The sequence below is a fragment of the Bartonella sp. B1099 genome (assembly GCF_944801835.1).
In the GTDB taxonomy this organism is placed as follows: Bacteria; Pseudomonadota; Alphaproteobacteria; order Rhizobiales; family Rhizobiaceae; genus Bartonella.
In genome coordinates this window covers 57,672-115,342 of the sequence record NZ_CALYLN010000001.1, presented here as the reverse complement: position 1 = coordinate 115,342, position 57,671 = coordinate 57,672, and the positions used below count along the sequence as shown (strand labels likewise).

General features: G+C 36.7%; 54 protein-coding genes, 1 tRNA gene and 2 pseudogenes (2 of these 57 cut by a window edge). 34 read left to right on the top strand and 23 right to left on the bottom strand.

Translation table 11 applies throughout. The features are described from left to right. The 7 genes from NNJ73_RS00530 to NNJ73_RS00500 form a co-directional block, all read right to left on the bottom strand. Positions 1–1,365: the start of an EAL domain-containing protein gene (locus tag NNJ73_RS00530; RefSeq protein ID WP_254492236.1), read on the bottom strand. 1,521 nt of this gene lie to the left of the window's left edge; 1,365 of the gene's 2,886 nt are visible here — the first part of the coding sequence; the start codon lies at positions 1,363–1,365; the stop codon falls past the left edge of the window. A 405-nt stretch (positions 1,366–1,770) separates the two neighbouring features. Next, positions 1,771–3,045: a pitrilysin family protein gene (locus NNJ73_RS00525; protein WP_254492235.1), complete on the bottom strand. Its 1,275-nt coding sequence runs from the start codon at positions 3,043–3,045 to the stop codon at positions 1,771–1,773. A gap of 84 nt (positions 3,046–3,129) precedes the next feature. Then, on the bottom strand, positions 3,130–4,527 hold the full coding sequence (gene thrC / locus NNJ73_RS00520) for a threonine synthase (RefSeq protein WP_254492234.1): 1,398 nt from the start codon (positions 4,525–4,527) through the stop codon (positions 3,130–3,132). A gap of 650 nt (positions 4,528–5,177) precedes the next feature. Then, on the bottom strand, positions 5,178–5,540 hold the full coding sequence (locus tag NNJ73_RS00515; RefSeq protein ID WP_254493178.1) for a hypothetical protein: 363 nt from the start codon (positions 5,538–5,540) through the stop codon (positions 5,178–5,180). Between the two features lie 211 nt (positions 5,541–5,751). Next, on the bottom strand, positions 5,752–6,114 hold the full coding sequence (locus NNJ73_RS00510) for a hypothetical protein (RefSeq protein ID WP_254492233.1): 363 nt from the start codon (positions 6,112–6,114) through the stop codon (positions 5,752–5,754). 177 nt (positions 6,115–6,291) lie between these two features. Further along, complete coding sequence (locus NNJ73_RS00505) at positions 6,292–6,648, bottom strand: hypothetical protein (RefSeq protein WP_254472957.1); 357 nt, start codon at positions 6,646–6,648, stop codon at positions 6,292–6,294. 1,939 nt (positions 6,649–8,587) lie between these two features. After that, positions 8,588–9,283, bottom strand: coding sequence for an HAD family phosphatase (locus NNJ73_RS00500; RefSeq protein WP_254472956.1), 696 nt, complete (start codon positions 9,281–9,283; stop codon positions 8,588–8,590). Positions 9,284–9,652: 369 nt separating this feature from the next. Between NNJ73_RS00500 and NNJ73_RS00495 the strand changes: the two genes are divergently transcribed. Further along, complete coding sequence (locus tag NNJ73_RS00495) at positions 9,653–10,741, top strand: site-specific DNA-methyltransferase (protein ID WP_371923241.1); 1,089 nt, start codon at positions 9,653–9,655, stop codon at positions 10,739–10,741. Between the two features lie 276 nt (positions 10,742–11,017). Beyond that, a complete protein-coding gene (locus NNJ73_RS00490) occupies positions 11,018–11,230 on the top strand; it encodes a DUF4102 domain-containing protein (protein WP_254492231.1) in 213 nt (70 codons plus the stop codon). Positions 11,231–11,769: 539 nt separating this feature from the next. Here the strand turns inward: NNJ73_RS00490 and mutY are convergent. Further along, a complete protein-coding gene (gene mutY, locus NNJ73_RS00485) occupies positions 11,770–12,876 on the bottom strand; it encodes an A/G-specific adenine glycosylase (protein ID WP_254492230.1) in 1,107 nt (368 codons plus the stop codon). A 162-nt stretch (positions 12,877–13,038) separates the two neighbouring features. Between mutY and NNJ73_RS00480 the strand changes: the two genes are divergently transcribed. The 3 genes from NNJ73_RS00480 (at position 13,039) to ppdK (ending at position 17,136) form a co-directional block, all read left to right on the top strand. Further along, complete coding sequence (locus NNJ73_RS00480) at positions 13,039–13,539, top strand: DUF721 domain-containing protein (protein ID WP_254492229.1); 501 nt, start codon at positions 13,039–13,041, stop codon at positions 13,537–13,539. Between the two features lie 83 nt (positions 13,540–13,622). Beyond that, positions 13,623–14,279, top strand: a complete 657-nt coding sequence (locus tag NNJ73_RS00475) for a DsbA family protein (RefSeq protein ID WP_254492228.1) — start codon at positions 13,623–13,625, stop codon at positions 14,277–14,279. Between the two features lie 190 nt (positions 14,280–14,469). Next, positions 14,470–17,136, top strand: a complete 2,667-nt coding sequence (ppdK, locus tag NNJ73_RS00470) for a pyruvate, phosphate dikinase (protein ID WP_254492227.1) — start codon at positions 14,470–14,472, stop codon at positions 17,134–17,136. A gap of 1,686 nt (positions 17,137–18,822) precedes the next feature. Here the strand turns inward: ppdK and NNJ73_RS00465 are convergent. After that, the gene (locus tag NNJ73_RS00465) at positions 18,823–19,665 is read right to left on the bottom strand and encodes a peptidoglycan-binding domain-containing protein (RefSeq protein WP_254492226.1); all 843 of its coding nucleotides are present in this window, start codon (positions 19,663–19,665) and stop codon (positions 18,823–18,825) included. A gap of 1,172 nt (positions 19,666–20,837) precedes the next feature. Here NNJ73_RS00465 and NNJ73_RS00460 point away from each other — a divergent pair. Then, positions 20,838–21,212: a DUF5330 domain-containing protein gene (locus tag NNJ73_RS00460; RefSeq protein ID WP_254492225.1), complete on the top strand. Its 375-nt coding sequence runs from the start codon at positions 20,838–20,840 to the stop codon at positions 21,210–21,212. A 101-nt stretch (positions 21,213–21,313) separates the two neighbouring features. Beyond that, positions 21,314–21,724: a SufE family protein gene (locus NNJ73_RS00455; RefSeq protein WP_139412938.1), complete on the top strand. Its 411-nt coding sequence runs from the start codon at positions 21,314–21,316 to the stop codon at positions 21,722–21,724. Positions 21,725–21,819: 95 nt separating this feature from the next. Here NNJ73_RS00455 and NNJ73_RS00450 read toward each other — a convergent pair whose 3' ends face one another. Beyond that, a complete protein-coding gene (locus tag NNJ73_RS00450) occupies positions 21,820–22,257 on the bottom strand; it encodes a MucR family transcriptional regulator (RefSeq protein ID WP_005773912.1) in 438 nt (145 codons plus the stop codon). 840 nt (positions 22,258–23,097) lie between these two features. On the opposite strand from NNJ73_RS00450, the gene NNJ73_RS00445 reads away from it, so the two are divergent. Continuing rightward, positions 23,098–25,191 carry a S9 family peptidase gene (locus tag NNJ73_RS00445; protein ID WP_254492224.1) on the top strand — a complete coding sequence of 698 codons (2,094 nt, stop codon included), beginning with the start codon at positions 23,098–23,100 and terminating at the stop codon, positions 25,189–25,191. Positions 25,192–25,272: 81 nt separating this feature from the next. On the opposite strand, the gene NNJ73_RS00440 is transcribed toward NNJ73_RS00445, so the two are convergent. Further along, positions 25,273–25,875, bottom strand: coding sequence for a superoxide dismutase (locus NNJ73_RS00440; RefSeq protein ID WP_254492223.1), 603 nt, complete (start codon positions 25,873–25,875; stop codon positions 25,273–25,275). Positions 25,876–26,685: 810 nt separating this feature from the next. Between NNJ73_RS00440 and NNJ73_RS00435 the strand changes: the two genes are divergently transcribed. Beyond that, a tRNA-Gln gene (locus tag NNJ73_RS00435) sits at positions 26,686–26,760 on the top strand. Positions 26,761–26,842: 82 nt separating this feature from the next. Here the strand turns inward: NNJ73_RS00435 and NNJ73_RS00430 are convergent. The 9 genes and pseudogenes from NNJ73_RS00430 to NNJ73_RS00390 all read right to left on the bottom strand — a co-directional run bounded on the left by NNJ73_RS00430 (position 26,843) and on the right by NNJ73_RS00390 (position 32,341). Then, positions 26,843–27,881, bottom strand: a pseudogene (locus tag NNJ73_RS00430) (tyrosine-type recombinase/integrase). A 2-nt stretch (positions 27,882–27,883) separates the two neighbouring features. Continuing rightward, a complete protein-coding gene (locus NNJ73_RS00425; protein ID WP_254492222.1) occupies positions 27,884–28,135 on the bottom strand; it encodes a hypothetical protein in 252 nt (83 codons plus the stop codon). A gap of 129 nt (positions 28,136–28,264) precedes the next feature. Continuing rightward, a complete protein-coding gene (locus NNJ73_RS00420) occupies positions 28,265–28,729 on the bottom strand; it encodes a DUF488 family protein (protein ID WP_254492221.1) in 465 nt (154 codons plus the stop codon). Positions 28,730–28,788: 59 nt separating this feature from the next. Beyond that, a complete protein-coding gene (locus tag NNJ73_RS00415; RefSeq protein WP_254492220.1) occupies positions 28,789–29,412 on the bottom strand; it encodes a lambda exonuclease family protein in 624 nt (207 codons plus the stop codon). A gap of 1 nt (position 29,413) precedes the next feature. Further along, on the bottom strand, positions 29,414–30,145 hold the full coding sequence (locus NNJ73_RS00410; RefSeq protein WP_254493177.1) for an ERF family protein: 732 nt from the start codon (positions 30,143–30,145) through the stop codon (positions 29,414–29,416). A gap of 99 nt (positions 30,146–30,244) precedes the next feature. Then, positions 30,245–30,616, bottom strand: coding sequence for a hypothetical protein (locus NNJ73_RS00405; RefSeq protein WP_254492219.1), 372 nt, complete (start codon positions 30,614–30,616; stop codon positions 30,245–30,247). 14 nt (positions 30,617–30,630) lie between these two features. Next, the gene (locus tag NNJ73_RS00400; RefSeq protein WP_254492218.1) at positions 30,631–31,200 is read right to left on the bottom strand and encodes a hypothetical protein; all 570 of its coding nucleotides are present in this window, start codon (positions 31,198–31,200) and stop codon (positions 30,631–30,633) included. A 181-nt stretch (positions 31,201–31,381) separates the two neighbouring features. After that, a complete protein-coding gene (locus NNJ73_RS00395; protein ID WP_254472619.1) occupies positions 31,382–31,786 on the bottom strand; it encodes a hypothetical protein in 405 nt (134 codons plus the stop codon). 225 nt (positions 31,787–32,011) lie between these two features. Next, a complete protein-coding gene (locus NNJ73_RS00390) occupies positions 32,012–32,341 on the bottom strand; it encodes a helix-turn-helix domain-containing protein (protein ID WP_254492217.1) in 330 nt (109 codons plus the stop codon). A gap of 112 nt (positions 32,342–32,453) precedes the next feature. Here NNJ73_RS00390 and NNJ73_RS00385 point away from each other — a divergent pair, with 112 nt between their 5' ends. From NNJ73_RS00385 to NNJ73_RS00330, 12 genes and pseudogenes are all read left to right on the top strand, one after another. Then, positions 32,454–32,735, top strand: coding sequence for a hypothetical protein (locus tag NNJ73_RS00385; protein WP_254492216.1), 282 nt, complete (start codon positions 32,454–32,456; stop codon positions 32,733–32,735). 10 nt (positions 32,736–32,745) lie between these two features. Beyond that, positions 32,746–33,144 (top strand): hypothetical protein, encoded by a 399-nt coding sequence (locus NNJ73_RS00380; protein WP_254492215.1) that lies wholly within the window; start codon positions 32,746–32,748, stop codon positions 33,142–33,144. An 8-nt stretch (positions 33,145–33,152) separates the two neighbouring features. Continuing rightward, the gene (locus NNJ73_RS00375) at positions 33,153–33,764 is read left to right on the top strand and encodes a hypothetical protein (protein ID WP_254492214.1); all 612 of its coding nucleotides are present in this window, start codon (positions 33,153–33,155) and stop codon (positions 33,762–33,764) included. Positions 33,765–33,785: 21 nt separating this feature from the next. Next, positions 33,786–34,256, top strand: a pseudogene (locus tag NNJ73_RS00370) (crossover junction endodeoxyribonuclease RuvC). Next, a complete protein-coding gene (locus tag NNJ73_RS00365; RefSeq protein ID WP_254492213.1) occupies positions 34,249–35,343 on the top strand; it encodes a YdaU family protein in 1,095 nt (364 codons plus the stop codon). Before NNJ73_RS00370 ends, NNJ73_RS00365 begins: the two are co-directional and overlap by 8 nt. Continuing rightward, positions 35,336–35,773, top strand: a complete 438-nt coding sequence (locus NNJ73_RS00360; protein ID WP_254492212.1) for a hypothetical protein — start codon at positions 35,336–35,338, stop codon at positions 35,771–35,773. The genes NNJ73_RS00365 and NNJ73_RS00360 overlap by 8 nt, the downstream gene beginning before the upstream one ends. 201 nt (positions 35,774–35,974) lie before the next feature. Then, positions 35,975–36,436, top strand: coding sequence for a hypothetical protein (locus NNJ73_RS00355; protein ID WP_254493176.1), 462 nt, complete (start codon positions 35,975–35,977; stop codon positions 36,434–36,436). Between the two features lie 273 nt (positions 36,437–36,709). Further along, positions 36,710–37,012: a hypothetical protein gene (locus tag NNJ73_RS00350; protein WP_254493175.1), complete on the top strand. Its 303-nt coding sequence runs from the start codon at positions 36,710–36,712 to the stop codon at positions 37,010–37,012. Between the two features lie 50 nt (positions 37,013–37,062). Then, a complete protein-coding gene (locus NNJ73_RS00345) occupies positions 37,063–37,845 on the top strand; it encodes a Rha family transcriptional regulator (RefSeq protein WP_254492211.1) in 783 nt (260 codons plus the stop codon). A gap of 294 nt (positions 37,846–38,139) precedes the next feature. Next, positions 38,140–38,577 (top strand): single-stranded DNA-binding protein, encoded by a 438-nt coding sequence (ssb, locus tag NNJ73_RS00340; protein ID WP_254473245.1) that lies wholly within the window; start codon positions 38,140–38,142, stop codon positions 38,575–38,577. Between the two features lie 240 nt (positions 38,578–38,817). Continuing rightward, positions 38,818–39,318, top strand: coding sequence for a Panacea domain-containing protein (locus NNJ73_RS00335; protein ID WP_254473244.1), 501 nt, complete (start codon positions 38,818–38,820; stop codon positions 39,316–39,318). Continuing rightward, positions 39,319–39,846 carry a hypothetical protein gene (locus tag NNJ73_RS00330; protein WP_254492210.1) on the top strand — a complete coding sequence of 176 codons (528 nt, stop codon included), beginning with the start codon at positions 39,319–39,321 and terminating at the stop codon, positions 39,844–39,846. 13 nt (positions 39,847–39,859) lie between these two features. Here NNJ73_RS00330 and NNJ73_RS00325 read toward each other — a convergent pair whose 3' ends face one another. Continuing rightward, positions 39,860–40,459 carry a hypothetical protein gene (locus NNJ73_RS00325; protein WP_254492209.1) on the bottom strand — a complete coding sequence of 200 codons (600 nt, stop codon included), beginning with the start codon at positions 40,457–40,459 and terminating at the stop codon, positions 39,860–39,862. A 208-nt stretch (positions 40,460–40,667) separates the two neighbouring features. Here NNJ73_RS00325 and NNJ73_RS00320 point away from each other — a divergent pair, with 208 nt between their 5' ends. From NNJ73_RS00320 to NNJ73_RS00290, 7 genes are all read left to right on the top strand, one after another. Continuing rightward, complete coding sequence (locus NNJ73_RS00320; RefSeq protein WP_254492208.1) at positions 40,668–41,003, top strand: hypothetical protein; 336 nt, start codon at positions 40,668–40,670, stop codon at positions 41,001–41,003. Next, entirely contained in the window at positions 40,984–42,312 is a 1,329-nt protein-coding gene (locus NNJ73_RS00315) for a PBSX family phage terminase large subunit (RefSeq protein ID WP_254492207.1), read from the top strand. Before NNJ73_RS00320 ends, NNJ73_RS00315 begins: the two co-directional genes overlap by 20 nt. After that, positions 42,297–44,315, top strand: coding sequence for a portal protein (locus tag NNJ73_RS00310; RefSeq protein WP_254492206.1), 2,019 nt, complete (start codon positions 42,297–42,299; stop codon positions 44,313–44,315). The genes NNJ73_RS00315 and NNJ73_RS00310 overlap by 16 nt, the downstream gene beginning before the upstream one ends. Positions 44,316–44,328: 13 nt before the next feature. Beyond that, positions 44,329–45,213 carry a hypothetical protein gene (locus tag NNJ73_RS00305; protein ID WP_254492205.1) on the top strand — a complete coding sequence of 295 codons (885 nt, stop codon included), beginning with the start codon at positions 44,329–44,331 and terminating at the stop codon, positions 45,211–45,213. An 89-nt stretch (positions 45,214–45,302) separates the two neighbouring features. Next, positions 45,303–46,427, top strand: a complete 1,125-nt coding sequence (locus tag NNJ73_RS00300; RefSeq protein WP_254492204.1) for a N4-gp56 family major capsid protein — start codon at positions 45,303–45,305, stop codon at positions 46,425–46,427. A 21-nt stretch (positions 46,428–46,448) separates the two neighbouring features. Beyond that, on the top strand, positions 46,449–46,829 hold the full coding sequence (locus NNJ73_RS00295) for a hypothetical protein (protein WP_254473233.1): 381 nt from the start codon (positions 46,449–46,451) through the stop codon (positions 46,827–46,829). Positions 46,830–46,840: 11 nt separating this feature from the next. Further along, on the top strand, positions 46,841–47,221 hold the full coding sequence (locus NNJ73_RS00290; RefSeq protein ID WP_254473231.1) for a hypothetical protein: 381 nt from the start codon (positions 46,841–46,843) through the stop codon (positions 47,219–47,221). A 35-nt stretch (positions 47,222–47,256) separates the two neighbouring features. Here NNJ73_RS00290 and NNJ73_RS00285 read toward each other — a convergent pair whose 3' ends face one another. Continuing rightward, positions 47,257–47,541 (bottom strand): addiction module antidote protein, encoded by a 285-nt coding sequence (locus NNJ73_RS00285; RefSeq protein WP_254492203.1) that lies wholly within the window; start codon positions 47,539–47,541, stop codon positions 47,257–47,259. Next, entirely contained in the window at positions 47,522–47,833 is a 312-nt protein-coding gene (locus NNJ73_RS00280) for a type II toxin-antitoxin system RelE/ParE family toxin (protein WP_139413117.1), read from the bottom strand. The genes NNJ73_RS00285 and NNJ73_RS00280 overlap by 20 nt, the downstream gene beginning before the upstream one ends. 64 nt (positions 47,834–47,897) lie before the next feature. On the opposite strand from NNJ73_RS00280, the gene NNJ73_RS00275 reads away from it, so the two are divergent. The 6 genes from NNJ73_RS00275 to NNJ73_RS00250 all read left to right on the top strand — a co-directional run. Further along, the gene (locus tag NNJ73_RS00275; RefSeq protein WP_254492202.1) at positions 47,898–48,605 is read left to right on the top strand and encodes a hypothetical protein; all 708 of its coding nucleotides are present in this window, start codon (positions 47,898–47,900) and stop codon (positions 48,603–48,605) included. Between the two features lie 163 nt (positions 48,606–48,768). Further along, the gene (locus NNJ73_RS00270; RefSeq protein WP_254492201.1) at positions 48,769–49,935 is read left to right on the top strand and encodes a site-specific integrase; all 1,167 of its coding nucleotides are present in this window, start codon (positions 48,769–48,771) and stop codon (positions 49,933–49,935) included. A gap of 210 nt (positions 49,936–50,145) precedes the next feature. After that, positions 50,146–50,346, top strand: a complete 201-nt coding sequence (locus NNJ73_RS00265) for an AlpA family transcriptional regulator (RefSeq protein ID WP_254474096.1) — start codon at positions 50,146–50,148, stop codon at positions 50,344–50,346. A 103-nt stretch (positions 50,347–50,449) separates the two neighbouring features. Further along, positions 50,450–50,848 carry a toprim domain-containing protein gene (locus NNJ73_RS00260; protein WP_254492200.1) on the top strand — a complete coding sequence of 133 codons (399 nt, stop codon included), beginning with the start codon at positions 50,450–50,452 and terminating at the stop codon, positions 50,846–50,848. Beyond that, the gene (locus NNJ73_RS00255) at positions 50,845–52,440 is read left to right on the top strand and encodes a YfjI family protein (protein WP_254492199.1); all 1,596 of its coding nucleotides are present in this window, start codon (positions 50,845–50,847) and stop codon (positions 52,438–52,440) included. Before NNJ73_RS00260 ends, NNJ73_RS00255 begins: the two co-directional genes overlap by 4 nt. A 615-nt stretch (positions 52,441–53,055) precedes the next feature. Then, positions 53,056–57,671 carry the 5' portion of a type ISP restriction/modification enzyme gene (locus NNJ73_RS00250; RefSeq protein ID WP_254492198.1) on the top strand. 301 nt of this gene lie beyond the right edge of the window, so 4,616 of the gene's 4,917 nt are visible here — the first part of the coding sequence; it begins with the start codon at positions 53,056–53,058; its stop codon lies beyond the right edge, outside the window.

Sequence of the window (57,671 nt, the reverse complement as noted above, 5' to 3'; positions counted from 1 at the left end):
ATCATAATGCAAGGCTGAAATCCAGTTGCGCATCGTCCCATTGAGGTTGTGGATTTCAGTACCAAAAAAGGTTTTTATGTTTGGATGAACAACAATACGATCACGCTCAATATTCCAATCCCAAATAATATTTCCAGCTCCTTTTGCTGCGAGGACTTGTTGTTCAAGATCGGAAAATATTCCTTCATGGAAAGCGTCATGAGAAAAAGTTTGTTGCAGAACAGTAAAGCTAATGAGAAGAACAATGAGGACTAATCCTCCCGCTAATGCTGGCTGGATAATGTCATTGTTTAAATGTCCTTCTATGCAGGCATAGGCTCCCACACACCAAAAGCTAATAAGCAACCATGTTGGAATAAGCATAATAGCGCGGTCATAGCTTCGGATTGAAAAATAGATGATGAACAGTATACCCAGCATAGCGGTAAGGCCAAATGATAGACGGGCAATTCCTGCTGCTCTGATTGGATCATAAATAGCAAAGGCTCCTAAACTGCAAAAGGCAATGATCCAGGCGATAGCACCATAACTAAAATGATAATGCCAGCGATTGAGATTGAGATAGGTAAAAAGAAAAATGAAGAGTGTTGCAGCAAGGGCTACTTCTGTACCTGCACGCCAGATTGGTTGTGTTGTGAGTGTAACTGCAAAGAATTTATTTAAAAAGTTGAAGTCAATACCAATATAAAAAAGCACAGCCCAAGCGACAGCAGCTGTTGCAGGAAACAGCCCTGTCCCACGGACAACGAAGAGAACGGTTAACAAAAGTGCTAAGAGACCTGATATCCCAAGAAGAATACCATGATAAAGCGTATAAGAATTAATGGCGTCTTTATAAGCTTCAGGTTGCCATAAATAGATTTGCGGTAGATTTGCAGAGTTAAGTTCGGCTACAAATGTAACAACAGCACCCGGATTGAGAGTAATATGAAAGATATCAGAGTTCGTACTCTGTTGACGATCAAGAGAAAAACCTTCACTTGGTGTTATAGATTGAATCCGTTCTGATCCAAGGTCTGGCCAAAAAAATCCAGAGTGCGCCATGCGATAATGGGGGGCAACGATGAGACGATCGACTTGTTCATCTGTTGGATTTGCAAGAGAAAAAACTGCCCAATTTCCAGAAAACTTTTCACTTTTTGCCTGCACTTCAATACGCCATACAATACCATCTGGTCCCGGCGCTGTACTTGTTTGAAAAATAGAGTTGTTTGTATGGTGAATTTCAATGGCTTTTGAGAGATCAAGAGCAGCATCTTGAGAAGAAATCTTAACGGGTTCAATAGCGTGTGCTGATGTAAGATGGACAAAAGAACTAACGACGATAATGAAAATGATGTCAATTATTTTACGCAAACTTTTCACAATGTCCCACTCTCAATATTTTAAGATGTCTAATTTTCATTTGGATTTTTGAGAAAAAACGTCCACCTTTTACCATTTATTTACAGAATAAATCGGATCACTTCCTCTTAAGTTATATGATTTTATAGACAAATAGACCATATACCCATTTGCTTCCATGAAACTTGAAGCGGATGGAACCTTTTATGTTTTAAAAGAGCAAAGTTAAATCATGAATTTATAAATTTCATGGATATAGCTTTACGCATTAGAATCTCTATCACATGAAGGAGAAATTGGATAGTTTTGTACGCCTCTTTGTCCAATATTTCCAAAACTTATTTAATGAGAAGAGTTTTTATGGTAAATTCTATGATAAAATATATTCAATGTTCTTTGTGATGCTTCTTTTAAAAAAGCAGTTTTTTACTTTAGCTTATATGAAAGAGTTGATGTTAAGTCATCAAAATTCATGAGAGGGCCGACAGGTCCGACAGCAGTGAGTGTTGGCGTGGAACTTGTAAAAAGACGATGCGCTAAATCAGTTAACCTTGTAGGTGTGATGAGATTGAGGCGTTCAATTGTTTCCGATATTGGAATAGGGCGACCGTAAAGAAGTATTTGGCGAGCAATGAGATGTGCTTGACTAGAAGGATTTTCCTGTGACATTATGAGATTAGCACGGTATTGTGTTTGTGCTCGCTGGAGTTCGTTGGCGTGAATATTTTTGCTGGCCTTGGAAAGTTCATCAAGAATCACAGGCAGAAGTTCTTTGAGTCCTTCTTGTCCAGTTGCTGCATGAACACCAAAAAGCCCAGTATCTGAAAACCCCCAATGAAAAGCATAAATAGAATAGCATAATCCACGTTTTTCTCTTATTTCTTGAAAGAGACGTGAGGACATCCCTCCACCAAGAATGATTGAAAGAATTTGGGTCGCATAAAAATCACGCGCGTGATAAGCACGCCCTTCAAACCCTAGAACAACTTGTGTATCCATTAAATCGCGATATTCACGAAAGTCGCCGCCGACATAATTTGCAAGATTAGGAAGAGAGGCGGTTGAATGGGGGCGAAAAGTGCCAAGACGACTTTCAACTTCTTTTATAAAGCTTTCGTGTTTTACAGCTCCAGCCGCGACGACAATCATACGATCTGCACTATATTGTTTATTGATAAAATCATGAAGATCAACAGATGTAAATGATTGAAGAGTTTTAGCTGTTCCTAAAATAGAACGACCAAGGGATTGATGACGAAAGGCAGTTTCTGTAAAGTGATCAAAAACAATATCATCAGGCGTGTCATGGGCGGCACCAATTTCCTGAAAAATGACCTGTTTTTCTCGTTCTAGTTCATCTTCGTCAAATTTTGAATGCATCAAAATATCGGCTAAAATATCGATAGCAAGTGGGATATCGCTTTTAAGGACACGTGCAAAGTAAGCTGTTGTTTCAATACTGGTTGTGGCATTGATTTCACCACCAACATCTTCAATATCGGTTGCAATTTGAAAAGCGCTACGGTTTTCAGTTCCTTTAAAAGCCATATGTTCAAGAAGATGGGCAATACCATGCTGTGTGAAGGTTTCATTGCGTGAGCCTACTTTAACCCATATTCCGAGTGCGACACTATCAATCTGTTGCATTGTATGTGTGGCGATCGTCAAACCATTACTAAGGCGACAGATATCTACATCCATGTATTTACGACTCCATTAAACAAGCTAAATACCTCATTGTTAAGGGTATTAGAATATTCTTGATTTAAATTAATGCAGCTAACTTTAATAAGATGCACGCGATTTTAAAGAAATATAATCTTTGACTATTTTTTCATCATTAGCAAGACTTATGAAGTGTTCTTCACTTTCCATGACATCATTGAGATGAGAGGGCCATGGGGCATGAAGTCCACAAGCATTTTTAATTGTATCAGGAAATTTAGCAGGATGAGCCGTGGCAAGGACGATCATTGGAATATGTGGTTTTTTATTTTCGCGCGCTACTTTAAGGGCGACGGCTGTATGTGGATCAACAAGATAGCCACTTTCTTTATAGACACGATCAATTGTTTGTGCTGTTTCAGCCATGTTACTTTTTCCAGCGGAAAAGAGGGAACGAATATTGTTGAGTTGCTTTTCATTAAGAATGAAAGATCCCGTTTTTTTCAAATCTTCCATTGCATTGCAAATCCACATTGGATCACGATTGCTACTTTCAAACAGTAAACGTTCAAAATTAGAAGAGACTTGAATATCCATAGAAGGTGATGTTGTATGGATGATGGGTTGTGTTTTGTAACTACCGGTGGTCAATGTCCGTGCAAGGATATCATTATCATTTGTTGCAATAACCAGTTGAGCGATGGGTAATCCCATACGAGCAGCGACATAACCTGCAAAAATATCACCGAAATTTCCAGTAGGAACAGTAAATGAAACAGCTCTATCAGGAGCACCTAAAGAAAGTGCAGATGAAAAATAGTAAACAATTTGCGCCATAATACGCGCCCAATTTATAGAATTAACACCTGAAAGGGCTCTTTTTTTACGAAAATGATGATCATTAAACATTGCTTTGACAAGAGCCTGGCAATCATCAAAATTTCCTTCAATGGCAATGGCATGAACATTTGTACTTTGATTGGTTGTCATTTGCCGTTGTTGAACAGATGATACACGTCCTTTAGGAAATAAAATAAAAATATCTGAGTGCTCTTTTCCAGCAAAAGCTTGTATCGCAGCTCCTCCTGTATCACCCGATGTTGCAGCAATAATCGTTGCACATCTATTTTTTTTAGTCAAAACATAATCCATCAGTCGAGAAAGAAACTGCATTGCCACATCTTTAAAAGCTAAAGTAGGCCCATGAAAAAGTTCAAGGATAAATTCATCTGTTCCAGTTTGTTGTAATGGACAGATTGCTGGATGATGGAAGGTTGCGTAAGATTCAGCAATCATATTTTCAAAAGCTGTATATTCGATCTCATTATTTACAAAGGGCCACAGAACTGTTTTAGCAATTGTTGTATAAGACTGACCACGAAGTGCGCGTAACGCATCAAATGATAGTTGCGGAATTTTATCTGGAAGATAAAGTCCACCATCATTTGCCAGCCCTGTCATGATCGTTTCCGTAAAGCTTAAAGCAGGAGATTGTCCTCTCGTGCTGATATATTTCATAAGTTTTATCCTTTTTTATTTCTGGCAAATTGATGAAGTTATTTATTTCATGTTTTTCATAATATTTAAATTAGTAAATGGATAGAAGCTTATTTTCTTTTTTTGACTCAATAAATAAAAGAAAAATGAAAGAAATAGTCTTAAACATTTTTATTTTTGAGATCCAAACGTCAAATGTTCACAGAAAATCTGTTACAGTTGGAAATTTTCTCTCTATTATTCATTCACTTAAAACTTACAACGTATCTTCTCTTATGTAGCTTCCTGAATCATGAAATCAAATAAATAGAATGATATTTATTGGAGAACTCTTTTGTAAAATTCAATTGTTTAGAACTATTTTATGCTCTTAATACTTTAGTAACAATTAAATTTACTAAAATGAATGTTGAAATGATGCATCTTGAGATTCACATTGGAAAATTTATAAGGTAATTTTATGGCATTTCGTGCGCAAATGTATATTTTGAATAATCTTTGTTTAGCTTAAGTTATCAGCTTATATATGAATTAAGTATTATATTTGTGCTATACAATATGCTAACCTCAAGCTTATCCATAGAAAGCATAAAAACAGCCTGCCAGATGATAGCAAGCAGGCTGTAAAATATTCCTATTTAAAATAGAAAAAATAATTGAGTATCTTTGAATTATTTACATTTAATTTTACCGATTCCCCATCCGATTATTCCGCTAATTATTGCCATAATAGATCCTGTCAAGAATCCAAAACCCAAAGCGCCTACTGTAGAAAAAACGCCCAGAGTAATGGGTTCAAACACTTTCTCAACTTTTCCTTCAATGGCAGATTCATTTTTTACATTATGAATGAAATTTGAGACATAGAAAGCAGCGATATTGATAGCTTGTTTCTTTTCTTGTTCTATGAGAGGAATAGTTTCCCATGGAGCATCATTTTTTAAATGATTAGCATGAACATTTATAACTTGTGAAAGTAAAAAAGCAATCACTATTAAAATATTTAATACATAAGTTTTTAATATTTGAATCATCATTTATCACCAATACTTTTATTTTAGTATGAATTGAATAGATGCATTGGTAGAATTAGTGCACATTGAGAAAAGAGAAAGCATTTAAAGCTGTTTTTCATTCTTTTAATGGGATAATTCATTGTTTTTTATCATCAACAATAAATAAAAACAGAATGCATCTATATTTATATTTCATACAAAAAGATTTTATTCTTCTGAAATTTCAATTTTAACGAGATTTAAAATGCGATATTATTTTTCCTATCATCCATCCGAAAAACATGCCTAGCGTACTTGATGCATATCCAATTGCCATCGCAAGACCAAAATTTCCAAGTACAAGACGTTCCATGACCTTTTCAACTTTTCCTTCAATGATCGTTTCATTGTCCACATTACGATTTAGGCTTGGTATATAGAGAGAAATGGTATGAACTGCATCCTTTCTTTTCTGTTCTATTGCAGAAACAAAAATATTTTCACGATGAGTCCTCTTTTGCAAATAGTTTGCATGGGCATTTGAAATCTGTGAAAGAGAAAAGGTAAACATCATAAAAATAATTAATATATGACTTTTAAATAATTTAATCATAATTTACCTCAAATGTTTTATACTATTCAATATATATGCGTATATTTATAATTTGGATATTTGGATATAATCTACAGCATTTATATTTTAGTAAGAGGATCTTCATTATGTAATTACTTACAACAAATGAATAATACATAATGAAGTCCTTATTCTAGTGTTATACAATACATTGAATTATTTTAAGAACGTTGAGATGTCCTTTATCCAACTTATGATTGATCCTATAACATTTATTACACATCCAGTAACCAATACTCCTATTCCTATAGTCATGGGGTCAAGGACCTTTTCAACTTTTCCTTGAAAGGTTGTCCCATTTTCTGTTTGATAACTGACAGATGGAGCATAGAAAGCAGTTGTAGAAACTGCATCAGATTTTGCATACTTTATTTGTTTCATTAGGGGAATAGACAATTCCTCTTTTGGGGTAGTATTTTCTAAATAATTTGCATTAACATTTACAGTTTGTGAAAGAAAAAAAGTGCTTGCTATAAAAACACTTAAGAAATAATTTTTAAATATTTTAACCATAACCTTACCTCAAATACTTTTAACTTATATATGTAAGTAAATATACATATAACTTACATTATAAATAAAACACATATTTCATTATGTATTTTAAGTCAACGCTTAAAACACATATACTAAATATATTTTTAAATTTTTATAAACATTATTGCAAAAAGTAACAGTAGTAATTACAAATTATATTTTTTAAAATATTGTATTAAATATTTTATTATGCATTATAATATAAAACGATATGTATTAACCGTATCATTTTATAAAATGATATTCATATTATTTTGAAATACCAATTTCATAATAAAAAATAGAAATTATGATCCATTTATGAAAACAGCTTCAATAATTTAAACATAATAGACATATTAAATTTTATTCTATATATAATATATATTGCTTATTCATATTATTATTTAACTTTTGTCATAATAACATAGTGCTATTTCTTACTTTGCTATTAATGATATATACTTTTATGCTATAGATAATAAAAAATGTATAATTCTCTCATAGTGTAAAGGAGAGCTCAAGTTGGATAGAAATCAATGATATTGTCTTGAACCTTTTTCTCGCCAATGTGAACAGAATATTACTATGATACAAAGCAGTATGAAAATATCAATTCGGACGCATTTATAAGGGTCGTAAAATCAGCATTGGATAATATTTTTCAAAATTTTCTTCTTGTTCAGACTGAAAAACTGCTTTTGTTTTTTTAGAAAAGGTATTTTTCTTAAAGTTGAATTACTTTTGAAAAGATCTCGTTTCATTGATTATTAAAAAAATCTATTAAGTGTTTTCAAAAAATTTTGAGAAGCTGCTGATATTTCTTTACGTTTTTCAACATCAGCGATTATATGTTTCATATTTATGTTCTTGTTAAAAAAATTCTCAAGGTACCAATCCTATTTCGCAATGATGCGTGTGAATGATATAATGATAAAGCCCCATATATAAAATTTTTAGGATATCAGCATCTTTAACGTTTATAAAGACGAAAGAGGGCACTGTTATACACTTTGCTCATTCTTAATGTTGCTACAATCCTTGGCATTTGAGGTGCTTCATGAAGAGGCGTTTTTATTCATTTCTTTAATTGATTCAACATATCCAATATTTGAAATGAGAGAATTTTACGATATTCATTTTTTTTATTTAATCTGAACTATGCTAGATTATTATATAAATCAATATATTGCGCATCAGTTTTTTGGTAAGAAATATTTTCTATAAAAGCATATATCTTTATCAAAGATATATTTTTTAATCTTTATATACCCTTGGAAAGATTATACCAATTGATGTTATCAAAAGCTTGTTTAAGCAGCACTATCAATAAGCCTTCAACAAATGTACGAGATTTAGCTTGAGGAAGTGTAAACTCTTGTAGCTCAACAAGAGTGTTTTGTCGTTTTCAACAAGCTCTTGTGTTCTATAGATTCCAAGAATTTTAAGATGTTATCCTACGGTCAATACGAACAAAGCATAAAAATTTTACCCTATTGCGTAATGTATTTAATAAGCTGAGGGGGCGTGGTTTTGGCATAGCAATTTACATACTTTATTGAGTAAGGCATCGTAATATTTTTTTTGACGAATCGAGCCATTTATCAGGATGGGTAACTGATGTTGGGACTAGGATATTGGATTTGAGAAAGATAGGCAGTTTACCAGTAGATTTGATTTCTCAGAAGAGTGGATTTCTATGAGTTCGTATCCTTATTTTTGCTTCTTTTAAAGCATGTGTAATGGTTAGACTTATGCTTTCTGGGCAAGGTCCCATATTTTTTCTTCTTCACATTATTAAGATGCAATCGCCCTATGTTGAAAATCACGTATTTATTAAAATTATTAGGAAAGAAGAGAAGCAAGAAGGGGAGGACATCTGGATAAAAATGTCCTCTTACAAGAATTTACAAACGGATATCTTCAAGAGTTTTTTTTATAAGAAATCGCGCCATACAGCCATTGCTTCTAAAACTTCTCCTAAATGAGCATGCTTTGCGATAACCGTTTCCGCACCAGCTTCTGCAAGTGCATTAGAGTGGCCAAGATAGCTATGGGAACCTCCCGTAAAGCCGATGACACGCATGCCTGCTGCTATGGCGGCATGGACACCATGAAGTGAATCTTCTATAACGATTGTATTTTGGGGTTCTGCTTTTAATTGTTGTGCTGCAAAAAGGAAAACATCAGGAGCTGGTTTTGTTTTTTTTGTTCCAACTTCAGGTGCTGAAAATATTTTACCTTCAAAAAGGTCATAGAGATCAACTGTGATGAGCATCTCTTTTATATCTACGCTCTTTGCATTAGAGCAGATACAGTAGGGATAGCGCGTTTGAATCATTTCTATGGCTTCTCTTACATCAGCAATCGCCCGTAATTCAGTTTTTATTTGTGTACGAAAAATATTGGTCATCTGATCTATGAGATGAGCAGAAACTGGTTTTTCTGTTTCCTGTTCAACGTGTTTAAGAATATCGCGAAAGATAAGCCCAGCAAAACGCTCACTCAATTCTTCGGGTGATATTTCATATCCTGTTTGTTTTAGCAATTGAGATCCAATTTTTGCTGCAAGATATTCAGAGTCGACGAGAACACCGTCACAATCAAAAATAATAAGATCTATCTGAGGCATAAGATATTCCTTTACATGTTATGAGATGGACAACTTTCATGAAAACAATCTTAAGAGGACCTTATTTCATAAAAATACGCTTTGAAAACGATTCTTAATTCTTTTACAAAATAAAAGCTATGGGAACAGTACATTAAAAAAGAAAAATAAAGATTCATTCTTATGAAAGTTTTTTACTTAAAAAAAATAAAAACAAATATCAATTTTGTAGAACTTTAACGATACGTTTACTCTATTTTGTAAATATGGATTGGTAATGCGGGCCTATAAACTATTTTGATTGATTATAGGGCAAATTCAGTTCATTTTGTTGGGTTTTTCATGACAGTTATTCAGCTTCAAAAAGATTTCATTCGTACTCCCTCACAGATGCCATGGCGCAATAAAATTTTTAAAGGAGATTGTGTTGCCGTTTTAGAAAAATTGCCAAAACATTCCGTTGATATGATTTTTGCGGATCCTCCCTATAATTTGCAATTGGATGGTGCGCTATACCGTCCAGATCATTCGCTTGTTGATGCGGTTGATGATGCATGGGATCACTTTGAGAGTTTTGCTGCTTATGATGCTTTTACCCGTGCATGGTTGCTTGCATGTCGTCGTGTGTTAAAACCTAACGGAACACTTTGGGTTATAGGATCTTACCATAATATTTTTCGAGTTGGGACGGCATTACAAGATTTAGGTTTTTGGATGCTTAATGATATTATTTGGCGCAAAAATAATCCGATGCCTAATTTCCGAGGGCGCCGCTTTCAAAATGCCCATGAGACGCTTATTTGGGCTGTACGAGATCAAAAAGATAAAAAGTACACATTTAATTATGAAGCCTTAAAAGCGGCGAATGAAGATTTACAAATGCGTTCAGATTGGCTTTTTCCTCTCTGCACTGGAGCTGAACGTTTAAAGGATGATTCAGGGCGTAAATTACATCCAACACAAAAACCACAAGCGTTATTAGCGCGTATTATTATGGCTTCTAGTAAGCCTGGTGATGTTATTCTTGATCCGTTTTTTGGTTCGGGAACAACAGGTGCTGTTGCCAAGCTTTTAGGGCGTGACTTTGTTGGGATTGAACGCGAGCAAGATTACATTGATGCAGCATGTGAGAGAATTGCGGCCGTTAAACCTTTAGCACAACCAGAACTGGCAATTTTGGATAGAAAAAAAGCAGAACCACGTGTAGCATTCAATAGTTTGCTTGAAGCAGGTTTACTCTATCCTGGAGAAGTTCTTTATGATCGTAAGAAGCAAGTATCTGCTATTGTAAGAGCTGATGGTACAATCATGCATGGTGGTGAAGCAGGTTCAATTCACGCAATGGGAAGAAAGGCTCAAGATTCGCAGAGTTGTAATGGTTGGACCTTTTGGTATTATGAGGAAAATGGACGGTTGAAGTCCATCGATCATTTAAGAATGATCATACGTTCACAAATGTTAAAAACAGGTGTTTTATGAATGAAGGTAATCGCTTCATTCTATTGACCACCAACGTATACTTGATCTTGATTGAGATGGATATGAGGCTGCTTTATACCTTTTTAAAGCGTGCAAAGCATTGATTTATAAAGATAATCTAGCGTTATTCATATTGAATGAGAGTCTCGAATAACGTAAGATTCTCTCATTTCAAATCTGTTTATGTTACATCAATCAAAACCACTCATTTGCACATAACAAGCGGGATGAGTGTGTGGATCAAATTTGTATAAGAAAGGAGTAAAAATGGTCCTTATGAATCGTCTTAATGCAAGATCTGTTACAGCATTGGGGGCTGGCAAATATAATGATGGTGCCGGCTTGTTACTTCATAAGCGTTATCGACATACCAACCTCGTTTGTAAGCGTCAAGCGAGTGTTTTTATGCTTCTTGTAGAAGACATCAAAATGAGAAATTTTCATTCTATATTCTTATTTAAGTGCCAAAATAATAAAATTTCAATATAATTTTATAAAAATGAAATATCAGAATTAAAAGCCTCATTCAGAAGTTTAAAATCAAGAGTTTTTTGAGGTAAGACTTAGACCTATAAAGTGCGTTTAATATGTGATTTATAAAAATAATTTGCATTGTTCAACTTAGATTAGCTTACCAAAAATATCGTAAATTTTCTTATTTCAAAGCTGTTCCATATTGAATCAATCAAAATCACTTGTTTGCACGTCATAATCGGGGCTAACAGAGGGATAAAATTGCTAAAAAAGGACTAAAAGTACTACTTATGGACCATCTCAAGAGTTAAGGGCTGTAGACAATATTGGAGATTGGTAAAGTGTGTGATGGGACTAGTTTGCTCTTTCATAAGTGAAAAAAGATAAATCCTGAAATTTAAATTCAAGCGTTCTAAGTTTTTTCTTCTTGTGTAATTCTTATCTGTAGGAAAAATTGGTTATTTCATGTTCTTAAATTTTCTTTTACAGATGAAGAAATGATCGCTAAGGATATCAAAGTCTCCGTTAACAAATATTTTTACCAATAGGGACGGTCATTTAAATCTGAAAGAATTGGGAAGAGCTATGGCGATGGCTTTTTTCATAACAGTAGGGAGCGCTTCGTCGGCAAGATGTTGAATGTTGCACCACCAACCATTTTCACAATTCGTTTCATGAAGATCGTCAGTATAGTAAACATCGAGTTTTAGAGAAAAGTGAGTAAAAACATGGGTAATTTGTCCTTTGAATTGCCAATTGGCAGTAAAGGGTGCATTTTGAAGTCCATTTTCGTTGTTTATGCCAATATTATTAGGAATTTGGGTCATTCCGCCAAGGAGTTTTTGTGTCTGTCTTTTTTCTAAATAAATTTGTCTCTTTTTATTAAGGACCACAAAAGCAACACCTGTTTTTAAAGTGCGTTCTTTTTTAGGAGCTTTGACTGGAAAAGCTTCTGTTTGTTGCATCTTTTCCGCTTTGCATAAACTTTGAAGAGGGCAGATAAAACAAGATGGTTTGCGTGGCGTACAAATTGTTGCTCCCAAATCCATCATTGCCTGAGCAAAGTCGCCAGGACGATTTAAAGCGGTAATCTTTTGTGTTTGTTCTTTAATTTCAGCTTTTGCTTTTGGTAATATTGAAGTGATAGCAAAAAGCCGGGCTACCACACGTTCGACATTACCATCAACCACTGCTACAGGGTGGTTAAAAGCAATTGCGGCAATGGCTGCAGCTGTATAATCTCCAATCCCCGCGAGAGTTCGTAAGGCTTTTACAGATTGTGGAAATTGTCCTGTGTAGTTTTCAACAAGCTGTCGTGCACATTTTTTAAGATTACGTGCGCGTGAATAATAACCAAGTCCAGCCCATGCTTTCATGATGTCATCTTGGGAGGCTTTTGCTAAAGAGAAAAGATCAGGCCAAAGTTTCAGAAATTTTTTAAAATAAGGCTTAACCGTTTCAACGGTCGTTTGTTGAAGCATGATTTCAGAAAGCCAAACGTGATAAGGATCAGGACGGATACCTTGTTTTTGCTCTTCGGGGGTAATCCGCCATGGGAGATGTCGGTGATTTTGATCGTACCAAGAAAGGAGGTGCGAAGAAATTTCATACATGATTGTTTTCAAGCATAGGGAGATGTAAAATGCAAAAGAAAAAAGCATTTATTGGGTCATCTATGTTTTTTTGCTTCTGTATTTTTATTGTTGAGATTTTGGTGAAGAGAGAATTTCTATTTTGTTGATATTATATAAATTGGAAAGGCAATAATTTTTAGATAAAACAAATGATTGTCATTGAGTAAACGGTTGAATAATGATCTAAAAATGAGAAAACAACTAAAAAAGCATGCTTTTTATTCCCTTTCTAGGACGGTCCTGAAAATACTTGATCCAGTTTTACGCAAACGGACAGGGCTTAATGTCGCGCTTATAGAGCATTGGCCACAAATTGCGGGCTATGATATCAGTAAACATACAATGCCCCTTAAAATTATTTGGAAACGTCGCGCCGATCAAGATGAAGTTTTTAAGCCCGCAACACTTGTTATCGCATGTGAAGGATTTGCTGCATTAAAATTGATGCATGAAACAGAGGAATTGCTTCATAGAATTAATGGATTTTTTGGCTATATTGCGATTGATCGCATCAAGATTGAGCAAAGGAGTGTGTCGATTTTTATGAAGCATGGGCCTCTAAAGCCGACTTTGAGTGAAAAAAACAAAAAGTGCCTAGAAAAAATGCTCGAAGGAATTGAAGATAAAAACTTACGCCAATCACTTTATAAACTTGGCTGTTGCATTTTCTCGGAAAAAAATAATAAATAGCAAGATATTTTATATGTTTTCCTTTAATATATGCAAAAGCATTGGATTCCTATTCGTTTAATAACAACAGAAAAGTATTATTTATGGTGAAATATCGTTCTTTTTTATCTTTCGGAATAATTTTTCTCTTCATAACAATTGTACAAAACAGTGTAACAGTTGCTTTAGCGCGTGGTCTCAAACCCGTTGCAACAGTCGATATGGCTGAGCTTCTTCAATCGGGTAAAGTAAAGGATCGCTTTGAGGGAGAGGCAGATGCTCCAGTCATCATTGTTGAGTATGCTTCGTTGACATGTACGCATTGTGCGCATTTTTATAATGACATACTTCCTCAAATTCGTAAAAAATATATCAAAACAGGAAAAGTAAAACTGATTTTCCGCGATTATGCTTTTGATCCTCGGGCAACAGCAGGTTTTATGTTAGCGCGCTGTGCACCAGAAGATCGCTATTTTCCTTTGATAGAGGTTTTATTTCAAAAACAAAATGAGTGGGTTTGGGGAAAAGATGCTGTGACACCGTTGAAAAAAATTAGCTTAATGGCGGGTTTTACAGATGAAAGTTTTACTGCGTGTTTGAAAAATCAGTCCATTTTAGATGAAGTAAATGCATCTTTTGAGCGTGGTAAAGAACTTGGTGTCACAGCAACGCCTACTTTCTTTATCAATGGTGATAAATATGAAGGTGCCATGAAAGTAGAAGAATTTTTTTCGGTGATTGATGGTTATCTTAAAAAGTGAATTTTAATCTTCCAGAAGGTGGATCAGTGAGATGTGTGGTCATTTCTCTTTTGGAAGGATTGCTATTGTGTATTTATGAAATGATTATGAAACGATATTTTTTATTTTGCCGATTTTTAAATCAAATCATTGCTTTTAAATGAGGCTGCGTTGAATGATGTTTTGATGCTGATATGGGAGGATTTGTATAATGAAAAAATGGGTTTATAGTTTTGGAGATGGCAGCGCAGAAGGAAGTGCAAGCGAGCGTAATCTTCTGGGAGGTAAAGGCGCTAATTTGGCAGAAATGAGTAATCTTGGTTTGCCGGTACCACCCGGCTTTACTCTGACAACAGAAGTTTGTAATTTTTATTATGCCCATGACAAATCATATCCAGAAGAACTACAGAAATCTGTTAAGCAAGCACTAAGACGCGTGGCTGAGCAAACAGGACGTGAATTTGGGAATGAACAAAGACCACTTTTACTTTCTGTTCGTTCAGGGGCGCGAGCTTCTATGCCAGGGATGATGGATACAGTGCTGAATCTTGGCATGAATGACGAAACTGTCAAAGCGATTGCTTTACAAGCCAATAATGAACGTTTTGCTTATGATAGTTATCGGCGTTTTATCCAAATGTATTCTAACGTTGTCTTAGGCGTAGACCATTCGTACTTTGAAGAGATTCTCGATGAAGCAAAAGCACACAATGGTTACACTGTTGATACAGAAATGACAGCAGATGATTGGAAGAATGTTATTATTTCTTATAAAGCCTATGTTGAAGAACAATCAGGAAACCCTTTTCCACAAGATCCTGAAGAACAGTTATGGGGGGCAATTGGAGCCGTTTTTTCAAGTTGGATGACAGCACGTGCAGTTACTTATCGCCGTTTACATGGCATTCCTGAAAGTTGGGGAACGGCAGTGAATGTGCAAGCTATGGTTTTTGGGAATATGGGAGAAGATTCGGCAACAGGTGTCGCTTTTACACGCAATCCATCGACAGGACAAAAAGAACTTTACGGTGAATTTTTAGTTAATGCGCAAGGAGAGGATGTTGTGGCGGGCATTCGAACGCCTCAAAATATTACAGAAAATGCGTGTATTGTTGCTGGTTCAAATAATCCGTCTTTAGAAAAAATCATGCCTGAAGCTTTTTTGAAGTTATGTCAGATCGCACAGAAACTTGAGCAGCATTATCGAGATATGCAAGATCTCGAATTTACCATTGAAAAAGGGAAATTATGGATGCTGCAGACTCGTTCAGGGAAACGCACAGCGCGTGCAGCTCTCAAGATGGCAATTGAAATGGTTGAGGAGGGCTTAATAAGTCGTGAAAAGGCTGTGATGCGTATTGATGCAAAGTCACTTGACCAACTTTTACACCCAACACTTGATCCCAAAGCAGAACGTTTTGTTATAGGGCGTGGTTTACCAGCTTCTCCTGGAGCTGCAACGGGTGAAATTGTTTTTACGTCAGAAGAGGCAGAAACAGCATCAGCAGAAGGGCGCAAAGTTATTTTGGTCCGTGTAGAAACAAGCCCAGAAGATATCCATGGGATGCATGCTGCTGAAGGAATTTTAACAACGCGTGGCGGCATGACAAGCCATGCTGCTGTTGTGGCGCGGGGGATGGGAAAGCCTTGTATTTCCGGTGCTGGCAGTGTGCGGATTGATTATAACACAAATACGCTGCTTGCTTCAGGAGAAAGCTTTAAAAAGGGTGATATTATCACAATTGATGGTGGAAGTGGGGAAATTTTCAAAGGGAAGGTTGCGATGTTGCAGCCTGAACTTTGCGGGGATTTTGCAAAGTTGATGGAATGGGCTGATGGGATGCGACGTATAAGAGTTCGCGCCAATGCTGAGACACCATCTGATGCCCGTATGGGGCGTTCTTTTGGGGCTGAAGGTATTGGTCTTTGCCGTACGGAGCATATGTTTTTTTCTGGTGAGCGTATCGTTGCTATGCGTGAAATGATTTTAAGTCATGATGAAAGTGGACGTCGCAAAGCGTTAGACAAGCTTTTGCCAATGCAGCGTTCAGATTTTAGTGAATTATTTGAAATTATGTCTGGTTTGCCTGTGACTATTCGCTTACTCGATCCGCCACTCCATGAATTCTTACCAAAAACCGATACAGAAATTCTTGAAGTTGCAAAAGCTATGGGGGTTTCTGCAGAAGCGCTTGCTGAACGTGCTCAGCAGTTGCACGAATTTAACCCTATGCTTGGATTGCGAGGATGTCGTTTAGCCATTACTTATCCTGAAATTGCCGAAATGCAAGCACGGGCGATTTTTGAAGCAGCAGCAGAAGCCGCCCAAAAATCTGGATCTCCTGTTATGCTTGAAATTATGGTGCCACTTATTGCGCTTAAATCTGAACTCGATTTTGTCAAAGCGCGTATTGATCAGGTTGCTGAGGAAGTGATGAAAGAAAAGGGAAGCTCTATTCAGTATATGGTTGGGACGATGATTGAGCTTCCAAGAGCAGCGCTTCGAGCCGATGAAATTGCTGAGACAGCAGAATTTTTTTCATTTGGAACAAACGATTTGACACAAACCACTTTTGGAATTTCCCGTGATGATGCGGCTCCTTTTTTGGCAACCTATTTTCAAAAAGGTCTTTTAGAACAAGATCCTTTCGTATCTATTGATCGTGATGGTGTAGGAGAACTGATTGCCATTGCTGCACAGCGTGGACGCTCAAAGCGAGTAAAAATAAAATTGGGAATTTGTGGTGAACATGGAGGTGATCCTGCTTCTATTGCTTTATGTGAAGAAAATAACCTAGATTATGTTTCATGTTCCCCTTTTCGAGTCCCCATTGCCCGTTTAGCAGCAGCACAGGCTGCAATAGCAAAAAGGATATAACAGGTTAATATTTTTTTATGTATCGTTACCACTGAAATAAATTTTTATGTACGTTCTTTTATTTTATTCCTTAAAGAAAATAAAAAGCATTTCTAAAATCCCCTATAATTTATAGCATGTGAGAAAGTGTATTTTTGAGGGGGGGGTATGAAAGAAAATAGGAGGCAAGATAAAACAAAGGGTTATTATTAATAGATTTTCAGTATGGATGGGACACTTGATAGAGAGTGGGATGCTATTGTGCAATTAATTCATGCGTTTGCTTTTTAACAGAAGGAATGGCTCACGCAAAACAGAATGCTTCAAACAAATGCATTTATTTTGTACATTGATGGGTTGTTTTGAAGAAACGTTTCTCAACTCATTTCACATTATCACTCGTGGAATGGGATTATGTAACATTCGCTGTAATTATAAAATCCACTGTGCGCTATTATCTTTATGCTTATAAAGAAATATAAAATTGTATAATAAATTGATTATAAAGATAATTTGTTCATTTCAACTTCTTTTATAATTGAATCAATCAAAACCACATTTTTTGTTTTTTATAGGCGGGGAGAACTATGTAGATAAAAAAGTTAAGCAAGGACATGCCTTTTCATGAATTGTTTCAAGCACCAAAAGCTGTTGCATCATTGAAAGTAAGGACAGTGTGTAATGATGCCTGCTTTGCTCCTTTACAAGCATACAGATGATAGTGCACAGTGGAACTGCTATTATATTATTCACGGATATTGTTGCAAAATAGGTTGGGATACTTTGAGCGATGTTTCTTTCAAAGAAAGCCCTGTGAATGGCAAAGTATATTCCATTTGGGACGTTTTATTTTACGTGAGGGGGAGGTGATCCCCAAAAGACACGTGATAAATAAAAGCGTGAGGCAATACTCTCCATTATTTAAAAGAAGGTACGGCTTTAGATGTCTTTGAAAGCCGTAAAGTTAAATGAAAAGAAAATGACCAAGATGGCAAATGATTTCTACTCTTAAAACTTTTATGTTCTGCCCAAATTAGGCTGACTTCCTGTTTTAAGAGATTACACAAACAGCAGATATACGCGCGTGCACCCCTTTGGCATACAAAAGCGACAACAGCAGAGAAAGCACCTTAGTCTTTATCTCAAACATGCGATTGAATGAGGATTGAATGTTGATTGACAAGCTACAACAAAAGCGCAAGCTTTTTTAGGAAACAACGCCATAAAATATAAAACTTTTCCAATAATGGATTGGAGAAATGTGCCAGCTTTTTATAAAACATTTTGCGAAACAACAGCCATAATATCACTAGCTCTTCGTTTCCTTATTCTTCAGGTGTTTGGACATATTCTTTGCGTTATATTCACAAAAGAAAATTGACAGTAATATGGATCATTTCTGGCTCGAAATGAAGGGAAGGTGTGATACGGCAGCAGAATTTCGTGTCCCTTGACCATCAGAAGCAATAAAAATTTTAAAGTAAGTGCCTTTGCTTTTTTACTATGATTTTTTCTGTAACCGGTCGTAATTCCCTTGCTAGCCAATTGTATGGCTCAATATGGAATGCGTAAGAAAATCATTCTGATTATTTAATATAAAAAGGTTTGCGGTAAAAAAATATTTTTGTATTCGGGGGCGTTAAACAAGAAAATGATAAATTATCATTATCAATCAAGAGATTGTTTTTATAATATAGATGATTAGCTTTAATTTAATAAACCAATTTCACGCATTTTCATTAAAATTGTGGGATTAATTTTTCCCGTGATAGGAAGATCAAACATTTTTTGAAACTGTTTTAAGGCTTCTATGGTTTTTTGATCTTCTATTCCTGTAACAAGCACTTCCTCATGACCAAAATTACGTAAAGCTTTTTGCACCTGTAAAATATCTTCAACAGAAGGATCTAAAATAGCTTCTTTCGAATTTGTTATATTTCTTGTTGTTGTATCATTTGCCATTTCTATTTCGCTCTGCTTAATTAATATTGCAATTTCATCTGTTGTGGCGTTGGGTAAAACGTCGTTTTGCTTTTTTTGAGTAGCTTGTTGTTTCCATAAAGCGATAGCACGACGCGTTTTAGGCCCATCCAGTCCATCTAAAGGTCCATCATAAAGTCCTAATTCTGCGAGTTTTTTTTGCTTTTCCAGCATGCTTGCTGATTGAGGGAGAAAAGGTGAATTTGTTTGGGGATGACTTGGAGAATGTACAGAAGCCACACGAGAGGGTTCTTGTGATTTTGTTTCTTTTTCAGATAGATTAGAGTTTTTTCCTGTATTTTGAGCAGAAGAAAACTTTATTTGAGTGAAAATATTTTGATGTGTTGTCATTTGAGAAAATAAAGCATTAAATGAAACAAATAAAAAACTAATGCTAAAAAGAAGAGAACCAACAAAAAATAGAGTATTTTTTCGTGTATAAAAATAAAGAGTTTTTGCTATCCAAAAAATAAAATGAAAAATTATTAGAAGAAGAGTGATAACAAGACTACGATGATATTTACGATGTTTTATAGCTTTTTTTCGGGATGTCTTTCGCTTTGTTGTCATTAGCTTTGATTTTCAGTTACGTTTATTTTTCAAAAAAGAAACGAATGTAAATTATTTCTTATTTCAAGCTAGAAAGAAGTGCAGTGATATTATTGCTTTTTCCTTTCAAATTCCTAAAATAAGCAGCTTCATTATATTCATTTATAAGTTGATAAATCAACAAGAGCTCTTATCAACTTTTATTAATTTCATATTTTACAAATCTTTAATATGTATAAAGAGAACATCAAATGATTAACACTCAAGATCTTGTAGTGTTTTCAAACGAGCATTATCACATCTAATCATGTAAACAATAATGCTACGTTATTCTTCATTTTTGGCACATATATTTGCTATTCTTTAAATTCAAGTTGAGAATATTTTCCTATAACGCCAGAATGATGATAGTCATTATTATCCTTTATAATTTACATAGAGAGAGTTACTTATCCGTAAACGGTTTGATAAGAGCAATTACCTCTTAAGAGTATTATATTTTTGGCATAAACTTCTTATCTTCATATTCAATGATTTTCATAAATATCAATTAAATTGATGTTTACAATGTTATAAAAACATCTTGGCTTGAGATGGAATCGTAAGAGATTCCTCTATTTTTTTATGTTTTTATTGACATGTTGATCATGTTTATGGTGTGCCAGTAAAAATTTTATAGACAATATCAATATGTTATCGACATGAGAGTCAGAATAATAGAATTTGGCCTCTTTCTTTAGCCCTTTCAACTAATCTTAAAATAATGAATTATTATTTTAAATAAGTATGTACACAATATGGAAAAGAAATTGGACTCTGTGTTTAATCCTTATCTTATCGCTACACTTTCTTGTGGAATAAAAGGTGACAAATGTGGGGTGTACACTTCCTATCCCTCATGCACGATTATGATTATGTCTCTTATTTTTTATCATAGTTCCTTATATATAATAATCCTCTAACTGTATGATATTTTTGTATGATTTTGGTGTTAATTTTTTTCCAAATAGACAATATATCCCATTTTATACAGCGGTATCGTATCATATTTATAAAAAAGCCAATGATATAGGTCCAATAAATGAATACTCAATTTTATAAAAAACTCATTTTATAAATTTTTTATAAAGAAGCAGTGTGTAAAATACTCTTTTTATTTTATTGCCTTTACCATTGCGGTACATTGATTGCTCATGATACGTTTTTTAATCAAATTATCATTTTTTTTGTTTTTTGTTTTTGTCATTATTTCATTTTTTGTAGCAAATCCAATCGGTAACCATTCTCCTAATTCAAAAAATAATGAGACAACAACAAGCGATGTGATTATTGCGTTTAAGGAAGCTTTAAATGACTTAGGAACATTTTGTGATCGTAATAGAGAAACTTGTAAAGTAGGAAAGTCTTTTTTCAGTTTACTTGGTGAACGGGCATATTACGGTGCAAAAGCTGTTTACGAATATTTAGGACACATATTAGGGCACAAAAATAATATAGAGATTTCTGCTAATATTTCTCACAAAACGGAAATAAAAGAATTCTTACAAAATCATACAATGTTATCTTAAAATAAGAATTTTTAACGTTCTTCATATTCGTTATGTTAGGAAAATAAATCTACCAATAAATATATTCAACATGATTAGTAAAAGGAAACAGGACTAAGATAATGGCGGAAGCAATCGATAATATTATAGAAAACTTTTCGCTTTTGGATAATTGGGAAGATCGTTATCGTTATGTCATTGAGCTTGGCCATGAATTACCGCCTTTTCCAGAAAGTGCTCGAAACGATGCCCACAAAGTTCCTGGTTGTGTTAGCCAAGTGTGGCTTTTATCGTCACGTAATAATTCAGAAGATCCAATATTAACGTTTCAAGGTGATTCCGATGCCCATATTGTGCGTGGACTCATTTATATTCTTCTCGCTTTTTATTCAGGTAAAAAAGCTTCTGAAATTCGCAATTCTGATGCTCAAGAGCTCTTTGAAAAACTTGGTTTAAATGAAAATCTTACACCACAACGATCCAACGGTTTAAAATCAATGATTAAACGAATCCGTAACGAAAGCTCTATATAATTCCCTTTCTACACATTGCTATATACACAAAAACTTCATAGAAAATGTGCATTATGTATAAATGTATCCAAGAACTATTTTTTTGCAAAATATGCTTATTTAGCTTTCTTCCGTTTGCTTTTGCGTCCAAGCCCCATTTCTTTGGCTAAAGCTGATCGTGTTTTTGCATAATTAGGCGCCACCATAGGATAAGAACTGTCTAACTGCCATTTTTCACGATATTCCTCTGGCAACATTCCATAATGTGTCATGAGATGACGTTTGAGAGATTTAAATTTTTTTCCATCTTCAAGACAAATGAGATAATCAGGAAATACCGAACGCTTCGGATTAACGGCAGGCCTTTGTTTTTCAGCTTCGACTTCCGTTAACTCTAGATTCCCTGCTTTACGAAAAGCAGCATGGACATCAGCAATCAAACTTGGCACTTCAGTCGGTCGAATAGAATTATTACTCACGTAGGCAGCAACAATATCAGCAACCAATGTAATAACTAAATTGCTTTCAGTCTCTAAGACTGCACGATGTTCCATTCTTGTTTCCTTTAATTCAAAATCGAGTAATCCAAAATCGAGATATAGTGCATATACTCATAATATAAAGATCCCATGCACATAAGTTTCATATTGTACAAAAATCTTTTTTGTCAATTCAATTATTCTATAAAATTGCCGAAACACAAAAAAATCAAATAAATACCTCTTTTTGTCATAATATACAATAAGAAAAACGAAATTCTTACATATTAAAATATAGCTTTATTCTATAACATATCATACATATATATGATATATCACAAATATAAAAAAATATAAGATAAAATTTATTTATTTTTTTTGATAAGGTAAAAATAAAATTAATAATTATAAAAATATAAGATATAAAATATTATTTTTATTTTAAATACTTATAAACTATCAAGTGTGTTTTTTATAAACTTTAAATTTATTTTTATATTTTATATTTATTAATTTTAATAACAAAACAAAATATATTATAAATATGATAATATATCACTATCTATAATATAAAACTATACCTTAAAATGTATAGAATACTTTTTTATATTTTGTAATAATACTTTATATGTAGTTATTCCTTTCTATAAAATTATACATTTATACTGTATCAAAAAAAATCAATTCTTTCTCTTTTAACTTAATTGTCTTACCGTCACTTTCATTATAAAAGTGGTATTCTCTCCCTTGAAAACAATAGCTATGACGGCTAATGAATAGAAGGATATTAATTGTAAAAATGATCGCGATGCTGTTTTTGCACGTGCGTAGGAATTATATTTTTATACTTGCATCAATAATTGTGATTCTAACATATAAACGAAGCTATTAACATATTTAAATATAGGATTGTGTATGACTCGCACTTTTACAATTCCTCCCAAAGCATCTAGAATCACTCATAAGGAAATATATCATGGTATTTTTCGTGATGATCCCTATCATTGGTTACGTGCATCTAACTGGCAAGATGTTTTTAAAAATCCTAACTGTCTTGATCTCAATATTCGACATCATCTTGAAAAAGAAAATGCTTATCAAGCGGCTCAAATGGCTGATACAAAGTCATTAAGAGATTTGCTTTTTACCGAAATGAAAAGCAGGATCCAAGAGAATGATAGTTCCGTTCCTGTAAAAAATGGACCTTTTGCTTACGGATTTTCTTATATTACCGGAGGGCAACAACCACATTATTTTCGGACACTAAGGAATGGTGGAGAAAGACATGTTTATCTTAATGGTGATCTTTTGGCTGAAGATAAAGAATATTTCAATTTTGGTTCAGTCCAAGAATCACCTGATCATAGGTATGTTGTATGGACCTATGACGATAAAGGGTCAGAATTTTATACAGCTAAAATTCGTAATTTAGAGACATTATCTGATTTTACGGACACCATAATTGACACATCCGGACAAATTGTGTGGGATGCTCAATCTGAAGGTTTTTTCTATACAAAGGTGGATGAAAATCACCGTCCTTCAGAGCTCTATTATCATCGCTTAAACACGGATCAATCACAAGATAAGCTTATTTTTCGTGAAGATAATCCAGGTTTTTTCTTAAATGTAAGCGGTTCTAAGCTTCATGATGTTATTTATATTAATATTCATGATCATGAAACCTCAGAGATCTGGTTAATTCCTGCCAAAACGCCTCTTAGCATTCCTCAATGTGTACGAAAACGGCAAAAAGGTGTTGAATATTCACTTACAGAAGGTGGTGATATCTTTTATATTCTTACGAATTTAGATAATGCAAAGGACTTTAAAATTATGGTTGCGCCGTATTCGGCTCCGCAATCAGAAAATTGGTCAGAGCTTGTGTCCCATCAGCTTGGATGTTTAATCCTATCCCATGATGCGTATCAAGACTTTCTTATTTGGCTCGAACGCTTTGAAGGGCTTCCTCGTATAAAAATTATGGAGCGTACAACGAAACAAATCCATTCCATTGCTTTTGATGAAGAGGCTTATTCTTTAGGTTTGCAAGGTGCAGCGGAATATAATAGTCAATCCATTCGCTTTTCTTATTCATCGATGACAACACCTGATCAAATATTTGATTATGAGGTGAAAAGTCGCAAACGAATATTGTTAAAGACACAAATAATTCCCTCTGGTCATAATAAAGATGAATATATAACACGGCGTATTATGGCTACCGCAGAGGATGGTGAAAAAATTCCCATCTCACTTTTTTATCATAAAAAAACACCCCTGAACGGTTGTGCACCTTGTTTGCTTTACGGTTATGGTGCTTATGGGATCTCTATACCTGCCAGTTTCAATAGGAATGTCCTCTCTCTCGTAAACAGAGGTTTTATTTATGCTATTGCCCATATTCGTGGAGGCAAAGAAAAAGGGGTTGAATGGTATGAGAAAGGAAAGCATCTTTTTAAATATAACACATTTACCGATTTTATTGCCTGTGGGCGCTATCTTGTAGACAATAAATTCACAGCCCATGATCGGTTGATTGCGCATGGTGGTTCGGCAGGAGGCATGTTGATGGGGGCGATTGCCAATATAGCGCCACAGGATTTTGCTGGAATTATAGCCAATGTACCTTTTGTTGATGTTTTAACAACGATGCTTGATGCTTCCTTACCTCTAACGCCCCCCGAATGGCCTGAGTGGGGAAATCCTCTTGAATCACAAGAAGATTATAATCTTATAGCTTCTTATTCTCCCTATGATAACGTCAAAGCGCAAAAATATCCTCCTATGCTTGTGATCGCAGGATTAACCGATCCTCGTGTAACTTACTGGGAACCTACAAAATGGGTAGCAAAACTGCGTGAGCTAAAAACAGATAATAATGCAATCTTATTGCGTATTAACATGGATTCAGGGCACGCTGGTGCGGCGGGGCGTTTTTCAAAGTTAGAAGAAGTTGCTTATATCTACGCATATATTCTAAAGATAGCAGGCAAAGACTGTTGTTAACCCATAATATCCCTGTTTGTCAGTCCCTATAATTTATAAGATTATAGGGACTGATAGACACTAAAAAATTATCGAGACAGCTTACAATCCGCAATCTTCATAAAGTTTGAGAACATAACCCCAATTGATCAAATGATCCACGAAAGCTTCGATATATTTCGGACGAGCATTACGGTAGTCAATGTAATAGGAATGTTCCCACACATCCACACCTAGAATAGGTTGAGCATTATGAACCAAAGGATTTTCACCATTTGGCGTTTTCATAATTTCAAGCTTACCATCTTTAACAGCAACCCATGCCCATCCAGAGCCGAATTGGGCACCAGCAGTAGCAATAAAATCAGTACGGAATTTGTCATAGCCACCTAGATCAGATTCAATAGCTTTTGCTAGTTTTTCAGGCAGCTTTTGACCACCACCATCTTTTTTCATCCAATGCCAAAAATGGTTATGATTGTAATATTGCGCTGCATTATTAAACAAACCAACATTTTTCCCAAAACTTTTTTTCACAATTTCTTCAAGGCTTTCATTTTCCAAGCCTGCGTCTTTTATAAGGTTGTTGGTATTGGTAAGATAAGCGAGGTGATGCTTATCATGATGATATTCAAGTGTTTCGCGTGACATATAGGGCGCAAGAGCATCGTAATCATAAGGCAATGCAGCCAATTCAAAAGCCATTTAAAAATCTCCTCGATTCTAATTGTTAAGCTCACTCCAAAAATCTAATTTGCCATTTGCAGCTCCTAAAAGCAAATGTTGAATGCTTATTTGTATTAATTTTTATATTAATTAATTTTAATATCTCTCTATTTTGCAAAAGGAGCTTTTAAGAAAAATGTATGCTAACCAATTAAAAGGGACACGGGTCTATATAAATAGTGCCTTCTGAAAAATTTTTACATCTACGAATGGATAAAAATAGCATGATTTTTTGAATAAAAAGTAAAGGGAAAAAGCTATCATTCTTTGTTTTTATACCTAAAAATATTTTTTGCAAATAGCACATAAAATACTTTTAATTTTTTGCAAAATTTTTCAGCTTATTGGTGTGCAAGGGTGTTTACAACAGGATATTAAAACATGTTTTAAAGAGACATTTTTCAATGCGCTTAATTTCATTTCATAGCGCTATCCCTGAACAATATGACATATAAAACCATTATAACATATAAAATCAGTGAACATTACCATCTTTACACTTAATAAAAGAGCATAGCAAGCTATCATACACTTTGCCAATTCTCAATGTGGTGACAGTTTTTGTTTTGAGGAAATTAATAAAAGAGCAAAATAATTGATGGATAAATGGTTGTGACTTGTGTTAAAAGAATAACTATCTATCCGTTTTTATTACCAATTTGTATCGATGTAGTATCGTAAAACGCGGAGAGACTTTGTAATAAAAAAGTAAGATCTTTTATTTTCAGATATTGCGTCTCATCATAGGAATCGCTATAAGGTGCAAAAGCAGCTGTAAAGCATGTTTTTTGGGGTATAGCCAAGCGGTAAGGCACCGGTTTTTGGTACCGGCATTCCCTGGTTCGAATCCAGGTACCCCAGCCATACTTTAATGAAATCAATGAGTTATCAGAAAGTACGGGAATTTTATTTCCGTTGATTCTTTTAACTTATTTTCTGTATATCCCTAACTTTTTTGAAGCTTTTTAATTGCTTCTATTGCGAGACGTTTACGATCTGCGCTCTTTGTGTAAAGAGATGCCATATTATCCTCAGTCCAGCCAAAAAGTGCTTTCATTTATGAAACTGTAGCACCAGCATTAGCAGCACGTGTTGCTGCTAATTTTCTCAATCCATGGGCTGATTTTTTTATCCCTGATGCATTGCAAGCTTTACGAAATAAGTTGCCAAAACTCTCCTTAGTCAGTTTTTTTACCTTCTTTTCCACAAATAAATGTTTCATCACCTACGGGACCAATTTTAAGGGTTTCTGCAAGTTCTGGTAAAATAGGTAGAAAAACATCTGTTTTAAATTGGCTCTTTTCTGTTTTGAGATGAATAATATTATCTTTAACATTTTTCCAGCCAATGCGAACGGCATCACCACGACGTAAGCCCGTATATAAAAGAACATCAATCCAGACGCGTTCATGGGTACCGACAGACCAATGTTGATAATATTTCTCAACATCTTCTTCTAACCATGGGGTGAAGCCTTCTGCGTTAAAGGATTTTGGCGGTTTTATGTTAAAAGCAGGGTTTCTGTTTAAAAGAGCATTATCAACCGCCCAATTAAAAAGACCATTTAAAGAAGTCAAAAAGTGTCTTGCTGCTGCGGGAGTATTGCGTCTTCTTTCTACGGCATCAAGAATATGTTGTTTTTCTATGCTTTTATAAGCGCGATCACCAATATGTTTAGAAATATTGTTTAGAATTCTATATTTAACTTTTTTCGTTGACTCTGATTGATTATGCCATTGCATGCTTTGTAAATACTGATGCAATAACCAATCGAAAGAGCCCTCTACAAGTCTGGTTTGTTTTGTTTTCTTGGAGGTGCCATTTTGCGCATGCTTAAGGGCAAGCATATAACTGTCAATAAACTCTTGCGTTCCGTAAACTCCTTCAATCCGAACCCGTGGTCCATGACCAATACGGACATACCATATGATTTTACCATGGCGTGTACGTTCACGAACAAGATAGGGTGGACGACGCTTTGGCATGGTTAGAATTCTATGCCGTCAACAGAGGGGCAAGAAGGGTGAGTACTACATTCTTCTTGTTCGTTTTCAAGAGGTGGAAAGTCTTCAATACTGTAAGCATTATTCCTTGTTGTTGGTGGTGTTATAGTTTTATTGATATGAATTAATAACTCTCCAGTAGGTTTGATTTCTACAACCTCTGCTCCTTGTTTTTTGGCTTCTCTTAACGCGCGTGCAATGGCTGGTTGTGTTATGGTAGGTGGGCGGTGTGCCATGTCTATTCCCCTTAATTTAGGTGCAATTCACCCGTGGTGTGAATCACGAATGGGTTGAAAAATGTTAGGAAAGGGTGGAGATAGAGGTGTTATAGAGCACCTTCGGTTTAAAAAATTGCAAGTTATGTGTTAGATGTGTTTAATTTCATATTTCCAATCTTTGAGTTGTGTAAGAGCCTTGGTAATTTCTCCCCGATGACACATGCACACATCAGTTTCAAAGCAAGTAATTGCAACACGCTTTTTATCCAAAAAAAGCTTGTATAATTTTTCTATTGCATGAAGATTATTCTTAAGAGTTGTATTTTTATAATCTTCAAAAAGATATTCATAATCTTCTCGTGTTTTCAGATTGCGTCTTTTTTCAGAGGCAATTCCAAGTTCAGGCATATGCATATATTCAATGCCAATGTTGCTTACAGCTTTCTCTAATTGTCTTTTTGAAAATCCATGTTTTCTGCTTATTGGATTTTTACGAACATCACACAAAATTTTAACATTGTTTTCTATGAGGCAATTCAGATAATGCTCTAGTGATTTTCCTTCATAACCAATGGTAAAAAAACAAGGCTTCTCATCTTTGGTATTACACACGTTTAATTTCCTTACATAAATGGGTGGGGGTGCTGGGAGGAGAGAGCACCCCCATAACATCAAGCGGCTTTCGCTAAAATCTTTTGCATCTCTTGTTCTATTTCTGCTAAAAAGATTTCGACCGCTTGATTAATCTGTTCGATTTGTTCTTCATCACGGTGAATGCGCTTGATTTTCATACGAAAATCAGATGATCTGCCTACAAAACGCGGATCATAACTGATAAAATCACACCATTTGCGCCCCGTACAAGCCATTTGAAATTGCATTTGTGCAAGATATTCAGGCTTAATATTACTATCTATAAAAAAGCGTAGATGGTTTGGTGGTTGCGGGCATTTAACCTCTACTAAACCATCTTCACCAATAAACCCATCAGGACTAGCACCAGCCATTTGGATTGTGGGATGTTGAATGAAACCACACCTTGTGACCTCTGTATCATAAATGAATTCATATTCTCTCAAGGCATCTTCTTCATGTTCAATGCCCCATTGCATAGCGGGTGTTATATAAGATTGGCTTATTTCCTCTGTTAATCGCTCCGTCATAAGTTTTATTTTGTAGTCTTCATATTTGCTTGTAGGCATTCCCTTGGCTGTTTTACTGAGTACGTTATAAACGTTTGAAGCGGTGACTTTACCTAAACGGGCTTGAAACCATTCTGCTGTTCTTTGTTCCATTTTACACCGCCTTTTGTTGCTCTTGTTGTGCTTTATTCATTTGAGAGCGTTTCTTTTTTTTCAAAGCAAACAAAACGGTTTGTGCTTGTTTATAAGACATCTGTGTTAGGGTTTTTACTCCTATGAAAGAAATAATATCGCTTTCCTTTGCTTGTGTCTGTTCCATTAATTCTTTGATTTCATTCATCTGTTCAGAAGAGATACCAGCAAGAATTGTGGCTCCATCTGTATCGTCTTCTTTTCTTGCTACATTAAGAAGCATGCCTAGCAGGTATCTTCGTGCATAGGTAATTGTAGAGCCAACCGCTTGTATGCTGTTTTTGCTCCCTGTAGTGTCAAAGGGAAATGTTCCTTCTGTTGATATTTTATTCCCTGATTTATGTGTTAAAGTCATTTCTACGGTTATACCGTTTGAGTTCTGTGCTTTGATCTGAGAAAACAAGGCAAAGTGGTGTTTTGCAAGAGTTTCCTTGATTGCATCAATATATTTATCAAGTGTTGTATAGATACTTTTAGTATGTGTATTAAGGGCATTTTGTTCGATGTTTTTATATTCCATTTGCATAGCAGAAAGATCACGGACAAAGTCCTGGCGCTCTTGTCGTTCTATCTCCTTTTCTCGCAATTCAAGAAGGCTCTTGAGACGCTCCAGATCGACATCACTTTGTAAAGCTCTTTCTAAAATAAGCTCCATAGCTGTAGAGTTGGTTTCACAAGCGTTTGTTTTTTCCACTGTGTGGTACTTAGTTCTCTCATCTTGATTTCCTCCATTAAAGCGCAATTCCCCCGTGGCGTGAATCACGCATGTGTTAAAAGTTGCTTGTTTGGGTTGTTAAAAATTGAATTTCAGAGGCGGTATGATGTCATCAATTTCTAATATTGACATAAATCTACGTCCATCATTAGACTTAAGTGCAATAAAGATTTTTTCTTTATCATTAGAAAATCGTCCTATTTCAAATCCAATACATCTAAATACTTTGCTTGCGTATGATGCATATGTACATCTAGATGTGTGATTTGATATCATTTTCTTAAAATTATCTTCACCTAAAAGGTCATTGATTACGTCTTTAGGAATTATGGTATCTACATAGGGGTCGTCTTCATATCCAGAGATAGTTGCACAAAGTTCTCCGGGGTTTTGATCACTTCTCACAACTGTCTGTACACACCAAGTAGGTTTAATTTCATATCTATACATGATTATCCCCTACCTTAAAAGGGTGTCGTTTTCGGATATTCTAAAACAGTGTCGTTTCCGGATATTTTTGTATTTCCGGATACTTGTGCATCACCATAAATACAGTTATTGCCAAAAACCCATGCACTACCAAAAACTTGTGCATTGCCGTAAACTTTCATATTACCAGAAATCTTTGCTTTATCGAAAACCTGCGCATTACCATAAACCTTAGTTTTGCCAAAAACTTCGGCATTGCTCCCCACGCTAGCAGAGCCATAAACTTCAGTATTGCCATTAACCACAGCATTATCGAAAACTTTGGCATATTCATAAACTTTGGCATGACCACAAACATGAGAATCGTCAAAAACCTTGGCATTGCTAGAAACATGTGCATCATCATAAACCCATGCTTTCCCGTAAACACGGGCATTGCCATAAATACGGGCATGACGACAAACATTGGCATCATCAGAAACCAAGGCATCACCAAAAATCTGTGCATGACCACAAACCTTTGCATTATCACCAATCCAGCAATTGCCTTCATGACTTAAGTTATCTTCTTTTTCTATAAAGCCCCCTAGATCACCTTTTTTCACATCTCCAAAGTCTCGTAATGCTTTAATTCTATAAAGTGTTTTAAAGCCAACTTCGGTTGTCTCATCAGTTAATTCGTATTTTTTTCCATGATTTATTTCCTTTAAGTTAGACTCTTCCTTTGCCGCTCTTCAAAAGAACGGTATTGGTTGGTGTGATAATTTTTTGAGGAAAGGGGTGCTTTTAGAAGCGTACCGTATAGCTTGGGTAGTTTGGAAGGACATCCCAAGGAGTTAAACGGTGCTGTTCTTCATAGGTACCGTACATTTCATCTTCATATTTTTCTTCTGCAATCTCTTCTAAAATTTCATTGTAGATATCACTTTCGCGTATAAAGTAATGAACTTCTCTCTCCTCATAGAGATGGTCGATATTTTTTTTTACATATGCTTCTGCAATCTGTTCAGAAATGTCTTCACAACTCTTTTCAGAAGGATTTATACGGAAGATTTGTATAACATCATCTACCCCATCAACAATGCTTAGAATTTGGCTTGCATCAAGCGGTCCAGACTCTGCAATGTTTTGATCATCATCGCAGGCAAGTAATAAAATTTCATTAGAATTTATAAGCACTGGTTTGTTCACAACTACCTCCATAGAGCCTATTGGCAACTGTTAATTTATAGGATATGGAGACGAATATATGTAAAAAGTGCAAGTGTCAATATAAAAATGTAAAAAGTGCATATTTATGTTAGGTATGTTTTTTTAAAAAGTGCACTATCCACAATTTATGGAGATACAAAATGCAAATAGCGGAACAAGATTCTGATCTTTTAAAAGGGTTTTCTGAGAAAGAAAAGGAAACTATTACTTATCTTTTGATTGCCTTAAAAACTCAATATATAAAATCACAGACTTTTTGTTTTCTTCAGAAAGATCACGATAAAAATTCATAAACTCTTGATCAACATCATTGAAGAAATTTGGGGGGGGTTCATTAAAAAACTCTGCTATTTTAACTAACTCCCCAATACTTATGCTTCTTGATTTTCCATTTTTGTAAGGATTAATCATTCTACTTATAGTGGATTGATGGATTCCCAAGTGAGCGGCTAATTCTATTTGAGCACCGTGTCCGCGCTCGTCTAATTTCTTTTCTAGCCATTGTTGGATACTTTTTTCAATATTGCTACTCATAATTTAAATATTATCCCTAAAAATACGTAAAATGCAAAAATGTAAAAGGTGCATTTTTTGTTGACATATGTAAAAAGTGCAATTATTTATTGCGCTGTTATGGAGATTACATATGGCTTCAAGATTAATTATAAAATATTTAGGCGGTTTCAAAACTGTAGCAGCCATAGTGCAAAGAGATGTGTCATCTGTTTCTAGATGGCGTACTCTTATACCAGCAAAGCACCAACAAAAATTATTAAATTACGCGCGTGAACATGGGATAGATTTACGTCCTGATGATTTTTTTTATCCCGAGCGCTTGCAGACATTAATGCAAGAGCAGCGCCCCCCAATTACGAAAATTTGCAAGAGCTGCTGTATTGAGAACACCGGCGATACTTTGCAGCCTTAAGGAGATCAGAATGAATTTAAATGAAATTTTATCAGAGATTTTATCAATAACAATTATTGCAATGTTACTTATCGACGTCGTGATGTTGGGTTTTGTTTTGTATTATCGCAACCAAGTTAAGGCGCTTAAAGAGCATATTGAAGATGAAGAATTTGCAGCTAGGGCTTTAAAAGAAGAACGCGAAGGAATTAGGGAGATCATTAGTGGATATGATGAGAATATAGAAAAGTATGAAGAGGAAATTAAAGAACTGAATCAAAAGATAGATGAGTATGAAAAAGCGTTCAAACGGAAAAATGATATTATATGCAGGCTAAATGCAGAAATTGAGAGGCTTAAAGACGAGCTTAAACAGCGTGATGAATCTGTAAAAGAAAAGTCTCAGAAGAATAAGAAGAAAAGTAAGTGAGGTGGGAGATGGTTTCAGTTGCACTGATTATATCTTGTATTGCTAATTTGTGTTCATGTTATGTGTTTTATTCTGATTCTAAAATCATAAAAATGCTTAGACAAGCGGTAGATAAACGAGATGAGTTAATTGCGTCACAGCGGGCGTTGATTGATGGACAATTAGCAGAGAATGAGAAAAAAATTAAACATTTACAAGAATTGCAAGAAGAAAAGAAAAAACGTTTACCGAAGAATCCACAAGGGCGAGAATGTGTAACATCATATGAAAATATTTATGACAATGTTCAAGTCTCTGAAGATGTTTGTGCGCTTGTAAGAGAGTTTTTAGAACTAAATCCCTCTACAGATGAACAAGAAGGTAGATCGCAGGAATTATTGCAACAATTCATGAGGGATGAACAGACAAAGAATGAAGCAATTAAAGTTATTAGAGCCTTTGCAGAATGGTTTATACCGCGAAATACCGTTACATTTTCACAATTAGACTATTGGTCAAGATCTCAAGAATTACTGGGGCATTTATTGGAGTTAAAGCCAATTACATTTGAAGAACTGGCTAAAAAAAGTCCTGAGGAACAACAGCGTTATTTAATACCTGGGAAAACTATTGTGGATTGAAGGCATTGATGGAATTGCGCGATGTCTTATACAATTCTTTGTTTTGATCTAGGGACGAAGACGGGGTGGGCGATGTGTGGAGGGAGTGGTGACGTATTTAGTGGCACCGTTGATTTTAAATCACGTCGTTTTGAAGGCGGTGGGATGCGTTATTTACGCTTTAAGAGATGGCTTACAGAAATAAAGCAGACAGCAGGTCAAATTGACGCGGTTTATTTTGAAGAGGTGAGGCGTCATGTTGGAACCGATGCAGCGCATGTTTAGGGTGGTTTATTAGCAACGTTAACGGCGTGGTGTGAACATCATCAGATACCGTATGAGGGGATACCGGTTTGTACGATTAAGAAAGCGACAACAGGCAAGGGGAATGCGTCGAAAGAAGAGATGATAAAGGCAATGCGTGCAAAAGGACACGCGCCTTGTGATGATAACGAAGCGGATGCTTTAGCGATTTTACATTTAATTAAAGAAAGGGAGAGCGGGCATGTCTAATGGGATGCCGTGGATACGATTTAATTTGTATGACTGGATTAGTGGTACAGATGGAATGACATTGGAACAACGGGGTGTTTATATAACGCTTCTTGTTCGCATGTATGATAAGAAAGCACCAATTAAAACAGATTTTGAAACGCTTGCACGCGCTTGCAATTGTTCGCAGAAAAAGTTTGCAACTATTGTCGAATATTTAATAAGTGATGATAAACTTATTGAGACAGATGATGGATTGTGGAATAGGCGTGTTGAAGAAGAGCTAAAAGATTTTGCTGATAAAAAAGACTACATATCGCGAGTTCGTAGTGAAGCTGGTAAAAAAGGCGCACAAGCGAAAAGTAATATAAAACAACACGTTGATAATTTTGCTGAAGCAAACGTTAAGCAAAATAATGATTTTGCTGAAGCAAAAATTAAGCAAAACGTTTTTTTTGCTGAAGCAAACGACAAGCAAAATCAAGCTATAAAGAATAAGAATAATATATATAAAAAAAATAAAACTATCGTTTTATCAAAAAAAGAAACTGAGTTTGAAGATTTAGAAACAAGCGATTTGGTTGACGAGCCAATCGAGTGTGATGATGATCAATCAGATCAAAACGCAACATCATCAGAAAACCAACCAATCATTCACGAGCAAAAAAGCGTTCCGAAAAAAGCAAAACGTGCGAAAGCTAATCGAGGTTGTCGATTGCCTGCGGATTTTGAACCCGATTACGATTTTGCAATCGAAGAGGGCTTGCCTCCAGAGCGTGTGAAAGTCGAAATCGCAAAATTTCGAGATTATTGGAATGCCAAGACGGGTAAGGACGCTAGCAAACGCGATTGGCAAGCAACATGGCGTAACTGGGTGAGAAATTCAAAAAATTACAAACAAGGAGAAAATTATGGAAAACAAACCAATTCTCAAACAGAACAACAGCGTGGCTGGAGTTATCGAGTTGCACAGCACATGTCCAATATCAAAAATTCAGATAGTGTGTACAAATTTTTATTCGAGGATGATGACAGAACCACCATTCCTTTGGAAAACGGGGCAAAAGCCATCGATTGCAGAAGCCGAGAGAGTTACAGCATTGGCTAATGATGCTTTGCAAAAGCTTGAAAGAAAAGCAACTGAAGAAGAAATCCAAACAACGTTTCTTGTCCTTTCAAATGGTCTCAAAAGCCCCATGGGATCAGATGAGAAATCAACAGCGCTTGCGTATCTTTACACTCTTGAAGGTATAAGCAGCTGGATATTGCAAACAGCAACAAAGAACGTTTTGAAAGGCAAAGCAGAGGGCTTAAACACAACTTTTATGCCATCAACAGCAGATTTTTATCGTTACTGCGAAAAGCTTGAAAGCGATATTCGTTACCAAGCAAATCGCATTCTTAAGAATCTTCAAAAGCCAGAAATCAAGAGCAAAAATCAAGAGGCGACGATATCATCAGACCGCTCAGAAAGCACCGAAAAGAGCCTTGAAGAGCTCTTAAATGGCATGGAAGAGGTTTTAAAGGGTATTGAATGATAAACAGCAAAATAGTGAAAAGTGCTGATCATTTTGTGATTAGATATGCGTTTAAACAGCTAAAAAAGTACCGTACAGAGCGATTTAAAGATTTTATGATGAAAACCATATTGAAACTTAAAACGCCACTGTACGGTCCAATTTGAGGCAAATAAACCCATAGGTAAAATTATGGATTTAGATAGGGGAATTTTAAAACAGATGTTCTTAAGAAATCGTAAATCAAGACAGCAAAAGAAATTTATTGCAACAGCGGTTGGATATGCTCCATGGGGATTAGGGGTTGCTGAGTATTTTTATAATCTTTACGAATATGAAAATGGAATGAGGGAATATGAGGAATTTGAAGGTGGTCAGTATCATGATCATGAGATGCCTAACAAAATTGATTACAGTACCAAGGCTCAAGTGAAAGCGTGGATTTATGGTGGTTTGTTACCAAAAAACATTTTGAATTTTGAAGCATTGATAGACGAGGTAAATATGAAAATTAAAGAACGTACAAAGAATGATTGTTTGATTTGTGAGATCACGAATGATGGTGAGAGAGGTTATCCATTATCGAGTGAAGAGATGGACAGAGAGCTAGAAAAAGCGCTTGATATTCAATTAGGTAAGTATCAAAATGAAAAAAAAGTGAAAAAAATAAAAAATACGTATTGACTTTAAAAGAAAGCTGGTTTAGAAAGGTCGACAAGTGCTTAAAAACCACTTGTGATAAGCGGATAAACCACGAAAAGGTTTTTCCCATTTCTTAAAATACTGGCTTTCTTTTATGCTGTCATTGGCATATAACGATTTATGTCGGGTGTAGCTATACCATACAATACCCTTTCGAGGGAAAAGTATAGCGGCGGACTTATCACCGTGTTTTTAGCGCCCGACGCCCTTATGGGCTGTCAATTAAAAACAATTATTGATAAGAAAGAATTTCAAATGGAAAAAAATGAAATCCAAATAACCACCGATTTCTTATGTGATTTGTGGATGGCAGTGTTTAAAGAAGCTAACACTGACTATACTGAAGATGAATATAGCAATGCTTTAGTTGAATTAATGGCAGATCTTGAAAAGATTTTGGTTTTAAAATTACAAAACGAAATGCCTAATATTGCAAAAATCTTAGCAATCATTACAGAGTTTGGTCAATCTGAACCAATTAAATCAATAGCTCCATTATTGAAAGCTTATACTCCTATTTTGAATGAAAAATCTCATCAGTCATTAAAAGCAGCATAAATAACGGCGTGGGGGGCGCCTGCTTTTTAATTTTTGTAGGGAAAAGAAAAATGTCGCAATATTTAACCAATGTAAATCAAAAAAACTCAATAGATGTAAATCAAATCAATATAAATGATAGCATTCAAACCATGTCTAGTGTTGAAATTGCAGAGTTATGTGGTAAGCAACATAAACATGTTATGCGTGATATTAAGAAAATGCTTGGAGAAATTAGCGCCCCCAAATTTGGGGGGGCTGAATTTACTGAGCCCAAATTTGGGCTGAGTGATTTTGCAGGGGTCTATAAGGATTCAACTGGTCGTACCCTCCCTTGTTACAACCTTCCCAAGCGTGAGTGCTTAATCCTCGTTTCTGGTTACAGTACCGCTTTACGTGCAAAAATTATAGACCGTTGGCAAGAATTAGAAAAGCAAGTTACACCACAACAAATCGATTACTCAAGTCCACAAGCTATGATTGGTTTTTTGAATTACTTGCAAGGTCAAATAGAGCAAAAAGATCATGTCATTGCAGAGCTTAAACCAAAAGCAATAGCTCTTGATGGTCTAACGCGATCCGATGGCTTGTTTGGTATTATAGATGCTGCGAAAATATTAGAAGTAAGACCTAAGGATTTATCAGATTACTTACGAAGATATGGTTGGGTTTACAAAAGAGTACCAAGCGGTCCATTATTACCATATCAAGATAAAATACAAAAAGGTCTTATGGATTGCACAACTATCACTATTCAAAAAAATGATGGTACAGAAAAGACAGTACCGTCAACAAAGATAACAACAAAAGGATTGGCTTTATTAAGAGAGCAACTTTATGGAAATATGCAATAATTAAAAAAACGCGGCGGGGGGGCTTGTTTATAGCAAAAAAGCCGTGTCTTAAATGACGCGGCTTTTGAGAATAGGATTCCACTAATGCATCTTCTAAAGAATAGAGTGCATATTACACAAAACGTATAAAAACGCAAGCAAATCAGTAAAATAAAAATGGGATTCATTCTTTAGATTCAGTTTATTAAAACTATTTTTGCTTGTAATAATATAGTATAATGTGCTATATTATTGTTATGTATCAGTTATTTTCGTTTCTAAGTACTATTTCCCATAAAAAGGATAGCAAAGCAAATGCTTAATAAAGTGATGTTAATTGGTCATTTAGGTGCAAATCCTGAAAGCAAAACAATGTCATCTGGTATCGAGGTGGTCAATTTTCGCATGGCAACGTCTGAAAGCTATACAGACAAGGCAACCAATAAGAGAATAGACAAAACAGAGTGGCATTCCATTGTGGTGTTTAATCCACATCTTGCAAAAGTGGCTCTTCAGTATCTTAAGAAGGGTAGCAAAGTCTATATCGAGGGACGCTTACAAACCCGTAAATGGCAAGATAAAAACGGTAGTGAACGGTATGTAACAGAGGTCATATTGCCTCCTTACAAAGGTGAATTACAGCTTTTAGATGGTAAAAATAACGATGATCAAGAGCCGTCATCAGTTTATGCAAGCATTCACAGACCTCTTGATATGTCTACAAACGCTTTAAATGATGATGTTCCTTTTTAAGGTGCGTGAAAATGAGATCAAGCACATGGCTCATACATCATAATATGATGATGCAAAATAATATGATGTTATTAAATCATAACGATGCTTCTATGACTATTTTTGAACTGGCAATAGCAATTGTAATATCGCTGGCAATAGCGGGATGCGCTTTCTTTTTTCTTGAGGGAAAAATAAAGGAAAGCATACTGAGTATAATTATAGGTCTCTCTTCATCTGTATGGTTATTTAGTTTGAGTAATGTATCAAGTTCAACAGATTGCTAACTTCTTTCTTGAAAAAGGACGCGAGGAAGATATTCGAATTTCCCCTATGAAGCTTATTAAGCTGGTGTATTTTGCATATGGTTGGATGTTAGCAGCTACAGGTAAGCGTCTCTTTTTAGATCGTATAGAGGCATGGCAGCATGGTCCCGTTATACCGGCTCTCTATCATGAGTTTAAAGATTGGGGAAGGCGTTGTATCGATTTTTATTCGCGTATGGTGGACTTAGAGACCGGAGAGATTTTTATCCCTAAAATGCATAAAAACTCAACAGATGAATATACTTTCAAATTATTAGAGATCGTTTGGAATGCTTATAAAAATTTTTCATCTGCTCATTTATGTAATGAAGCTCATAAGGAGGGAACGCCATGGAAGAAAGTATATAATGGGCGGTTTGGTGTGAAGTTAAAAGACCATGATATCGAAGAATATTTCACGCAAAAAATTAATGAATATTCACAATCGAGGGTATAAGTGAAAGCAAAGAAAAAGAGGGGACGCCCTAAGATTACAGGGCAGACAAGAGAAGCCAATGGTCGTATATCACGTGCAAAAGAACCGCGTGAAGCCATTGATAAATTGGCTATAGAAATGCGTGCAAAACGCTTCGGTTTAAGCTTACATGAGGCAAAAAATCCACTTGCTGGGTCCTACATAGGGCGGCTTTGTTTGCAAGGTGTACTTACACAAGAGCAATATGATACTGCGCAACAGTACCTACAGATAAGAAATAATTACCTTTGTGCAAAAGGCTTTCCAAGCGCGATTTATGATGAAATGCCGTTATCTTCTGATGATAGAGCAAGAGACAAATGGGTAAAATTTGCGACAGAGCAGTTTTTAAATATGCAAGAGGCAATAAAAGAAGCGCAACATCTCTATAGACAATACAATATCTATGCTGCGCTACAGTACATTGTTACAGAAGATCAAATGTTGCCACACCTTGTGAATTCATTATGCGTTGCTCTTAATGTGCTTCAGAAGCATTTTGATCGTTAAATGACAATCTCTATCACGGTTCCATTATATCATATATCGTTTTTAATTCTTTGCAAAATCTAGCTGTTTTTTTTATATCTTTTCCATTATCGACTCTCATACTAGACACTAAATCAATAATTTGTGTTTTAGGGCTAATGCTATTTTCACTCGAAGAACTAAGAAATTTTTTTGCATAATAAATCATTGGATTTGTACTATTTATGGACATGTTGTATGCCCAGATAAAATTTTCTTCATTCCAATTATATTCATAGCGTAACCTATTTATCATATTGGGTAGCATTGCCCATGCCATATCCTTATTATAATCACCCCGTAATAAATTTATAAAGCGTCCACATAAAATAACGAGTATGTGACGATGCCATACAGTGTCAAATTTTGGAACTATATTCTGATAGCCACGGCTATATACAAATTGTTTTGCTTCGTGTTGCTTGTCAAAATGCGTAAAGTCTTCATATTCTTTACTTGCGTATTTGTCATAAAGTTGATTATACTGCTCTATAGTGTCTACGCGTGTAAATCCAAATGACGTTGATATAGATAGCATTGATATGGAAAAAAAGGCTATAAATGTTAGGATGCGTGTTATGGAAGGTGATTTCATTATTTGATCCTTAAAATTATTATAATTAACATTTTAATAACAGATTCCCTTTAAAAATATCAATCTGTGTTATTTTTATGTTGACAAAGTGTATCAAATCGTATTTAATGACATTACTGTACTTAGGTGTATTGTGTCTAATGAGGGTGATGTACAGTCAAAAATCCCCGCAAATGTGGGGTTTTTTATTATCTGGAGGGTGTATTTTATGACATCTGAAAATACAGAACAGGTTTTTCAAACAGCAAAAAAGTTGAGACCAGCGAGGGCAGGTATGGGGCGTGTCAAAGGCGTTCCGAATAAGAATACACGTCTTCTTAAAGAGGCAATTATTAAAGCAGCTGAATTGGCAGGCAATAAGTATGGCAAGGAAGGGCTAATTTCTTATTTAGAACAGCAAGCACTCAAATGCCCCGCGGCTTATTTAGCCTTGCTGGGTAAGATCTTGCCTTTGCAAGTGACGGGTGAGAATGGGGGCGCGATTAAGATCATAGGGCGTGTAGAAATTGCTCCTTTAACAATGAATGACGACAAGACAGATTAAGATTGTACCAAAGCTTATTCCACTTTTTGCAGGAGATGCTTTGGTGCGGGCAGCTTGGGGTGGACGAGGGTCTGGAAAGACAAGATCATTTGCCTTAATGGCGGCTTTAAAAGGCTATCAATTTGGTATGCAGGGGATATCAGGCACTATTCTTTGTGCGCGTCAGTTTCAAAATTCGTTGGCAGAAAGTTCCTTGGAGGAAATTAAGCGCGCTATTGAAGCCCATGATTTTTTAAAAGATTATTACAAAGTTGGGGAAGCTTCGATTAAGTCAAATGATGGTCGTATAGCTTTTCAGTTTTCTGGACTAGACCGCAATATTGCGAGTATCAAATCCATGGGGCGTATTTTGCTCTGTTGGGTTGATGAGGCAGAACCAGTCACAGAGACAGCTTGGCAGACGCTTATACCGACGTTGCGTGAAGAGGGAGAGGGGTGGCGTGCAGAGTTATGGGTGACATGGAACCCGTTGCGAGACAATGCACCGGTTGAAAGGCGTTTTCGCTTTTCAGACAATGAAGCGATTAAGCGTGTAGAGATCAACTGGTCAGATAATCCGAAGTTTCCCAAGATCTTGAATGAAGCGCGACTTGATGACCTTAGAAACCGTCCAGAGACCTATAAGCATATATGGGAAGGGGCTTATCTTACAGCGGTTCAAGGGGCTTACTACCAAAAGGAGATGTTGGCAGCCGAGCAAGAGGGGCGGATAGGGCGTGTTGCCCGTGACCCTTTAATGCAGATACGCGCCTTTTGGGATATTGGGGGGACGGGCGCTAAGGCAGATGCCACAGCGATATGGATAGCACAATTTGTTGGCAGAGAGATCAGAGTGCTGGATTATTACGAGGCACAAGGACAGCCGCTCTCAGAGCATATCGGTTGGTTACGTGACAATGGTTATGAGAAGGCACTGATGGTATTACCCCATGACGGTGCAACCAGAGACCGTGTGCATAATGTGAGTTTTGAAAGTGCTCTCAATGATGCGGGTTTTGAAACGCAAGTCATTCCCAATCAAGGGGCTGGTGCAGTCAAAATGCGGATAGAGGCAGTGCGGCGTATTTTACCTTCTGTTTGGTTTAATGAAGAGACAACAGTAGCAGGTCGTAAGGCACTGAACTGGTATCATGAGAAATGGGATGAGAAGCGGAATATAGGGTTAGGGGCAGAGCATGATTGGTCGAGTCATGGGGCGGATGCTTTTGGATTAATGTGTGTGGGTTATGAGCAACCGGTGCAGAAACATAAGAGACAAGCTTATAGCGGTAGAGAAGCTTATGAGAGTACGTCATGGATGGCAGAATGATGCATGATGAAGAGCATTTAGAGCAAGATAGCAACGCTTCAGATCTGTCGATAGAAGGCTTGTTTCGCAAGCTTGTGAGTTGGTACAAAGAAGATGTTGAGCATGTGAACAAATGGCGTGAGCATGCGCGTGAAGATTTTCGTTTTTACAATGGAGACCAGTGGAATGAAGCGGATTTAGCGGCATTAAAAGAGCAACGCCGCCCCGTTATGACTTTTAATCGTATTGCACCATTGGTCAATGCGGTTGTGGGGTCAGAGCGTAATAACAAACGTGAAGTACAGTTTATTCCCCGTCAAATAGGAAAAGCGTTGCCAAGTGAATTGCTTACGGGGGCAGCCGAATGGTTTCGCGATATGGCACAAGCCGAATATGCGGACTCGGATGCTTTCCAAGATGCTGTCATTTGTGGCATGGGGTGGACTGATACACGTCTTGATTATGAGAATAGCCTTGATGGCGAGCCGGTTATCACGCGTTTAGATCCATTAAAGATGGTTTGGGACAGCGCGGCAGTGCAACCGAATTTAACGGATGCACAACGTATGTGGTATGTGGACCGCAAGCCTTTGGAAGTTGCAAGGCAAATGTTTCCAAAATCCCATTGGAGTGAACTGAGTGCAGATTGGGCGAAGGATGGGAATATTTATGAAGGGGTTCATCATAACGACTCAGAGGCTTATGATGATGAGAGAGGCATTGATGTTGAAAACGGTCGACGGATGGTCACGCTCGTTGAATGTCGTTGGTTTGAAAACGAGCCATATTACAAAGCACCCGATTTAAGCACTGGAGAACTTCGTGATTATAGCGAGGAAGAATTTAAGCAACTTCAATGTATAATGCCCGATATTCAAGGAGCGGCTTTTAATAAAAAGGTGGTCAAGCGCGCTTTTTTAGGCAGAAAAGTTTTACTATGCCCCGATCAACCGATGGTTCCTGCTGGTCAATTGGGCTGGGAATGTATCACGGGTTATTTTGATAAAGTAGAGCGGCAATTTTATGGGGTTGTGCGTCCTACAAAAGATCCGCAACGGTGGGCGAATAAATATTTCAGTCAAGTGATGCATATTCTCAATAGCCAATCCAAAGGCGGGATTATGGCAGAAAGGGGGGCTTTTGAAGATGAAAGAGAAGCAGTAAAAAGTTGGAGTAGGGCAGATAGTATTACGGTTTTAAAAAATGGTGCTTTAGCAGGTGGCAAGATCCAACCCAAGCCCGTAGCACAATTTCCAACGGGTTTTTTCCAATTGTTTAATGAGGCGAAAGAAGCGATTAACCAAGTCACAGGATTATCACCAGAGTTTATAGGAACGCGAGAAGTTTCACAAGCAGGGGTTTTGGAGGCACAACGACGTCAGTCCAGTTTAAATCTGCTTGCTTGTCTGTTTGATGGCTTGCGTTTGTATCGCAAAAGGCAAGGCAAGCTTATTTTGCACTTGATCCAGAATTATCTGTCTGATGGTCGTTTGGTGCGAATTTCTGGAGAGGAGAATGCGCAATACATTCCCTTAACTCGTGAAGCAGTGATGAGTGTTGATTACGATATTGTGGTAGATGATGCGCCAACCAGTCCGAATGAGAAAGAACGGACCTTTGGCATTATTACGCAATTGTTACCATTGCTTCAAAATGCGGTTACACCGGATATCATGCTTGATTTGTTGCGTTATTCACCCTTGCCTGCGTCACTGCTTAATCGTGTGAGTGAGAAGGTTCAACAACAGCAGCAAATGGCTTACCAAGCCCAACAACAGATGACTCCAGAACAAGAAATGAAGTTGCAAGAAAAGCAGCAGGACATAGCAGCGAAAAGCCAAATGCAACAGATGGATTTACAAGGAAAGCAGATTGAATTGTTCATGCGTCAAAAGAGAGCAGAATTGGATTCAGAGTTGATGCAACAGAAACATGAACTTGAACGGCAACGCATAATCAATGAACAGATGCAAAATCAGATCATGCGAGAGCGAGCGGCAACGTACAGAGGAAGAAGCATTTGAGAAAGGTGAAAGAATGAATGCAGAAATGAATGAAGGACTAAATGAGGACTACAGAGTTGGAGCACCGGTGTTTGATGATGAAGGCTCTTTTGATGCCGTCAATGATGTGGAAACGGTTGAGAGCCATGATGTCACGGCTCCGGAGCCGATTGCAGAGCCCGTTGAACAGCCTTCAGAAATTGTCCCTATAGATCGGCAGCGCGCTGTAGAACAAGCCAATCAAGCCCGTGAAGCACTTGTCAAGTTTTATGAACAGCAACCCCAAGCGCCAATGGTTGAAGGAGAAGGTGCGCCTCCAGATTTACGTGAGGACCCTGTCCGTTTAGTGTCGTGGATGTTAGATAGGATTCAAAAGCAAGATGCGTATATTAGAGCACAACAAGATGTGCAAAGACAAGCGATTGAATATCAAGAATTCAATGGACATTTGAATCAGTTTTTAGAAAATTCTGTTGCGTCAGTTAAGGATAAATACAGTGATTTTGATGCAGCGGCAGACTTTCTTTATGAGACGCGTGCAAAGCAGTTAAATGCATGGTCTTCTGTTTATCCAAATTATGCGCAAAAAAGCACGATAGATGCGATTATAGGGGATGAATTACGTACCATTGTCGCGACGTGTGCACAAAAAGGCGTTAATCCGGCAGAAGAGCTTTATCGGATAGCGCAAAATCTAGGGTATCAGAACCAAGCGGTGCAAGTCAATGATCAAATTGCAGCGCTCCAGAGTCGGCAGAATTCTGCGAGAACCTTAACGGCATCTGGTGGTGGGGGTGTAACAGGTCCTATGACTAAACAAACTCTTGCCAATATGTCAGAGAAGGAATTTGATGCTTGGATAGCCAATCCAAAGAATGAAGCACGTTTTTATGAAATTATGGGTGCAGATCCCGATTAGGCAATAAGTTTTACAGCATAATCCGCCTTTGATGCGGGTTTTCCACCGGCTTTAAGCCGGTTTTTTTACAGCAAAGAAAGGTAAAATAAATGGCAACAACACATATAGGAACCCATGATCCACAATCAGTGAAATTGTGGTCACAAAAATTAAGTAATGAAGTTTTGAAGGCAACGAAAATTGCCCCCTTGATTGGCAAAAGTTCAAACAGCATTATCCAGCTTTATAATGAAACCCATAAGAGTGCAGGGGATAGCGTTACATTCAGTTTGCTGGTGAATCTGTTTGGGGATGGTGTCACTCAAGGTGAAACCCTAGAAGGCAATGAAGAAGCGCTTCAATTTATGAATGATAGGCTGGTCATTAACGAGCTCTTACATGCAGCGCGTGTAGCCAATGATGACTCGATTGATCAACAGAGAATACTCCCGAATTTACGCAAGAAAGCCAAAGAAGGCTTGGTTCGCTGGTATGCCAATCGTTTAAGCATCATGTTCTTCCTACAGGTGTGTGGTTATACAGCGCGTACGATCAATGTTGATGGTCGAGAAGTGTACATTAAACCGGTTCATTACGGCTTTAATGAAATCATGGCACCAAGCAGTAAGCGCATTATTCGTCCAGATGGCAAAACCAATGATGAAGATCTCAATGAGAAAGCCAAACATAGCTTTAGCCTTAAATTGATTGATGAAGCGGTTAAACAAGCTAAACTAGCTAATCCTCAAATTTCTCCGGTTCATGTTAATGGTGATGATGTTTACGTTCTCTATTTGCATCCCACTCAAGTGATGCAGTTGCGAACCAATACAGCAGCCGGTGAATGGTTAGATATTCAAAAATCGGTTTATGCAACCTCTCGTGCGAAGAACCCAATCTTTGATGGTTCTCTTGGCATGTATAACGGGGTTGTTTTACGCGAAGCAATCCATGTCACCCATGGTGTTAAATCGACCGATCATACAGCGGTCAAAAGCGTGCGTCGTGCAGTGTTCTTGGGAGCGCAAAGTGCGATTATAGGTTTTGGTAAAAATCACAGTGCAACGCATTACACACTCAAAGAAGAATATTTTGATTATGAACGTGAATTTGGTGTTGCAGCGAAGACCTTGATAGGAATGAAGAAAACTCGTTTCCAAATGCCAAATAGTGCACAAACAGCACAAGATTTTGGAACGATTGTCATTCCTACCTACAGCGGTGAAGCAGCATAATTATTAAGGAGGAAAAAAGACATGGCAAATCATTTACCACCTCCATTACAAGGGAGAAATCTTCACACGCAACAGGTGAGTTTCTTACGGTTGAACATATCGCATAAAGATAAACATCTCACAACGAAAATAGGAACTCTCCCTCGTGGTGCTTTGATCACGTCGATGAAAGCATTTGTTAAGACGGCGTTTTCAGAAGCGAAGTTGAAGATTGGCAGTACCGATGGGGGCAATGATTTTAGTGAAAAGGATATCAAAGCCCAAGGAACACAAGATTTTACACCAACAGATCAAAAGGTTTTTATTGCGAATGATAAGGAGGTTACTCTTTATGCCACCCGTGATAAAACCACGGATGCTGGTGAATGTGTTGTGGTCGTACAATTTGTGACAAATCATTAAGGGGATCAGACATGGCAGATCATTTACCACCTCCGTTACAGGGGAGAAATCTTCATACCCAGCAAGTAAGCTTTTTGCGGCTTAATTTTAGCTACAAAGATAAAGAGAATGCACTGAGAATAGGCATTTTGCCTCGAGGGGCTTTAATTACTTCGATTAAGGTATTTGTTAAAACAGCCTTTTCGGACACGAAAGTGAAAATAGGCAGCACGGCTGGAGGGATTGAGTTTGGTGAGGCAGAAATCAAACAACAGGCAGTCAAAGAGGTCAAACCCACCAACCAAAAGGAATTTGTTCCTTATGATGAAGAGCTTACTCTCTATGCTAAAGCTGATAAGACAGTCCAAGCAGGTGAAGCAAGTATAGTCGTTGAATTTGTGACAAATCACTGAAATTAAGGGGAAAGATCTATTAATTTCCCCTTATTTTATGAATTGCAAGATTGTACAGAGAGTTGCAAATTAAGGGCAGATAAGACAGCAACTAAGGTAGAAAGCTTGGGGTCTCCCGTTTTACTTAAGGAGCGGTATAATCCACTACGTTCACGATTGGTTTCTTTTGCTAAGGCACTCATATTTTGGGCGCGAGCAACGAGACCAATAGCATCGGCAATATGAGCCGCATCACCGGTTTTAAGAGCTTCATTTAAAAAGATTTCTTGATCTTCTGGTGTTGCGAGATGTTTTTCAAAGTTAAAGGTTTTCAATTTCATTTTTAAGATCCTCTAAAAGAGATAAGGCTTTTTGAATATCATTGGATTGTGTGGATTTGTCACCACCCCAAAGCAATATAATGATTTTATCGCCTTTTTTTACAAAATAAATTCGATAACCAGCCCCATAGTGGATACGTAATTCACCTATGCCATTAAAGAATTTAACATCACCCAAAAGTCCTGAACGAATTCTACGAAGTCTTTCAAGAATCATATTGGCAGCTTTTCTATCTTTAAGCTTTTCTAACCATTTATCGAATTCATCTGTTGTTTTTATTATCGCTACCATTCGTGTACTATAGTATACATGACATATAATGTCAAGTTCGTTTCAATTACGGAAAGGTATTTTAATGGCACGTCATTATATTCGGGTTAGGACCGGCGGACCAATACCGGCTGGTCAAAATGTTTATCGTCACAGAAAAACCCTTTCACACCTCGTGTCTGTCATTCAAGATGAGATTGATGACGTTGCGGATGAATATGTATCTCAAATCCAAGAAAGTATTTTCGCTGCCATTCGTTTTTGTGAGAGGGAAACTTTTTACTTTAACGAAAGCCGCGATGTGGTATTTCAAACAAGGGCTGGGCAAGGGGCTTATGATGCAACCGATACCCGCCATATCGAAACAGCTGTTAAAATCAAAAGCGTTTACTTGGGTTCTGATGAACATCATAAGTTTGCCTTGGCGTGTAAGGACCATGTTTCTTTAGAGCCTTTATTGCGATCAGAACAGCAAGGAACGCCGGTTTGTTACAGTTACTTTGATAGGAAATTGCATCTTTATCCTACACCGGACAGAGCCTATCAAATTCAACTCATTCTCTCTCCATTGCGCTTAGCAGAGATAGAGAGTGTTGATGAAGAGCATCTATGGTTTGTGCACGCGTTTGATTTGATTAAGGCGCGTGCAAAATATGAGTTGTACAAGAATATCCTTAAAGATCCCGATTGTGCAACGGCAGCTTACAATGACTTTAAGGAGCATTTGCATGAATTGCGTGCAGAGACCTCTCAACGTCATAACGTCACCCGCATAATTCCAACAAGACATTGATTTATAATGATAATTCACTGTTTTGCATATTGAATGAGAGTCTCGAATATCGTAAGATTCTCTCATTTCAAATCTGTTTATGTTGCATCAATTAAAATCACTCATTTGCACGTCACAAGCGGGATGAGTGTGTGGATCAAATTTGTATAAGAAAGGAGTAAAAATGGTCCTTATGAACCGTCTTAATGCAAAGTCTGTCGCAACATTGGGGGCTGGCAAATATAATGATGGTGCCGGCTTGCTTCTTCATAAGCGTAAAGATGGAGGTGCTCAATGGATTTATCGTTATACCATTCATGGGCGGCGCCGCGAAATGGGCTTAGGCGCTTTAAGAGATGTTTCTTTAAAACAAGCGCGTGAGTTGGCAACGGGGTGGCGTTCTATTCTTCGTGAAGGTCGTGACCCCATTAAAGAACGCAACAAACAAAAGCGTGAGGCAATAAGCAATCTCCATTATTTAAAAGATATTGCTCTAGATGCTTTTGAAACTCGGAAAGCAGAATTAAAAGGTGATGGTAAAAATGGAGATTGGTTTTCACCTTTAAAACTTCATATTTTACCAAAATTAGGCTGCCTGCCCGTTTCTGAGATTACCCAAACAGAGATACGCAATGTTCTTGCTCCTATTTGGCATTCAAAAGCTGGAGTTGCTTATAGAGCTCTTAATCGTCTTAATCTTTGTCTCAAACATGCGGCTGCCTTAGGTTTGAATGTTGATTTACAAGCAACAGAAAAAGCACGCGCGCTCTTAGGTAAACAACGTCATAAAAAGCAAAATTTACCAGCGATGGATTGGAAAGATGTGCCGGCTTTTTATAAAACGCTTTGTGAAACAACAGCTATAACACAGCTGGCTTTGCGTTTGCTTATTCTGACAGGAGTCCGTAGGAAGCCCTTGTGTCATATGCATAAAGATCAAATTGAGGGGGATATATGGACTATCCCTGCTGAGAATATGAAAGGAAGGCGTGATGCTACAACAGAATTTCGTGTGCCTTTATCATCAGAAGCAATGAAAGTAATTGAACAAGCCCGATGTATCTCTAAAAGTGATTTCATCTTTTCATTTACTAATCGTGGTCCTCTTTCACCTACGATAATGGCTACGTATATGAGAAAAAATAAAATTGAAGCCTGCCCCCATGGTTTTCGCTCTAGTTTACGCGATTGGCTTGCTGAAACAACCGATGCCCCCTATGAGGTTGCTGAAACCATTCTAGCTCATACGGTTGGGGGTAAAGTAGAGCGTGCCTATCGTCGTACTGATTATTTAGAACAGCGCCGTGTCTATATGGATAAATGGACGGCTTATGTCACAGGTCAATCTTAAGATATGGGGTGTAATACCCCATTATCTGTGGATAACTTTCTCTCTCTTTTCTCTCATTCTTTCTCAATTAAACTCATAAATTATCACATGAGAAAATATATGATAAAATACTGTTTTCTATAAACTAAATACCTTTCATATGATGCAAAAATATGGTTAATAAATGCTTATGATTTGTTCTCATTTTTTAATATTTGAAAGGATTTTACTATGACAGAAAACGATATTCTTTTAACAGACCGTGAAAGTGCAAAATTGCTTCATATGAGTGTCTCAACTTTCCGCCGTCATGTGACCAATGGCTCTCTTCCAAAACCTTTAAAATTTGGTTTTTTATCGCGTTGGTTACAATCGGATCTTACCAATGTTATCGAACAAGCAAAACAGCAACGTCAAAGTGATGCGGCATAAAAAAAACCTTGTCACATAAGGATGGACAAGGCTTTTCATTTTCACACGAAGTTAATGAAGTGCAGAGTCCGTCCTATGATGCAATCATTATAGGATCAAAAATATGTTTTCTTTTACGAATGTGCAGGGCATTACACGTGCCTTGCATGGGGTTTGGTATGGGTGTTATGGACTTGCCCGTTGCCCTGCTCACGATGATCAATTGCCTAGTTTATCCATTACCAATGGAAATGATGGGCGTCTCTTGCTCACTTGTTATGCTGGCTGCTCTTTTAGAGAGATCATACAAGCGCTCACAAGAATTGGCTTGCTGGGGAAACAAGCCTTTTTAAAAGCCAATGGCTGCAAAACAGATCAAAAACCAGCAGATGATGCGGGTCGTAAAGCAGATTTTACTTTAGCAAAGCGTGCTTATAGCCAAGGCTTTGAGGTCTTTATCATGCAAGCTCCAAAAGGAACCGATTTCAACGATTTTCTCTATCATTCAAGGTACGTAATATGAAACAAGATAATAAAAATATTTTAGAGAAGAATACCCCCGTCAATGATAACGATAATGCCTCTTTAAATGATAATGCTTGTTTAAAAGCCATTCCTTATGAACAAGCCTTGCAACAAAATGGTTGGGGAGAATTAAAACCAATTGAGAGTGCTCTCTTACCCGTCGAACCTTTTAATCCATTACAGCTCCCAATGCCATTCATGGACTATATTTATGACGTTTCAGAGCGTCAACAAGCCCCTCTCGATTTTATGGCTGTCTCTGCTCTCTGTGGTTTGGCTGCTGTGATTGGAAATGGCGTGCGAGTTGCTCCAAAACAACATGATGATTGGACAATTGTTCCTAATCTTTGGGGGGCTCTTATTGGTCAATCGTCAACATATAAAACACCAGCCATGAAAGCCGCTTTAGCTCCTATCACGCGCCTTCAAAAGGAATGGTATAAAGAGTGGTTAAAGCAGAAAGAAAGGCAAGAAATTGAAGAGAGATTAGAAAGTTTAGACAAAAGAGAAAAAGAAAGACAAGCCAATAAAGCGCTAAAAAAAGGTGAGTGTGAAACAGCCCGTGCTCTGTTGTTTGAAACGCTCTCTAAAGACAGTGCTCATGATGATGATGTCTCGCGTTTTATTGTCAATGATGTGACCGTCGAAAAGCTTGGGGAATTGTTAAAAGAAAACCCCCGTGGTCTCTTAATGGTCCGTGATGAATTGTCTGGTTTTTTAGCCAATTTGGAGAGAAAGGAATATCAAACAGACCGTTCTTTCTATTTAACAGCTTTTAATGGAGATGATCAATTTACCTATGACCGTATCGAGCGTGGAACCATTTTTATTCCCCATGTAACTTTATCAATGATTGGAGGCATTCAACCTTCACGAATTATTCCCATCATTCAAGCCATGCACCGTGGAATAAACGATGACGGCTTATTGCAACGGTTTCAAATGCTGGTGTGGCCCGATGAGACAAAAGAGTGGCAATTGGTTGATAGACCTCCCAATCAAGAGGGTTGGCAAAAGTATGAAGGTGTTTTTCGTTCTTTTCGTGATAAACGACTAGGTTCTCCAGAACATCCGCTGATCATGCGTTTTATGCCAAAAGCACAAGAGAAATTTTATGAATGGTTAGAAAATCTTCATAGAGAGGCAAAAAGTGGTCGTTTCTCTGAAAGCTTACAATCGCATGTTTTAAAAATGCCAAAGACCATAGCAAGCCTTGCGTTGATTTTTGAACTTCTTGACAGCGGGCGTTTTGAAATTGGTCTCTATGCTATCACAACAGCGTTGCGTTGGGAAAAATATCTGATAAGTCACGCAAAACGTCTTTATGCGGCGGGGGATACATTAACAGCAGAGCGTGCAAAATTGATTGTCGAACGCTGTGATTGTTTACCCGATGTTTTTACGGCAAGGGATATCTATAGACGATGTTGGAGTTCTTTAAAAAATAAAGAAGCTGTCACGCAAGCTTTAGAGCTTTTATGTCGTTCTAATCACCTGCGAAAAAAGTTTATAACACATCAGACAAGTGGACACCCTAGCGCCTATTATGAATGGCATCCTTTGGTCAAAAACAACAGCATAAAACAATAACACCTCTTTTGAAGTTTTTAAAACAATCACACAAAACTCTTTTTATAGCATTCTCATTAAGTAATTTTTTTCCAAAAAAAATGATCTGAATGACTTTGTAAAAAGAGTTTTGTCAGTGCTGTCAGTCTTGTCAGTTCTTTTTAGCCCCCCCTTTCTATATATTTTTTAATCAAAAATAAAAGTTATTATATTTCAATAGATTAATGACTTTAAAACACAACTCATATCAATGGTGCAATCTTTAAAAATAACCAATGATGTAAATTGATTAAAACCTGTCAGTTATCTGTCAGTAAATTGAACTGACACAAATACCCTTTTCAATGATTTATAAAACTTATCAAAATAATCATTATGATATTTTAAGCGCCCATAGTGAATTTGTCTTGAGTAACACATCAAATGAATAGCAAATTTCACTATTTTGCTGATCTGATCTTTCTCATAGGCTGTTGATAAGTATCCTTTTAAAAACTCTTTTGAAAAAATTATCGGCTTTTTAGCAGTTTTTTCCCATTTTTATCGATATTTGTTTTAAACGCATTTAATTGAATTCGTTTTGATTCTTTTGATGGTTATTGATCATCTTATAAGACAAGGGATTTTTATTGTAATATGCTGCAATCTGTTAAGTCTGATAATAAACACGTCACGCTACGCTCTCTGTTGGAATATTATCGTCAACAAGCAACTTCAAATGCTAAAAAGGGAAAAATTTTTGAAGATTTTGTTAGCAAATATCTTATGCATGACCCTATCCATTATGGACGCTATGAAAAGGTTGAAAGCTATTTTGAATGGGCTAAAGAGCGTGAGGATTGGAATAAAAATGATATCGGCATTGATTTGGTTGCAAAACTTCGCAATCAAGAAGGTTATGTAGCTATTCAATGTAAGTTTTATAAAGCTGACCATCAGATCAGTAAAAAGGATATTGATAGCTTTATCGCAGCCTCTGGAAAAGACATCTTTAAATATCGCCTTCTCGTTGATAGCACTGAAAGTGAATTAAGTGACAATGTGAATGCCATGATTAAAGGACAAGCGATACCCGTTTATCGCATTGACCTTCGTCATATGGAAAACAGTCGTATAGATTGGCAAATATTTGCAACAAAACAAAAAGTTGTTCTGAAAGTTACAAAAGAACCTCGTCCCCATCAGAAAGAAGCCATCAAGAAAGTCTGTGAAGGTTTAAAAGAAGCAGACCGTGGCAAGCTAATTATGGCATGTGGAACAGGCAAAACGTTCACAAGCCTTAAGATAGCAGAGACCATAGCGGGAAAAGGCAAGCGTGTGTTGTTTTTGGTGCCTTCTCTTGCTTTAGTCTCACAAACAATCCGTGAATGGACACTGGACACACAAATTCCCTTGCGTTCCTTTGCGGTGTGTTCGGATACAAAAGTAGGAAAGCGTCGTAAAAACCAAGATGACATGGTTGGCATGGAAACATCAGATCTTGTTCTTCCTGCTACAACAGATGCAAAAGCCCTTGCCAAAGAAGCTTGTGAAAACTTCGCAGAGGCAATGACGGTCATCTTTTCAACCTATCATTCCATTCAAGTGATTTCCGATGCGCAAAAGGAATATGATTTACCCGAATTTGATCTAATCATTTGTGATGAAGCACACCGTACGACTGGTGTTGTATTAGGAACAGACAAGCATGAATCTGAATTTATCAAGGTTCATGATAACAGCATCATTCAAGGTAAAAAACGTCTATACATGACAGCAACCCCTAAGATCTTTACTGACAAGCTGAAAAAGAAGGCTGACGTATCCGATGCCGTTCTGGCGTCCATGGATGATGAAGCGCTCTATGGGAAAAATCTTTACACTTATACTTTTTCAAAAGCTCTACAAGATAAACTTTTAGCACCCTATAAAGTTATCGTCTTAGCTGTTGATGAAGCAATTATCAACGCAACAATTCAGAAACGTCTTAAAGATAAAAATTCCGAACTTATTCTTGATGATACAACCAAAATCATTGGCTGCTACAAAGCACTGGCTCAAATAGAAAAGAAGGAAGACGATGGCATAAAACCTATGCGTCGTTCTCTGGCTTTTTGTAAAGATATCAATACATCTGAACGCGTTAGTGAGATTTTCAATGATGCTATTGATGAATATCATAAATTTGTTCCTGAAAGTAAGACATCTCTTATCTTTGATGTTAAGCACATTGATGGGACTTTTAATGGTAAAGAGCGTAACAAATTACTTGATTGGCTTAAAGAAGATACAGATGAAAATAACTGCCGTGTGCTCACCAATGTGCGTTGTCTTTCAGAAGGGATTGATGTGCCCGCTCTTGATGCGGTTATGTTTTTACACCCGCGTAAAAGTCATGTAGATGTGATACAAGCGGTGGGGCGTGTGATGCGTCGCGCAGAAGGTAAAACAACAGGCTATATCATTTTACCCGTTGGTATTCCCTTCAATATTCCACCACAACAGGCTTTAGAAAACAATAAAAAGTATGATGTCATCTGGCAAGTTCTCAATGCTTTGCGTGCTCATGATGACAACTTCAAAAACAAAATGAAAGCCTTAGAGCTAGACCAAGATGTTCGTCATCTGTTTGAGATTGTAGGGGTAACTTTTGACCCTGCTTTACAAGCAATGACCGCAGTTGTTGACGAACTATCCTTCCATGCAAAGTCTGAAAGTGCTGGGCTCCATATTGGTTCAGTAGCGAATGAAAACCCTCATAGGTATGAAGTACAAGAAGAATTCTATTTTTATATTGATGAATTATCGCGTGCTATTAAGCCAATCATTGTCAGAAAATGTGGGGAGGCTAATCAATGGGGAAACTGGGCGGGTAATGTTGCGGCAATTGCACAAAATCATATTATCCGTCTTAAAAGCATACTCGCTGATAAAAAGAGTGAAGCTTATCGTGCTTTTCATGTTTTTCACAAGGAATTAAAGAACGGTTTAAATGACAGTATCGAGCAAGAAGATGCACTTGAGATGTTGGCGCAACATCTTGTGACGCGTCCTATTTTTGAATCCTTGTTTGATGGAAATGAGTTTGTGAGTAAAAACGCCATCTCGCAAGCTATGGAAAAGATCTTAGCTGAACTTGATAAGATGAATATCAAAGACGAAGCCAAAGATCTTGATAAATTTTATCAAAGTGTAAAGGAGGATACAGAAGGTATTATTGAAACGCGCGCAAAACAGAATCTTATTATCAGACTTTATGAAGATTTTTTTACCAAGGCATTCAAAAAGACAACAGATAAACTTGGAATTGTTTATACCCCCATTGAAATAGTCGATTTTATCTTACATTCCGTCAATGATGTTTTAGAGCAAGAGTTTGGACAAAGCTTAAGTTCTCGAGGCGTCTCTATTCTAGACCCTTTTACTGGAACTGGGACCTTTATTACACGACTTTTACAATCCAATCTCATAAAACCAGAGGATATGGAATATAAGTTCCGAAATGAAATCAAAGCCAACGAAATTGTTCTCTTAGCTTATTACATAGCTGCCATTAATATTGAATCGACCTATCATAGTCTTATGAAAGGAGATTATATACCCTTTGAAGGGATTTGTTTAACTGATACGTTTCTGATGCTGGAGGAGAAAGATTTCTTCACACGCTATATGTTTGAGAATTCAGAGCGGTGTAAAAAACAGCAGGAAGCCGATATCCAAGTTATTGTTGGAAACCCTCCTTATTCAGTAGGGCAAAAAAATGCCAATGATAATAATCCAAATGTACGTTATGACACGCTTGATGATAGTATTTATGAACAATATATATTACGTTCAACAGAAAAAATGAATCGCAATAAGCTTTATGATAGCTATATTAGGGCAATTCGTTGGGCAAGTAATCGCCTCAGTCTACAAGGTGGTGTTGTGGCTTATGTTTCTGGTAATGGATGGATAGATAAAATTTCTGCTGACGGTATGCGAAGTTGCCTACAAAGTGAATATTCTGCTATTTATATTATTAATCTTCGTGGGGATATTCGAAAAAACAGATTGTCGAACAGAATGGCAAAAGAAGGACAAAACGTCTTTGGCTCTGGATGTCAAAATGGAATATCGATAACTCTTTTTGTACGTAATCCAAAAAAACAACAGCCTTGTAAGATTTACTATCACGATATTGGAGATGATCTTTCTACAAAGGAAAAATTAAAGCAATTGCGTAAATTTAAGAGTATAAAAGGAATAACACAATCCAAACAGCTTATTGAAATTACTCCTAATGAAAAGCATGACTGGATAAAACCAAGAGATGTCAATTTTTATCAATTCATGCCTATGGGAGATAGAAATACTTCAATAGATACTAAACTCTTTGAAGAAGTATCACTTGGCATGAGAACAGCACGGGATGCTTGGGTTTGTAATTTCTCGAATGACGCATTAAATAAATCCGTTCAAAAAACAATTAATTTTTTTAATGAACAAAAACGTCTCGTTGCTGAAAATCCGTCTATACCTATAAAAAAGATCATTGATTATGATGCTACCAAAATCAGTTGGGCTGATGCGCTTATATCTAAATTGAAGAAAGATATAAATGCAACATTTGAACCTCATTTAAAGGCTCTTATTCTTTATCGCCCATTCATGGCAATGTGGCATTATACTTCACCATTCTTAAATGAAGGACTAGGACATACACATCAATTTTTTAATCCAAATATTCTTAACAATCTTGGAATTTGTGTTTCGGGAATAGGTAATAGATCAGGTTTTTCCTGTCTCATGACAAATAAGCCGATTAGCTTTGATACATTAGAAAAATCAAGATGCTATCCGTTTATGCTCTATTGTGAAGAGGAAAAACATCATGATCATAGTTTGTTTGCTACAGAAACAAAAAAGAAAGTTCGTGACGGCATTACAGATGCGGGGTTAGCACATTTTAAAACTGCTTATCCTAATGAGAATATAACTAAAGAAGATATTTTTTATTACATTTACGGTATACTTCACTCAGAAGATTATCGTTCTCGGTATGCTGATAACCTCTCTAAAGAACTCCCTCGTATCCCTTGTGTAAAGAGTGCTGATGATTTTTGGAAATTTGTTACAGCAGGGCGTGAATTGGGTCATTTGCACGTAAATTATGAAACTGTAGAACCTTATCCGGTGACCTTTAAAAAAGGCAATCCAAAATTAACTGATATCTCTAGTCCAGAGAAGTTTTATTACGTTACAGAAATGAAATTCGCAAAAGTTAAGAATAG

Excerpts from the sequence above, each read along its gene's own strand:
- NNJ73_RS00525 (WP_254492235.1), bottom strand. The coding sequence starts at position 3,045 with ATGGATGTAGATATCTGTCGCCTTAGTAATGGTTTGACGATCGCCACA.
- thrC (WP_254492234.1), bottom strand. The coding sequence starts at position 4,527 with ATGAAATATATCAGCACGAGAGGACAATCTCCTGCTTTAAGCTTTACG.
- NNJ73_RS00515 (WP_254493178.1), bottom strand. The coding sequence starts at position 5,540 with ATGATTCAAATATTAAAAACTTATGTATTAAATATTTTAATAGTGATT.
- NNJ73_RS00510 (WP_254492233.1), bottom strand. The coding sequence starts at position 6,114 with ATGATTAAATTATTTAAAAGTCATATATTAATTATTTTTATGATGTTT.
- NNJ73_RS00505 (WP_254472957.1), bottom strand. The coding sequence starts at position 6,648 with ATGGTTAAAATATTTAAAAATTATTTCTTAAGTGTTTTTATAGCAAGC.
- NNJ73_RS00500 (WP_254472956.1), bottom strand. The coding sequence starts at position 9,283 with ATGCCTCAGATAGATCTTATTATTTTTGATTGTGACGGTGTTCTCGTC.
- NNJ73_RS00495 (WP_371923241.1), top strand. The coding sequence starts at position 9,653 with ATGCCATGGCGCAATAAAATTTTTAAAGGAGATTGTGTTGCCGTTTTA.
- NNJ73_RS00490 (WP_254492231.1), top strand. The coding sequence starts at position 11,018 with ATGAATCGTCTTAATGCAAGATCTGTTACAGCATTGGGGGCTGGCAAA.
- mutY (WP_254492230.1), bottom strand. The coding sequence starts at position 12,876 with ATGCTTTTTTCTTTTGCATTTTACATCTCCCTATGCTTGAAAACAATC.
- NNJ73_RS00480 (WP_254492229.1), top strand. The coding sequence starts at position 13,039 with ATGAGAAAACAACTAAAAAAGCATGCTTTTTATTCCCTTTCTAGGACG.
- NNJ73_RS00475 (WP_254492228.1), top strand. The coding sequence starts at position 13,623 with ATGGTGAAATATCGTTCTTTTTTATCTTTCGGAATAATTTTTCTCTTC.
- ppdK (WP_254492227.1), top strand. The coding sequence starts at position 14,470 with ATGAAAAAATGGGTTTATAGTTTTGGAGATGGCAGCGCAGAAGGAAGT.
- NNJ73_RS00465 (WP_254492226.1), bottom strand. The coding sequence starts at position 19,665 with ATGACAACAAAGCGAAAGACATCCCGAAAAAAAGCTATAAAACATCGT.
- NNJ73_RS00460 (WP_254492225.1), top strand. The coding sequence starts at position 20,838 with ATGATACGTTTTTTAATCAAATTATCATTTTTTTTGTTTTTTGTTTTT.
- NNJ73_RS00455 (WP_139412938.1), top strand. The coding sequence starts at position 21,314 with ATGGCGGAAGCAATCGATAATATTATAGAAAACTTTTCGCTTTTGGAT.
- NNJ73_RS00450 (WP_005773912.1), bottom strand. The coding sequence starts at position 22,257 with ATGGAACATCGTGCAGTCTTAGAGACTGAAAGCAATTTAGTTATTACA.
- NNJ73_RS00445 (WP_254492224.1), top strand. The coding sequence starts at position 23,098 with ATGACTCGCACTTTTACAATTCCTCCCAAAGCATCTAGAATCACTCAT.
- NNJ73_RS00440 (WP_254492223.1), bottom strand. The coding sequence starts at position 25,875 with ATGGCTTTTGAATTGGCTGCATTGCCTTATGATTACGATGCTCTTGCG.
- NNJ73_RS00425 (WP_254492222.1), bottom strand. The coding sequence starts at position 28,135 with ATGGCACACCGCCCACCTACCATAACACAACCAGCCATTGCACGCGCG.
- NNJ73_RS00415 (WP_254492220.1), bottom strand. The coding sequence starts at position 29,412 with ATGGAACAAAGAACAGCAGAATGGTTTCAAGCCCGTTTAGGTAAAGTC.
- NNJ73_RS00405 (WP_254492219.1), bottom strand. The coding sequence starts at position 30,616 with ATGTATAGATATGAAATTAAACCTACTTGGTGTGTACAGACAGTTGTG.
- NNJ73_RS00390 (WP_254492217.1), bottom strand. The coding sequence starts at position 32,341 with ATGAGTAGCAATATTGAAAAAAGTATCCAACAATGGCTAGAAAAGAAA.
- NNJ73_RS00385 (WP_254492216.1), top strand. The coding sequence starts at position 32,454 with ATGGCTTCAAGATTAATTATAAAATATTTAGGCGGTTTCAAAACTGTA.
- NNJ73_RS00380 (WP_254492215.1), top strand. The coding sequence starts at position 32,746 with ATGAATTTAAATGAAATTTTATCAGAGATTTTATCAATAACAATTATT.
- NNJ73_RS00375 (WP_254492214.1), top strand. The coding sequence starts at position 33,153 with ATGGTTTCAGTTGCACTGATTATATCTTGTATTGCTAATTTGTGTTCA.
- NNJ73_RS00365 (WP_254492213.1), top strand. The coding sequence starts at position 34,249 with ATGTCTAATGGGATGCCGTGGATACGATTTAATTTGTATGACTGGATT.
- NNJ73_RS00355 (WP_254493176.1), top strand. The coding sequence starts at position 35,975 with ATGTTCTTAAGAAATCGTAAATCAAGACAGCAAAAGAAATTTATTGCA.
- NNJ73_RS00350 (WP_254493175.1), top strand. The coding sequence starts at position 36,710 with ATGGAAAAAAATGAAATCCAAATAACCACCGATTTCTTATGTGATTTG.
- NNJ73_RS00345 (WP_254492211.1), top strand. The coding sequence starts at position 37,063 with ATGTCGCAATATTTAACCAATGTAAATCAAAAAAACTCAATAGATGTA.
- ssb (WP_254473245.1), top strand. The coding sequence starts at position 38,140 with ATGCTTAATAAAGTGATGTTAATTGGTCATTTAGGTGCAAATCCTGAA.
- NNJ73_RS00335 (WP_254473244.1), top strand. The coding sequence starts at position 38,818 with ATGTATCAAGTTCAACAGATTGCTAACTTCTTTCTTGAAAAAGGACGC.
- NNJ73_RS00325 (WP_254492209.1), bottom strand. The coding sequence starts at position 40,459 with ATGAAATCACCTTCCATAACACGCATCCTAACATTTATAGCCTTTTTT.
- NNJ73_RS00320 (WP_254492208.1), top strand. The coding sequence starts at position 40,668 with ATGACATCTGAAAATACAGAACAGGTTTTTCAAACAGCAAAAAAGTTG.
- NNJ73_RS00315 (WP_254492207.1), top strand. The coding sequence starts at position 40,984 with ATGACGACAAGACAGATTAAGATTGTACCAAAGCTTATTCCACTTTTT.
- NNJ73_RS00310 (WP_254492206.1), top strand. The coding sequence starts at position 42,297 with ATGGATGGCAGAATGATGCATGATGAAGAGCATTTAGAGCAAGATAGC.
- NNJ73_RS00305 (WP_254492205.1), top strand. The coding sequence starts at position 44,329 with ATGAATGCAGAAATGAATGAAGGACTAAATGAGGACTACAGAGTTGGA.
- NNJ73_RS00300 (WP_254492204.1), top strand. The coding sequence starts at position 45,303 with ATGGCAACAACACATATAGGAACCCATGATCCACAATCAGTGAAATTG.
- NNJ73_RS00295 (WP_254473233.1), top strand. The coding sequence starts at position 46,449 with ATGGCAAATCATTTACCACCTCCATTACAAGGGAGAAATCTTCACACG.
- NNJ73_RS00290 (WP_254473231.1), top strand. The coding sequence starts at position 46,841 with ATGGCAGATCATTTACCACCTCCGTTACAGGGGAGAAATCTTCATACC.
- NNJ73_RS00285 (WP_254492203.1), bottom strand. The coding sequence starts at position 47,541 with ATGAAATTGAAAACCTTTAACTTTGAAAAACATCTCGCAACACCAGAA.
- NNJ73_RS00280 (WP_139413117.1), bottom strand. The coding sequence starts at position 47,833 with ATGGTAGCGATAATAAAAACAACAGATGAATTCGATAAATGGTTAGAA.
- NNJ73_RS00275 (WP_254492202.1), top strand. The coding sequence starts at position 47,898 with ATGGCACGTCATTATATTCGGGTTAGGACCGGCGGACCAATACCGGCT.
- NNJ73_RS00270 (WP_254492201.1), top strand. The coding sequence starts at position 48,769 with ATGGTCCTTATGAACCGTCTTAATGCAAAGTCTGTCGCAACATTGGGG.
- NNJ73_RS00265 (WP_254474096.1), top strand. The coding sequence starts at position 50,146 with ATGACAGAAAACGATATTCTTTTAACAGACCGTGAAAGTGCAAAATTG.
- NNJ73_RS00260 (WP_254492200.1), top strand. The coding sequence starts at position 50,450 with ATGTTTTCTTTTACGAATGTGCAGGGCATTACACGTGCCTTGCATGGG.
- NNJ73_RS00255 (WP_254492199.1), top strand. The coding sequence starts at position 50,845 with ATGAAACAAGATAATAAAAATATTTTAGAGAAGAATACCCCCGTCAAT.